Origin of the sequence: Sneathia vaginalis, from assembly GCF_000973085.1 — a bacterium.
Classification (GTDB): Bacteria; Fusobacteriota; Fusobacteriia; order Fusobacteriales; family Leptotrichiaceae; genus Sneathia; species Sneathia vaginalis.
In genome coordinates, this window is sequence record NZ_CP011280.1 from 173,015 (window position 1) to 230,685 (window position 57,671).

49 protein-coding genes, 1 tRNA gene and 4 rRNA genes (2 of these 54 running past the window's edge) are annotated in these 57,671 nt (G+C 29.8%); 48 read left to right on the forward strand and 6 right to left on the reverse strand.

What is annotated here, in order from left to right; translation table 11 throughout:
* The 15 genes in view from mnmA to VC03_RS00970 are tightly spaced (at most 17 nt apart) and all read left to right on the forward strand, a layout consistent with a single transcriptional unit that may run on beyond the window.
* On the forward strand, nt 1–239 hold the 3' end of the coding sequence (gene mnmA, locus VC03_RS00900) for a tRNA 2-thiouridine(34) synthase MnmA (protein WP_046328251.1). It extends 844 nt beyond the left edge of the window; only the last 239 of its 1,083 coding nucleotides appear in the window; the start codon falls outside the window, past its left edge; its stop codon occupies nt 237–239.
* Between the two features lie 11 nt (nt 240–250).
* Nucleotides 251–2,047, forward strand: a complete 1,797-nt coding sequence (locus VC03_RS00905; RefSeq protein WP_046328252.1) for a tetratricopeptide repeat protein — start codon at nt 251–253, stop codon at nt 2,045–2,047.
* Nucleotides 2,013–2,561, forward strand: a complete 549-nt coding sequence (locus tag VC03_RS00910; protein WP_046328253.1) for a hypothetical protein — start codon at nt 2,013–2,015, stop codon at nt 2,559–2,561. The genes VC03_RS00905 and VC03_RS00910 overlap by 35 nt, the downstream gene beginning before the upstream one ends.
* On the forward strand, nt 2,521–3,387 hold the full coding sequence (locus VC03_RS00915; protein WP_046328254.1) for an alanine racemase: 867 nt from the start codon (nt 2,521–2,523) through the stop codon (nt 3,385–3,387). The genes VC03_RS00910 and VC03_RS00915 overlap by 41 nt, the downstream gene beginning before the upstream one ends.
* Before the next feature lie 11 nt (nt 3,388–3,398).
* Nucleotides 3,399–4,685, forward strand: a complete 1,287-nt coding sequence (locus VC03_RS00920) for a transcription antitermination factor NusB (RefSeq protein WP_046328255.1) — start codon at nt 3,399–3,401, stop codon at nt 4,683–4,685.
* A complete protein-coding gene (locus tag VC03_RS00925) occupies nt 4,685–6,391 on the forward strand; it encodes an NUDIX domain-containing protein (protein WP_046328256.1) in 1,707 nt (568 codons plus the stop codon). The genes VC03_RS00920 and VC03_RS00925 overlap by 1 nt, the downstream gene beginning before the upstream one ends.
* Before the next feature lies 1 nt (nt 6,392).
* Nucleotides 6,393–6,956: an RNA methyltransferase gene (locus VC03_RS00930; RefSeq protein WP_046328257.1), complete on the forward strand. Its 564-nt coding sequence runs from the start codon at nt 6,393–6,395 to the stop codon at nt 6,954–6,956.
* On the forward strand, nt 6,956–7,342 hold the full coding sequence (locus VC03_RS00935; RefSeq protein WP_046328258.1) for a PTS-dependent dihydroxyacetone kinase phosphotransferase subunit DhaM: 387 nt from the start codon (nt 6,956–6,958) through the stop codon (nt 7,340–7,342). The genes VC03_RS00930 and VC03_RS00935 overlap by 1 nt, the downstream gene beginning before the upstream one ends.
* Nucleotides 7,342–7,968: a hypothetical protein gene (locus VC03_RS00940; protein ID WP_046328259.1), complete on the forward strand. Its 627-nt coding sequence runs from the start codon at nt 7,342–7,344 to the stop codon at nt 7,966–7,968. The genes VC03_RS00935 and VC03_RS00940 overlap by 1 nt, the downstream gene beginning before the upstream one ends.
* Complete coding sequence (gene rimM / locus VC03_RS00945) at nt 7,961–8,446, forward strand: ribosome maturation factor RimM (RefSeq protein ID WP_046328260.1); 486 nt, start codon at nt 7,961–7,963, stop codon at nt 8,444–8,446. Before VC03_RS00940 ends, rimM begins: the two co-directional genes overlap by 8 nt.
* Entirely contained in the window at nt 8,443–9,165 is a 723-nt protein-coding gene (trmD, locus tag VC03_RS00950) for a tRNA (guanosine(37)-N1)-methyltransferase TrmD (RefSeq protein ID WP_046328261.1), read from the forward strand. The genes rimM and trmD overlap by 4 nt, the downstream gene beginning before the upstream one ends.
* Nucleotides 9,162–9,812: an ankyrin repeat domain-containing protein gene (locus VC03_RS06510; protein ID WP_052727642.1), complete on the forward strand. Its 651-nt coding sequence runs from the start codon at nt 9,162–9,164 to the stop codon at nt 9,810–9,812. Before trmD ends, VC03_RS06510 begins: the two co-directional genes overlap by 4 nt.
* A gap of 15 nt (nt 9,813–9,827) precedes the next feature.
* Nucleotides 9,828–11,537, forward strand: coding sequence for a phosphoenolpyruvate--protein phosphotransferase (gene ptsP, locus VC03_RS00960; protein ID WP_046328262.1), 1,710 nt, complete (start codon nt 9,828–9,830; stop codon nt 11,535–11,537).
* A gap of 17 nt (nt 11,538–11,554) precedes the next feature.
* The gene (locus tag VC03_RS00965) at nt 11,555–12,103 is read left to right on the forward strand and encodes a DJ-1 family glyoxalase III (protein ID WP_046328263.1); all 549 of its coding nucleotides are present in this window, start codon (nt 11,555–11,557) and stop codon (nt 12,101–12,103) included.
* Nucleotides 12,104–12,111: 8 nt separating this feature from the next.
* Entirely contained in the window at nt 12,112–12,864 is a 753-nt protein-coding gene (locus VC03_RS00970) for a formate/nitrite transporter family protein (protein WP_046328264.1), read from the forward strand.
* Nucleotides 12,865–12,881: 17 nt separating this feature from the next.
* Here VC03_RS00970 and VC03_RS00975 read toward each other — a convergent pair whose 3' ends face one another.
* The 5 genes from VC03_RS00975 to rpsO all read right to left on the reverse strand — a co-directional run bounded on the left by VC03_RS00975 (nt 12,882) and on the right by rpsO (nt 16,112).
* A complete protein-coding gene (locus tag VC03_RS00975; protein WP_226869221.1) occupies nt 12,882–13,679 on the reverse strand; it encodes a TrmH family RNA methyltransferase in 798 nt (265 codons plus the stop codon).
* Nucleotides 13,660–14,001, reverse strand: a complete 342-nt coding sequence (locus VC03_RS00980; RefSeq protein ID WP_046328265.1) for a histidine triad nucleotide-binding protein — start codon at nt 13,999–14,001, stop codon at nt 13,660–13,662. The genes VC03_RS00975 and VC03_RS00980 overlap by 20 nt, the downstream gene beginning before the upstream one ends.
* Before the next feature lies 1 nt (nt 14,002).
* Complete coding sequence (rpiB, locus tag VC03_RS00985; protein ID WP_046328266.1) at nt 14,003–14,440, reverse strand: ribose 5-phosphate isomerase B; 438 nt, start codon at nt 14,438–14,440, stop codon at nt 14,003–14,005.
* The gene (locus tag VC03_RS00990) at nt 14,421–15,788 is read right to left on the reverse strand and encodes an MATE family efflux transporter (protein WP_046328267.1); all 1,368 of its coding nucleotides are present in this window, start codon (nt 15,786–15,788) and stop codon (nt 14,421–14,423) included. The genes rpiB and VC03_RS00990 overlap by 20 nt, the downstream gene beginning before the upstream one ends.
* Before the next feature lie 66 nt (nt 15,789–15,854).
* Nucleotides 15,855–16,112: a 30S ribosomal protein S15 gene (gene rpsO / locus VC03_RS00995; protein WP_046328268.1), complete on the reverse strand. Its 258-nt coding sequence runs from the start codon at nt 16,110–16,112 to the stop codon at nt 15,855–15,857.
* A 188-nt stretch (nt 16,113–16,300) separates the two neighbouring features.
* On the opposite strand from rpsO, the gene leuS reads away from it, so the two are divergent.
* Nucleotides 16,301–18,886 (forward strand): leucine--tRNA ligase, encoded by a 2,586-nt coding sequence (leuS, locus tag VC03_RS01000; protein WP_046328269.1) that lies wholly within the window; start codon nt 16,301–16,303, stop codon nt 18,884–18,886.
* A 28-nt stretch (nt 18,887–18,914) separates the two neighbouring features.
* Here leuS and VC03_RS01005 read toward each other — a convergent pair whose 3' ends face one another.
* Nucleotides 18,915–20,291 (reverse strand): hypothetical protein, encoded by a 1,377-nt coding sequence (locus VC03_RS01005; protein WP_046328270.1) that lies wholly within the window; start codon nt 20,289–20,291, stop codon nt 18,915–18,917.
* A 246-nt stretch (nt 20,292–20,537) separates the two neighbouring features.
* Here VC03_RS01005 and VC03_RS01010 point away from each other — a divergent pair, with 246 nt between their 5' ends.
* The 32 genes from VC03_RS01010 to groL all read left to right on the forward strand — a co-directional run.
* On the forward strand, nt 20,538–21,512 hold the full coding sequence (locus tag VC03_RS01010) for a YeiH family protein (protein ID WP_200893821.1): 975 nt from the start codon (nt 20,538–20,540) through the stop codon (nt 21,510–21,512).
* 53 nt (nt 21,513–21,565) lie between these two features.
* Complete coding sequence (gene manA, locus VC03_RS01015) at nt 21,566–22,486, forward strand: mannose-6-phosphate isomerase, class I (protein ID WP_046328272.1); 921 nt, start codon at nt 21,566–21,568, stop codon at nt 22,484–22,486.
* Between the two features lie 296 nt (nt 22,487–22,782).
* Nucleotides 22,783–23,151, forward strand: a complete 369-nt coding sequence (locus VC03_RS01020) for a DUF5633 domain-containing protein (RefSeq protein WP_046328273.1) — start codon at nt 22,783–22,785, stop codon at nt 23,149–23,151.
* A 216-nt stretch (nt 23,152–23,367) separates the two neighbouring features.
* Nucleotides 23,368–23,444: transfer RNA gene (locus tag VC03_RS01025), tRNA-Asn, on the forward strand.
* A gap of 31 nt (nt 23,445–23,475) precedes the next feature.
* Complete coding sequence (locus VC03_RS01030) at nt 23,476–24,810, forward strand: C1 family peptidase (RefSeq protein ID WP_046328274.1); 1,335 nt, start codon at nt 23,476–23,478, stop codon at nt 24,808–24,810.
* Nucleotides 24,811–24,914: 104 nt separating this feature from the next.
* Nucleotides 24,915–25,187, forward strand: a complete 273-nt coding sequence (spoVG, locus tag VC03_RS01035; protein WP_046328275.1) for a septation regulator SpoVG — start codon at nt 24,915–24,917, stop codon at nt 25,185–25,187.
* A 518-nt stretch (nt 25,188–25,705) separates the two neighbouring features.
* On the forward strand, nt 25,706–34,849 hold the full coding sequence (locus VC03_RS01040; protein WP_046328276.1) for a YadA-like family protein: 9,144 nt from the start codon (nt 25,706–25,708) through the stop codon (nt 34,847–34,849).
* A 191-nt stretch (nt 34,850–35,040) separates the two neighbouring features.
* Nucleotides 35,041–36,553: ribosomal RNA gene (locus VC03_RS01045) — 16S ribosomal RNA — on the forward strand.
* Nucleotides 36,554–36,666: 113 nt separating this feature from the next.
* Nucleotides 36,667–39,579: ribosomal RNA gene (locus VC03_RS01050) — 23S ribosomal RNA — on the forward strand.
* A 52-nt stretch (nt 39,580–39,631) separates the two neighbouring features.
* Nucleotides 39,632–39,738 (forward strand): 5S ribosomal RNA (gene rrf, locus VC03_RS01055).
* A gap of 8 nt (nt 39,739–39,746) precedes the next feature.
* Nucleotides 39,747–39,854: ribosomal RNA gene (gene rrf / locus VC03_RS01060) — 5S ribosomal RNA — on the forward strand.
* The 16S, 23S and 5S rRNA genes sit together here, the layout of an rRNA operon.
* A gap of 23 nt (nt 39,855–39,877) precedes the next feature.
* On the forward strand, nt 39,878–40,333 hold the full coding sequence (locus tag VC03_RS01065) for a PTS sugar transporter subunit IIA (RefSeq protein ID WP_046328277.1): 456 nt from the start codon (nt 39,878–39,880) through the stop codon (nt 40,331–40,333).
* A gap of 33 nt (nt 40,334–40,366) precedes the next feature.
* The gene (locus tag VC03_RS01070) at nt 40,367–41,392 is read left to right on the forward strand and encodes a Y-family DNA polymerase (RefSeq protein WP_046328278.1); all 1,026 of its coding nucleotides are present in this window, start codon (nt 40,367–40,369) and stop codon (nt 41,390–41,392) included.
* A gap of 1 nt (nt 41,393) precedes the next feature.
* On the forward strand, nt 41,394–41,540 hold the full coding sequence (locus VC03_RS06775) for a hypothetical protein (RefSeq protein ID WP_192942207.1): 147 nt from the start codon (nt 41,394–41,396) through the stop codon (nt 41,538–41,540).
* Nucleotides 41,541–41,553: 13 nt separating this feature from the next.
* Nucleotides 41,554–43,020, forward strand: coding sequence for an aminoacyl-histidine dipeptidase (locus VC03_RS01075; protein WP_046328279.1), 1,467 nt, complete (start codon nt 41,554–41,556; stop codon nt 43,018–43,020).
* The gene (locus VC03_RS06515; protein WP_052727643.1) at nt 43,013–44,080 is read left to right on the forward strand and encodes a DUF4093 domain-containing protein; all 1,068 of its coding nucleotides are present in this window, start codon (nt 43,013–43,015) and stop codon (nt 44,078–44,080) included. Before VC03_RS01075 ends, VC03_RS06515 begins: the two co-directional genes overlap by 8 nt.
* 1 nt (nt 44,081) lies before the next feature.
* On the forward strand, nt 44,082–45,872 hold the full coding sequence (locus tag VC03_RS01090; protein ID WP_046328280.1) for a DUF8508 domain-containing protein: 1,791 nt from the start codon (nt 44,082–44,084) through the stop codon (nt 45,870–45,872).
* A gap of 8 nt (nt 45,873–45,880) precedes the next feature.
* A complete protein-coding gene (locus tag VC03_RS01095; RefSeq protein WP_046328281.1) occupies nt 45,881–46,693 on the forward strand; it encodes a hypothetical protein in 813 nt (270 codons plus the stop codon).
* 185 nt (nt 46,694–46,878) lie between these two features.
* Nucleotides 46,879–47,019 (forward strand): helix-turn-helix domain-containing protein, encoded by a 141-nt coding sequence (locus VC03_RS06905; RefSeq protein ID WP_200893833.1) that lies wholly within the window; start codon nt 46,879–46,881, stop codon nt 47,017–47,019.
* A gap of 24 nt (nt 47,020–47,043) precedes the next feature.
* The gene (locus VC03_RS01100; protein ID WP_200893822.1) at nt 47,044–47,427 is read left to right on the forward strand and encodes a type I restriction-modification system subunit M N-terminal domain-containing protein; all 384 of its coding nucleotides are present in this window, start codon (nt 47,044–47,046) and stop codon (nt 47,425–47,427) included.
* 258 nt (nt 47,428–47,685) lie between these two features.
* A complete protein-coding gene (locus tag VC03_RS01105; protein ID WP_046328282.1) occupies nt 47,686–48,291 on the forward strand; it encodes a CadD family cadmium resistance transporter in 606 nt (201 codons plus the stop codon).
* Between the two features lie 365 nt (nt 48,292–48,656).
* Entirely contained in the window at nt 48,657–48,803 is a 147-nt protein-coding gene (locus VC03_RS06805) for a type I restriction endonuclease subunit R, EcoR124 family (protein WP_237223997.1), read from the forward strand.
* Nucleotides 48,746–48,976 carry a hypothetical protein gene (locus VC03_RS06810; RefSeq protein ID WP_046328284.1) on the forward strand — a complete coding sequence of 77 codons (231 nt, stop codon included), beginning with the start codon at nt 48,746–48,748 and terminating at the stop codon, nt 48,974–48,976. The genes VC03_RS06805 and VC03_RS06810 overlap by 58 nt, the downstream gene beginning before the upstream one ends.
* A 168-nt stretch (nt 48,977–49,144) precedes the next feature.
* Nucleotides 49,145–50,239 (forward strand): thiolase family protein, encoded by a 1,095-nt coding sequence (locus VC03_RS01120; RefSeq protein WP_046329227.1) that lies wholly within the window; start codon nt 49,145–49,147, stop codon nt 50,237–50,239.
* A gap of 1 nt (nt 50,240) precedes the next feature.
* Nucleotides 50,241–51,371, forward strand: coding sequence for a hydroxymethylglutaryl-CoA synthase (locus VC03_RS01125; protein WP_046329228.1), 1,131 nt, complete (start codon nt 50,241–50,243; stop codon nt 51,369–51,371).
* The gene (locus VC03_RS01130) at nt 51,343–52,578 is read left to right on the forward strand and encodes a hydroxymethylglutaryl-CoA reductase, degradative (RefSeq protein WP_046328285.1); all 1,236 of its coding nucleotides are present in this window, start codon (nt 51,343–51,345) and stop codon (nt 52,576–52,578) included. Before VC03_RS01125 ends, VC03_RS01130 begins: the two co-directional genes overlap by 29 nt.
* On the forward strand, nt 52,562–53,350 hold the full coding sequence (locus tag VC03_RS01135; protein WP_046328286.1) for a mevalonate kinase family protein: 789 nt from the start codon (nt 52,562–52,564) through the stop codon (nt 53,348–53,350). The genes VC03_RS01130 and VC03_RS01135 overlap by 17 nt, the downstream gene beginning before the upstream one ends.
* The gene (mvaD, locus tag VC03_RS01140) at nt 53,332–54,231 is read left to right on the forward strand and encodes a diphosphomevalonate decarboxylase (protein ID WP_046328287.1); all 900 of its coding nucleotides are present in this window, start codon (nt 53,332–53,334) and stop codon (nt 54,229–54,231) included. Before VC03_RS01135 ends, mvaD begins: the two co-directional genes overlap by 19 nt.
* Complete coding sequence (locus VC03_RS01145) at nt 54,225–55,100, forward strand: mevalonate kinase family protein (protein WP_046328288.1); 876 nt, start codon at nt 54,225–54,227, stop codon at nt 55,098–55,100. Before mvaD ends, VC03_RS01145 begins: the two co-directional genes overlap by 7 nt.
* Complete coding sequence (gene fni, locus VC03_RS01150) at nt 55,057–56,001, forward strand: type 2 isopentenyl-diphosphate Delta-isomerase (protein WP_046328289.1); 945 nt, start codon at nt 55,057–55,059, stop codon at nt 55,999–56,001. Before VC03_RS01145 ends, fni begins: the two co-directional genes overlap by 44 nt.
* On the forward strand, nt 55,995–56,255 hold the full coding sequence (locus tag VC03_RS01155; protein WP_046328290.1) for a co-chaperone GroES: 261 nt from the start codon (nt 55,995–55,997) through the stop codon (nt 56,253–56,255). The genes fni and VC03_RS01155 overlap by 7 nt, the downstream gene beginning before the upstream one ends.
* Nucleotides 56,256–57,671 carry the 5' portion of a chaperonin GroEL gene (groL, locus tag VC03_RS01160; protein ID WP_046328291.1) on the forward strand. Its footprint extends 180 nt past the window's final position, so the window shows 1,416 of its 1,596 coding nt (coding positions 1–1,416); the start codon lies at nt 56,256–56,258; its stop codon lies off the right edge, out of view.

Consider the following 57,671-nt stretch of genomic DNA (forward strand, 5'->3'; position numbering starts at 1 on the left):
TGATTACAAATGAGTTCAATATTATTAACACTGAACTAGTAAGTTTTCCACTAAGATGTACTGTTAAATTTAGATATAGACAAAAGGACGTATCAGCAACTATGTATAAACTAGATGATGGAAGAATAAAAGTTTTATTCGATGAAAAACAAAGAGCAGTAACACTAGGTCAAGTGGTTGTTGGATATTTAGGAAATATTTGCATCGGTGGAGGAGCAATAGATGAGATTATAAAATAGGAGATGAGCTTATGTTTTGGGATATTTTCTTTAAAAAGAGTAGTGATAAGGATGACGAACAAAAAGAATATATAGACATAATCGATGATAAAGGGAAAAAAGTAAGTGTAGATAAAAAAATATGGCTAAAAAGAATGAAAGAAAAATTAGATGAGAATAAGAATAATATTACAAAAGAATGTGATATTTTAGAAACAGCTATAGGATATGGATTATCACTTGATGTTGTTGAATATTGTATGAAATTATACAATGAGAATAAGAGCAATCAAAGATGTGTTGATTTAATTTTTCAATGCTATATGAATAACAATATGTATAAAGAAGCAGTAGAAGTATATGAAACATACTTAAATGCAGGATATCCATTTAATTATGCAATGTATTATGATTTAGCTATAGCACAAGAAAAAAATAGAGATTATAAGTCAATGGAAAAAAACTTATTTATGTCATTTACAAATAATAATAACTACATAAAGGCTATAGATAAATTAAAAGACTATATGAAAGGTCAAGGAGACGACTTCTACTATGAATGGTTGAGTAATTTAGCACAAAATTCTAAGTCATGGTATCTTTATATGGAATTAGCAAAAGTAGAATATGATAGAGGTAATTTAGACGAAGGTATAAAGAATTTATTGAAGAGTTTAGATTTACATACTAGCGATAAGCATATTTTGAAAGTAGCAAATATACTTTTATCAAATAAGAGATATACTGAATTTGAAAACTACATTATTCCAAAATATGATGTTAATTCAGATAATATTAATTTGCACCAAGCAGTGCTTAATTTCTACTTTAAAGACAACCAATGTGATAAGGGATTAGAATTATTACACAAGCTATATTTAAATAATATACAAAATGAATTTTTTGCAGATTACGAAAAGCAATTTTTAAAGAAAAAATTAAAAATAGAAAACCCATCTAAGTATGATAGCATGATAAATGAAAAAGGTTGGGGTAAACTAAAAAGTATAGGAATAAAAGGACCATTAAATACACTTTTATTTAAAACAACACAAGTAAATAGAACAGGTAAGAGTGTTTTATTACTACCATTTGAATTAAATTCGAGTATAAGAGTTCCAGAAAAGGTTAAAGATTTTTCTAAAAATATACATATATTCTTAAATGAAAGAATAAGTCTTTTAACTAATTTAAGAAATATGGCTTTATTTATGTATGATGATTTAGGTACATATGTGTGTAGAAAACCATATTCTGATGAATATTTTGCGAAAATAAAGGAAAGCAACCCTAAACTTGACATGGTATTAACAGGACAAGTAAAAGTCTTAGATGAAAATGGTACATTTGAGTTTAAAATTTTTACTTACGACTTAAATGAAAAACAAAAGGTTGATAGATTTATTATAAAGACAAGTAGTGAGGTTTACAACCAAGTTATAAGTAAATTCTTTAATACAACACTTAAGGTATTATCTGAAACAAATGGTGAAAGTGTTGAAATAACTGATAAGAGATTTATGGAATATTATACAGATTATATTGACATTGTATTAAATGTAAATAAATATAATGAATATAGAATATATGAAACAGATAGAGTGTTGAAGTATTGCTTGAATTATTGTACTGAAAATAAGATAAGCATGGCACTATCTCTTATATATAAACAATCAAAAGTCTTACCAGAAGTAAAAGAAAAATACAAACAAATAATTTATAATGAAATAGCCAAGGGAACTTATAAAGAAGAAATAGTTAAACAATTTAATCTTGTTTATGGAGAAAATAAAGATGAAAACAATATTGAAACAAATGAAGAAAATTAATAATATATTAATTTTAATATTCTTTTTGATACTCCTATTTTTAAAATATTATTACATAGAAAAACCTGTAGGTAATATATATATAACAGTAGGAGGTTTGCTTTTAACAGTAGTAAGTTACTTATATTTTAACAACATATTAAATGAACTTAATATTGAAAAAAAGTATAAATATATCTATTTAGTTATATTAGTATATGCAAATATAATATCAACTATTATAAATGCATCATCATATATAAGTGATATGGTTTACATTAGTGACACTTTTAGATATATTGTTATATTTTCAAAAATAACATATGTGCTTATTAGTCTATATCTTGTTAATGAAGCATTTACAAAAAAGAAATATAGAACGTTATCAGTTTTATTCTTCTTTGTTTCATATTTAAATGTTTGGGAAATATTTGTAAAGTATGAAGCAGTATTAGCGATTATAGCAATATTATTAAATTATGGACTAGAAAGATATGGCAGAATTATTAATAAGAAAAAAGAGAATAATAAGTAATTTAAATAAATTAAAAGAATATTCACCTAATAATATATACGTTTTAAAGGCAAATGCTTATGGCTTAGGTATAGAAAATATTGTAAGTATATTAAAAGAGCAAAATGAAGATTTTTTTGCAGTTAGCAATATAGAAGAAGCTATGAGAGTAAGAAAAATAGACAGTGAATGTAGGGTGTTGATACTAGGAGATGTTGATAAAAAAGATATAGATTTAGTGAAGACATATAATTTTGAGCCAACTCTATTTTCCCAAAAACAAATGGAAAAATACAGGGGACTTAGAGTACACGTTTCATTTAATACAGGACTTAATAGATTAGGATTTGATGAGTATGTTGATTATCCTAATATATTAAGTGTTTATTCACATATATCTGATGCGTTTAATAAGAAAAGAGTAATGGATCAAGTGAATAGATTTGATGAAATTTGTAAAAATTATACCAACGTAAAAAAACATCTTTTTTCAACAGAAGCAATGCTATTATACCCGAACAAATATGATTATTGTCGTATAGGAATGGGACTTTACGGATTTAATGAAGGCTTTTTAAAGGCAAGTGTTTTAAAAGTTAAAGTTTTGCAAAAAAGAAGTATAAAAAAAGGTGAATATATTTTTTATGGAAGTAAGAATATAGCTAAAAAAGATATGGATATAGCTATATTAGAATTGGGGTATAAGGACATAAATATACAAAATGCTTGTATGGATATGATGTATATGCCTATTACAGAAGACATAGGTGATTATGTATATATAGACATAGATTCAGAAAAACAACTTGCAAGTTTGTCACCATATATAAAAAGAACATTAATATAGAAAGAGGATAAATGATAAAAGAAGATATAGTGAATATTTTAGATTCTATAATATTTAAAAATAAATTTAGTAATATAGAATTAAATTACTATTTTACAATAAAGAATTATACATATGAGCAAAAATCTTTTGTAAAAAATATTATAACTGATGTTTTAAAAAATCTCATATACATAGACTATGTTATAAACCAATATGCTAGTAATGTAAGTAAAAGAAAAATAAAGCATCTTTTAAGACTATCTGTTGCACAGATTGCCTTTTCTTCTAAAGATTCAAAAGGTATCATATACGAAGCAAATGAGATAGCAAAAAAAGAGAGCATACATCAGGCTAAATTTGTAAATTCAGTTTTAAATAAGATAGTTTCTAATATTGATAAGATTAATAAGAAAATTGATGATGAGAAGTTATTTCATATAAAATATTCATATCCTAAGTGGTTAGAAGAAAAGATAAAAATAGATTTTCCAGATGACTACATCAATATTATGGAAAATTTAAAAAATAGATCTTATCTATCTATAAGAGTTAATAGAAAAGCCATTGATATAGATAAATTTTATAACCTTATTAAAAACGATGTGGTATACAGATTAGAAGATGTATTCTATTTAAAAAATGGTAAGGTATTAGAAAAGCTAGAAGAAAATACATATTTTATACAAGACGGGGCCTCATATATAGTATGCAAAAATATAGATGTAAAAGATGGAGATACAGTCTTAGATGCATGTAGTAGTCCTGGTGGTAAAACACTTGGTATATTAAGTTTATTCAATCCTAAAGTTGTATACGCACAAGATATATACAATCATAAGATAGAAATTTTGGAAGGTCTAAAAAAGAGATATAACTTTTCTAATATGATAGTAGAGAAAAAAGATGCAACTAATGAAGAGGACTATCCTTTAGAATACTTTGATAAGATATTACTAGATGTTCCTTGTTCAGGTTTAGGTGTAATAAAAAGAAAGCCAGAGAAGATATATAGTTTAAGCTTATCTGATATTAAAGCATTAAAGAAGTTGCAAAAGAAAATAATAGAAAATAATCTTAGATTTTTAAAAAAAGGTGGAGAATTAGTATATAGTACTTGTACTATAACTAAAAATGAAAATACAAATAACATTAAATATATATTAGAAAAATACCCTAACTTAGAGGTTATAGAACCTAAAGTTCCAGAAGGTATAGAGTATATAAAAGACGAAATAGGGGGTATATATTTAAGCTATAAAAATAAGTATTTAGATAATTTTTACATCATAAAATTAAGAAAGAAAAATGAAGATTAATGGAAGTTTTAATAGACGATGATACACGAGATATCTTATACAAACTAAATGAAAAAGGCAGTGCATATATAGTTGGTGGTTATGTAAGAGATACATTGCTTGGTATAAAAAGTAGTGATATAGATATAGTAACAAACTTAGATAAAATTGATATTATAGAAGCTTTAAGAGGATATAATCCAGTTTTATCAAATGATAAATATCAAATTATTACCATAAAATTAAAAGATAAAAAATATGAGATTGCAAGATTAAGAGAAGATATAGGTATATCTGATGGAAGAAATCCCCAATACATTAAATTTATTGATGATATAAATAAAGATTCAGTAAGACGTGATTTTACAATAAATGCTTTTTACTATAACAAAGAATTAATCGATACTCAAAATGGTAGTTATGATTTAGAGAATAGATTGATAAGAAGTATAGGTGATGCAAGTATAAGGTTTAGTGAAGATAGACTAAGAATATTGAGAGCATTTAGATTTATGTCACACTTAGGTTTTGAACTTGAAGAAAATACAATGCTAGTTATAAAAAACATGGCAAAGGATACAAGTCTTTTTTCTTCATTTTCAAAGGAGCGATTAATATCTGAATTTAATAAGATTTTACTAGGAAGATATGCATATAAAGCGATAGAAGCTATGTTTAACTTAAATGTATTAAGACATTTTATAGACATTTTCAATAAAAATACATTTGATAATATATTGTTTCTAGAGATTTGTAAGAAGTATAAAAAAATGCAAGAAAGCTATAGAGAAATTGATATAGACATGAGTTATGCTCTAATATTTTCTTTTTCAGGTAAGAAGAACATTCATACAGAAAGGCTCTATGAAAATGATAGTATAGAGCAGTATGAAAAATTTAGAACAAAATTTACATTAAATGTATCAAAGAAAAGTATAGTAAAAAACCTAATATATTATCATAATTTGGTCAATAAAAAGCCGAGTTTAATTATGTTAAAACGTATGTTATTAGACCTTGTAAATAATCAAAATGTATGTAAGTTATTTAATCTAATAATGATCTTATTTGATTTAAATATAAAAGACATACAAAAACTTTTATACAACATACAAATATTGTATATGGCACAAGAACCAGTATTTTTATCAAGCCTTGATTTAGATAATGTTGATTTATTTAATTTAGGCATAGAAGGAAAAAAGATTCTAGGAATAAAAATGGATGTATTTAGTAAAGTTTTAAATGGAGATTTACCTAATTCTAAATTTGAACTACTAAGCTATATTACAAAAAAATATTTAAATAATGCACAACTTAAGTATGAGAAAAGTGCTGGAGCTATTGTGTATAAGAAAATTAATGGAAAATATATGTTTTTAATAATCAGAGGAAGTAATGGCGGAAGTTTTGGATTTGCCAAAGGTCATATGGAATCAGATGAATGTGAAGAACAAACTGCTATAAGAGAAACAAAGGAGGAAACAAATATAGATATTGCTATAAGAAATTCTAAGGCTTTTAGAAGGACGTTAAAGTATGTAATATATCCTAATATATATAAGGAAGTTACATTGTTCATGGCAGAAGCATTAAGTGCAGATATTAAAATAGATGAACATGAGTTATCAAAAGCACAGTGGTTAACATATAAGCAAGCAAAAGAAGCATTAACGTTTTTAGGTCAAAGAAATATACTTAAAGAAGCAATGATATATTTATACTAGTATGAGAGAAAATATATTTGTTGGGTTAGTTCATTACCCAGTATACAACAAAAATAAAGAGATTGTTGCAACATCTGTAACAAATTTTGATATACATGATATTTCAAGAACAAGTAGAACCTATGACATTAACAAGTATTTTATCATAACACCTGTAAAATCTCAGATAGAATTAACTAAGAGAATAATGGGTTATTGGCAAGAAGGTGATGGAATAGGATTTAATAAGGACAGAAATGAAGCATTCGAAAATACAAGAGTAGTTTCTAGTATACAAGAAGCAATGGATAGTATAGAAAAACTAACAGGTAAGAAACCAAAGATAGTTACAACATCTGCAAAAATACATGATAATAGTATAACATTTGCTGATATGAGTAAGCTTTTATTCACAATGGAAGATCCTGTATTACTCTTATTTGGTACTGGATTTGGATTAACAGATGAGGTAATGTCTATGTCGTATAAGATAATAGAACCTATAAGGGGTAAAACAAAGTATAATCACTTATCAGTAAGAGCAGCAGTTAGTATAATATTAGATAGATTATTGGGGGAAGATTAATGGTAGGAATAGTAATAATAAGTCACTGTAGTAATATAGGTGACGATTTAATAGATTTTTTAAATGTATTTAAAACTAGTGATTTTGAAATAGTAAATGGGTCAGATAAGAATATACAATTTGGTACAACTACTGAATATGTAGTTGAAGCTATTAAAAAAGCAGATAAAGGAGAAGGTGTTTTAGTAATACTTGATCTAGGAAGTTCAATAGACTGTGCAATTCATGCAAAGAAATTACTAGAAGGTAAGATAAAAGTCGAAATAGCTGATGCACCTATGATAGAAGGGGCAATTTCAGCTGTTGCAGGTAATGATGAAACAATAGATTTAAAGACTTTAAAGAAAATTGCAGAAGATAGTAAAGAATTCAGAAAGGTTAAATAATGATAAAAGATAAAATTATTGGTAAAAAAATGGGAGTTATAACCAACATATACTTAACATATATTTTGGCGTTAATATTTTTAATTCCAAGTCTTGTGATACTTTATCCATATGCTATAGTAGTAAAAAAAATTCCTATTTTATCACTAATATTTTTACCGTTAATATATTTAGTAATATATTTAATATTGAATTTTGCATTGTTTAAAAAGAAAATAAAGGTAAAAAATATATTAATTTCATATGTACTACTTTTTGTTCTGATAAGAATACCAATATTGTCATATGTATTTTTGCCTGTAGCACTAATGATACTTTTATTGGGATTAAAAATTAGTGACAAGGTATTTCTGTCTGTGAAACTTATAAAAAACAATATATTTAGACTACTTTTTGACTATATAATAAATATTTTAGTCTTTTCAGTTGTGTTTTCAGTAATTTTAATACTAAAGGCACAATATTATTCAGTTAGTTTTGCGAATAGTGATGAAATATTGGCGTATGTTCATAAACATGCATTGATTTTGAACTATTTTAATTCAATAATTTTTTCAATTAGTTCATATTTACTATACAAAAATTTTGAACAAAATGATATAATTAAGGGTGGTATGAGTGAGTGATGTATATTATGTTGGACATATAACAACAACACATAAGCTAATGGGAGCTGTAAAAATAAGCACTAGTTTTCCAATTTTGGAAGATATAGTAGGCAAAAGAGTAATAGCTTCTAAAAATGATAATATTAAAATACTTTTTGTAAAAAAGGTAGAAGGTTTTAATGGAAAAAGGGCTATAATCTCTTTTAATGAAATAAATGGTATAGATGATGCTAAGGAAATAATCGATGCTGATATTAGCATTAGAAAAGATTTAGTACCAGAATATGAAGAAGAAAAATCTATTATAGGCTATAAGGTCTTAAACTTTAATAAAAGTATAGGACAAGTAGTAGATGTGATGGAAAACAAGGCACAAGATATACTGGTTGTAAAAGGTGAAAAAGAAATACTAATCCCTTTTATAGACGTATTTGTGAAAGAAATTGATGATGAAAGAGAAGAAATACAAGTAGAATTGATAGAAGGTATGCTATGAAAATAACTGTATTAACTTTGTTTAAAGAATTATTCGATATGTATTTAAGTCAAACCATTTTAGATAGAGCAGTTAATAATGATTTGGTTGAATATGATATTGTGAATATACGAGATTATTCAACAAATTCATATCATCAAGTAGACGATACACCCTTTGGTGGTGGAGCAGGTATGCTATTAAAACCAGAACCATTCTTTAAATACTTCTTTAGTTTAAAAGAAGAAAATAGAAAACCATATGTAGTCTTCGTTACACCACAAGGTAATAAATTGAATCAAGAAAGAATTGATAAATTAAAAGAAAAAGAGGATCTTGTAATAATTTCAGGTAGATATGAGGGCCTTGATCAAAGGGTCATAGATAGATATGTTGATGAAGAAATTAGTATAGGTGACTTTGTACTAACTAGTGGTGATTTACCAGCCTTATGTTTAATAGATGCAATTACTAGACAAAAAGATGGTGTAATAACAAAAGAATCATATGAAACAGATTCTTTCTATAACGGACTTTTGGGTTATCCACAATATACAAAACCTAGTAATTTAGGTAGACATAAAGTACCAGAGGTACTACTAAGTGGAGATCATAAAAGAATTAGAGAGTTTCGCTTTAAAGAAAGTGTTAAGAAGACTATAAAAAATAGACCAGACTTAATAGCAAAAAAGCTAGAAGAAGATGAAGATTTTAGAAAGATGATAGAGGATTTATTATGAAAAAAATATTTCTATTGTTTGCTATATTTTCTACATTTACTTTTTCAAGAGGATATATTGAAGAGTATAAAAGGGGATTAGAAAGAGAAAAAACAATTTCAAGGCTATTTTCTGCCATAAAAACAAAAAATAACGTATATGCTGAAGCTTTATTAAGTCCCAAAGCAAATGTTAATAAGGCGTCATATAACATACCAAGTGAAAAAGAGGAAAATAAGGTAGAACTAGATGTAAATGTAGTGGATAAAAAAGGATTCACACCTGTTTTAATATGTGCAATGTATAATAATGTAGATATGTTGAAGGAAATAATAAAAAAAGGTGCTAATCTTGAGGCATTACATCCAATATTAGGTAAAACTTTATTAGTAACTGCAATTTTTTACGGTTCAAATGATGTTGCTAAATTTTTGATAGAAAATAGAAAAGAATTAATCAACAAGGGAAGTAATACAGATGGTTGGTTGCCTATAGAAGAGGCTGTATTACAAGAAAATAAAGATATATTATTACTTCTACTAAGACATGGGGCTATTATTCGCAAAAAAGATAAAAATGGTTACGATGTGTATGATCTTGCAACAAGACATGGAAAAGGTACGATGGTAAAAATATTAAGAGATTATGAATTAGGCAAATTAAAATAGGAGGAGATACATAACATGATAAGATTAACAGGTATTGGTGCTTCTGAGGGTATATCATTAGGTAAAGCACTTATTTACATTGAAGATAAAATTGATTTAGAATCAATGAAAAAATCAAGTTTATCAGCTGAAGCAGAATTAGTGAAGTTAAATGATGGTGTAACTAAGACCAAATCACAATTATTGGCAATTAGGGAAAGAGTAAGAGAAAAACTTGGTGAAGACAAAGCAGCTATCTTTGATGCACACATAGAATTATTGGAAGATGAAGATCTACAAGATGGTATAAAAGAAAGAGTAACTAAAGAAGGTATGAGTGCAGCCTATGCGATAAATGAAGGTGTAGAAGAAACTTGTAATATTTTATCACAATTAGATGACGCATACTTAAGAGAAAGAGTATCAGACTTACGTGATATTGCTAAAAGATGGATAAAAAATACTTTAGGTATTAAGATAAAGGACTTATCTATCTTAGAACCAGATACTATTGTAGTAACTGATGATTTAACACCATCAGATACAGCACAATTAGACTTAGAACATTGTGTAGCCTTTATTACTGAATTTGGTGGTAAAACAGCTCACTCAGCTATTATGGCAAGATCACTTGAAATACCAGCAATTGTAGGTGTAAAAAATATCATACAAACTGTAAAAGATGGTGAATACTTAGTATTAGATGGTGAAAAAGGTATAATATATCTATCACCTACTGAAGAAGTAATAGAAGCATACAAGCAAAAGAAGGTTAATTTCTTAAAAGAAAAAGAAGAATTAAAGAAACTTAAAGATTTACCTGCAACAACTGCTTGTGGTGAAAGAACAGTTAATGTTTGGGGTAACATAGGTAAACCAGAAGATGTAGATGCTGTAATAGCAGCTGGTGGAGAAGGTGTAGGACTATATAGAACAGAGTTTTTATTCATGAATTCTGACCATATGCCAACAGAAGAAGAACAATATGAAGCATATAAGATTGTTGCACAAAAATTAAAAGGAAAACCTGTGACTATAAGAACTATGGATATAGGTGGAGATAAGGAATTACCATATCTTGATTTACCAAAAGAAATGAACCCATTCTTAGGATATAGAGCAATAAGAATATCATTAACACATAAAGATATGTTCAAGACACAATTAAGAGCAATATTACGTGCAAGTGCATATGGAAAGATAAAGATAATGTATCCTATGGTTTGCTCAATAAATGAAATTAGAAAATCAAATGAAATACTAAAAGAATATATGGAAGAATTAGATAAAGAAGGTAAGGTATATGATACTAATATACAAGTAGGTATAATGGTTGAAACACCTTCAACAGCTATGATAGCGTATAAGTTTGCAAAAGAAGTAGACTTCTTCTCAATAGGAACTAATGACTTAACACAATATTTCTTAGCAGTAGATAGAGGAAATGAAAAAGTTTCAGGACTATACAGTGCATTTAACCCAGCAGTATTAGAAGCAATACAAAGAGTAATAGATGCAGGACATGATAGAGGAATATCAGTAAGTATGTGTGGAGAATTTGCTGGTAATAAGAAGGCAACAGAAATACTTTTAGGTATGGGATTAGACTCATTCTCTATGAGTGCAAGTTCTATACTAGGAGTTAAAAAGAAAATTAGAGATACAAAATATGAAGATGCTAAGAAATATAGAGATGTAATATTAAGTATGAATACTCCTGAAGAAGTTATAGATTCTCTTAGATAATAGAAAGAAGGATATATATGAAAAAAGTAGCATTAACACTAGTTAGTGATTTTGAAATAGTTGAAGCAATGGCTCCTTTAGATATGTTAAGAAGAGCAGGAATTTATGTAGATGTAATATCAGTTGAAAACAAGGACTATGTAAAAAGTGCAATAAACATTGAAATAAAGGTAGATAAGAAGTTAAAAGATGTAGATTTATCTACATATGATTTAGTAATTTTACCAGGAGGACCAGGAACAAAGAATTATTATGATCATCAAGACTTGCTAGATAAGGTAAAAGCAAATTATAATAACAAGAAAATGGTTTCAGCTATATGTGCAGGACCTAGTGTATTAGCTAACTTAGGAATATTAGAAGGAAGAAATGCAATATCTTTCCCTAGTTTCCAACATGTATTGGTTGAAAATAACGCTAAATTAGTTAATGAACAAGTTGTTGTATCTGATAATGTAATAACAGGTAGGGCAGCTGCAGCATCAATTGATTTTGGTTTAAAACTTGTAGAAATGTTAGAAGGAAAAGAAACAAGAGAAAAAGTTGAAAAAGCAATAGTATATTAGGAGATGATATGAAAACAATATCGGAATTATTAGATTATGTAATAGAAGCAGGTCATCATAGAGAAGAAAAAACTTTATTACAGTTAGCAATACTTGCAATGCTATCAGGTGCGTTTATAGCCCTAGGAGCAGTAGGAAATATTTTTGTTAGTTCAGATATATTTTTTACTAATGTAAACTTAGCTAAATTTTTAGGAGCTTGCGTATTTCCAGTAGGACTTATAGCGATAATTCTATTAAAATTTGAGCTTTTTACAAGTAATTGTATGATGACAATAGCAGTGTTAGAAAAGAAAATGAAATTAAGCAAAATGTTTAAAATATTAGCTATAGTTTGGATATTTAATTTAGTAGGTGGAATAATTATAGCAGGTATTACATACAAGACTGGGACATTTAATGAGAACTCAGTTAAGGTATTACAAGTATATGCACATCATAAAGTGACAACAAGTGCACTAGATATGGTTTTAAAAGGTATAATGTGTAACATTTTAGTTTGTACAGCATCACTTTTAGGATACATAGCAAAGGATGGAATTTCTAAGATTTTTGGTATTTGGTTTCCTATTATGTTGTTTATTTTACTAGGATATAGTCACGTTGTAGCAAATATGTTGTATCTGCCTTTATCATACATGTATGGATTTGAGGGTGTCACAATACCAGCAATATTATACAATTTCTTATGTGTTACAATAGGTAATTTCATAGGTGGTGGGATATTAGTTACAATGGGCTTATGGTATGCAAATAAGTAAAAAAAAAAGTTTCGGAATTAAAAGCCCGAAACTTTTTCTATTTCACGCATCTTATACAAAAATACAGCAGTTGCAACACTAACATTTAGTGAATTAACTTTGTCAGATATTGGAATGATGACAGAGTAGTCTGAATTATCTATTAAGGTTTTAGATACACCACCGCCCTCATTACCGAATATGTATGCGTTTTTATTAGTTTTTAATTTACAATCAGTATATACAATAGAATTGCTTGCTAAATTGGTAGCAAAGCTTGTATAGTTGTTTTCTTTTAGAAAGTTAATTATTTCTTCATAACTTGCATAGATAATATTTAACTTAAAAATACTGCCCATAGATGCTCTTACAGCCTTTGGGGTATATACATCACAGCTACCATTAGTAAGTATCAAATTAGAGTAATTTAGAGCCACTAGAGTACGGATTATTGTACCAACATTACCTGGATCTTGAACGTCATCTAATATTACAATATCTCCTTTGATATTATTGAGGTTATATGTATTTTTAGAATGAATAAATATTATTCCTTGACTATTTTCCTGAGTTGACAATTCATTAAAAAGGTTATCAGCAAGAACTGTTATTTTTTTAAATCTTTTTAAATCATAGTTAGTGTCAAAATATTCAAAATTACTTTTTTTGATTACACAGTGAGAGAAGTTTTCTATTTCATCAATAAATTTTTCTCCTTCAGCTATGAATATGTTGTTTATATCTCTATACTTTTTTTTATTTAATTTTTTTAAGAGTTTATATCGCTTGTTTTCTTTACTTTCTAAAAATTCTATATTAGTCCATTTTTGTTCCAAGTTTTTTACCACCTAATAAATGATAGTGCATTTGTTGAACAGTTTGTCCACCAAAATCACCTATATTTGAAACTACTCTATAACCTTCTTTGTCTATACCTAAATCTCTTGCAACTTTAGCGATAGCAAGTTGAATTTTACCTAATAGGATAAGATCATCTTCAGTAGCGTAAGCTAAGTTTTGAATTTCTTTTTTAGGGACAAATAGTATATGTATAGGTGCAGCAGGATAAATGTCTTTAAATGCTATTATATCGTCATCTTCATATACTATGTCAGCTTTAATTTCTTTGTTTATTATTTTACTAAATATTGTTTTCATATTAACACCCACAACTTTCTAACATATCAATTCTTCTTTGGTGTCTTCCACCTTCATATTCACTTTCCATATATGCTTTTATACAAGACAAGATTAAATCTATCCCCATAACTCTTGCACCAAATGCTATAACATTAGCGTTGTTATGTTGTTTTGTTAATCTTGCAGAATATTCATTGTATAATAGTGCAGCTCTTATGCCTTCAACCTTATTTGCAGCAATGGATACACCTATACCAGTACCACAAAGTAAAATACCAAAATCAGCTTCTTTTTCTACAACAACATTACATACTTTTTTTGCAAAAACTGGATAATCAACTGATTCATGTGAGTCTGTACCTAGATTAATTACTTCATGACCTTCTTTTTCTAAAAATTTAACAATTTCATTTTTGTAATCAGTAGCAGCATGATCGTTACCTATTGCTATTTTCATATTTTTTCTTCTCCTTTGATAATAAAAATCTATTCCATAAAAATATAAATAAAACAAAACTTACAATTCCTTTAACTACCATAGTACCACAGATAACCCACCAAATAGCAGTTATTCCAAATATTGGAGCAAGGAAATATGCTAAAGGTATTCTAGAAGCTGTTCCTACTACCCCTATAATAGTAGGTTCATTTATACGACCTATACCATTAAATGCTCCGTTTGTAATAATTTCAACGCTTTGAAGTATTTGTGCAAGTCCTACAATAGTTAGGTAGTTTATACCATGGTGTATCAAACGTTCATCATGCAAAAATGCACGATATAGAGGTTCTGCAAAAACAATAAATACGAAGGTTATAAACACAGAAAATATAGAAATACCTTTAAGAGAGATATAGTATACTTTCTTTATCCTATCGTATTGTTTTGCACCATAATTTTGTGCTATGTATGTTGCAACCGCACTAGAAAAACCACCAGAAATATTCCATGAGAAAGATTCAAACTGTACTCCTAATCTTTGTACAGCAAGTACTTCTTCATCGTATCTTGCTATAATATTTGCTAGTACTATGGCGATAATAGTAAATAGAGCTTGGCTAATACCACCAGGCAGTCCTATTTTAAATAACTTTATATACATATTTAAAGAATCAAGCTTAAAAAGTTTCATTTTTCTAAATTTTGATTTTGGTGATAAAAAGTAGATTGTTAGTAGAACAAATGATATTATTTGTGACATAACTGTTGCAATAGCAGCTCCCTTTATACCAAGATTCAAAAAGGCTAAAAAGAAGTAATCTAAAAATATATTAATTACTACACCTAATGAATTAAATACAAAAGGTCCAAATGTATCACCATCTGCACTTATTATAGCAGAAATAGTATTAGAAAGAAATAGAAATGGTAAGCCTAAACAACAATATCTCAAAAAAGTTTTAGCTAAATTTAATATGTTTGGATTTGATATACCAACTAAATGTATTAAACCATCAGAGAAAACTAAACCTATTGTCATACAAAATGCTGAAAATATTATTGTGATAATAATAGATATTCTTGCATATGCTCTAGCATTTCTGTAAAGTTTAGCACCTATACTTTGTGCAACTAAGATTTGTGCACCATTTTTGGGGACTAATAAAAAGGCAAAACCTAAAACTAAGAAAAATGTTGCAGCAGCAGCAGCCGCTACAGCACTATCGCCTATATATGCACTTATAAACTTGATATCAGTCAAGTTGTATAAGATTGAAATTAATGATGTTAGAACTATTGGTAGTGCTAATTTAAATAAATTTGTAGATATATTACCAGTAAGTATATCGACTTTTTTACGCATATTTTCCCCTTTTCTAAATAATTATTGAAAAAAAAGAACAACACACTGTGTTGCTCTAATATATTTTTACTTTCTTAATCCTAATCTTTCGATAAGAGTTCTGTAATCATCAAGTCTTGTGTTCTTGATGTAAGTTAACATTCTTCTTCTCTTACCAACCATTTTTAATAGTCCAACTCTTGAGTGAACATCTTTAGGATGGTTCTTTAAATGAGCAGTCAAGTGATTTATCTTTTCAGTTAAAATTGCTATTTGAACTTCTGATGAACCTGTATCCTTTTCATTTTTACCGAATTCTTTAATTAATTCTTGTGTTGATTTCATTGCCGTTTCCTCCTTTATTATCTAATCTAAGAATATATCTGGCAAAATATATTCTGAGAAAAAATTCATATTTACTTTAACATAAAAAACGCTATTTGTCAAATTAAAATATTGATGGAAGAGACTAGAAAAAAAGATATAAAAGTTGTATAATGAAATAATAATTTTAACGAATAAGGAGTATATTTATGGAATATTCACCAAGCGAAATAGAAAAAAAATGGAGCAAAAAATGGGAAGAAGATTCAGTTTTCAAATCTTCAAACTATGTAGATGGTAAACCAAACTATTATCTACTTGAAATGTTTGCTTATCCATCAGGTAAATTACATGCAGGACATCTTCGTAATTATACATTAGGAGATGCAATAGCTAGATACAAAAAAATGAAAGGATTTAATGTATTACACCCATTTGGTTGGGATTCATTTGGGCTACCTGCTGAAAATGCTGCAATAGATCATGGAGCTATGCCTGAAGAATGGACAGCTAAAAATATTGAAAACATGAAAAGACAATTAAAGTTAATGGGTATATCTTATGATTGGGATAGAGAAATTGCAACCTACAAGAAAGAATACTATAAATTTAACCAAAAATTTTTCATAGAAATGTATAAAAAAGGTCTAGTTTACAAGAAAAAATCATATGTAAACTGGTGTCCAGACTGTAATACAGTTTTAGCAAATGAACAAGTAGAACAAGGAAAATGTTGGCGTCATGGTAAAACAGATGTTATACAAAAAGAATTATCACAATGGTATTTTAAAATAACTAAATATGCACAAGAGTTACTAGATGGTCATGAAGAATTAAGAGAAGGTTGGCCTGAACAAGTATTAGCTATGCAAAAGAATTGGATAGGTAGATCTGAAGGGACTAGTGTAGAATTTAATTTAAACTACAATGGTGAAAATATCCCTATAACTGTATTTACAACTAGAGTAGATACATTGTATGGAGTAACTTATGTAGTATTAGCTCCAGAACATGAAATAGTTGAAAAGGTAGTTTTAAAAGAAAAGCCAGAATTAAAAGAACAAATAGATAGTATGATAAATGAAGATAAAATCTCAAGAGAAGCTGCAGATAAGGAAAAAACAGGTGTTGATACAGGTCTATTTGTAGTTAATCCAGTAAATAATGAAAAAGTGCCTTTGTATATAGGAAACTATGTACTAATGGATTATGGTACAGGAGCTGTTATGGCAGTGCCAGCACACGATGAAAGAGACTATGCATTTTCTAAGAAGTATAACTTGCCTATAAGACAAGTAATAAAGGGAGAAGATGAAAAAGATGGTTGTGCATATACTGGAAAAGGTACAATGATAAATTCAGAAGAATTTAATGGTCTATCAAATGTTGAAGCTAAAGAGGGTATAATAAACAAGTTAGTTAGTTTAAATAAGGGTGAAAAGAAGGTAAATTACAGACTTCATGACTGGTTAATAAGTAGACAAAGATATTGGGGAACACCTATACCTGTAATATATGATGAAGAAGGTAATATTTATCTAGAGGAAGAAAAGAATTTACCAGTTGAGTTACCTACAGATATTAACTTTAAAATAAAGGGTAACCCTATAACAACATCAGAAAGCTTTAAACATGTGGTATTACCTAATGGTAAATTAGGAAGAAGAGAAACAGATACTATGGATACCTTTGTTGATTCATCATGGTATTACTTAAGATATCTTGATCCTAAAAATCCTAATATACCATTTGATAAAAATGATGCAAATTCATGGACACCAGTGTCACAATATATAGGAGGAGTTGAACATGCTGTAATGCACTTGCTTTATGCAAGATTCTTCCATAAGGTATTTTGTGATTTAGGATATTTATCAACAAATGAACCATTTAAGAGACTATTGACTCAAGGTATGGTTTTAGCTAATTCATATTATTCAAGTAAAGAAAGAAAGTACCTATTTGAAAAAGATGTAGAATTAAAAAATGGTAAGGCATACGCTAAAGACACAAATGAAGAATTAGTTGTTAAGATGGAAAAGATGTCAAAATCAAAGAATAATGGGCTAGATCCAGAAGAATTAACAAAAGAATATGGAGTAGATGCAGCAAGATTATTTACACTATTCGCAGCACCACCTGAAAAAGAATTAGAATGGAACATGAATGGTGTTATGGGAGCCTATAGATTCATATCAAGAATATACAATATTGTTGAAGAAACAGGTGAAATATTATCAAAAGACTATGATGATATAGATATAGAAAAAAGAAATAAAGAAGATGAAAATCTTCAAAGAAAAGTTCATAAGACTATAAAAAAAGTAACAGAAAGTATGGAAGATAATTTCCACTTTAATACTGCGATAGCAGCAACAATGGAATTGTTAAATGAAATTTCTAGTTATAAACAAAATGTTTTAGACAAATCAGAAAAAAGTAGTGAATCAAACAAGATATTTAAAGAAGCAGTAGTTTCTATGGTACTTATGATTTCACCATTTACACCATATATAGCAGAAGAATTATGGGAAAAACTAGGAAATAAAGGATATATTTATAACGCAAAGTGGCCAGAATATATTGAAAAATTAACTCATAGTTCAGAAATTACTATGGTAATACAAGTAAATGGAAAATTAAGATCAGAAATGCAAGTTAGTGCTAATATCTCAAAAGAAGAAGCAGAAAAATTAGCTCTAGAAAATGAAAAAATATCACAACTAATTGAAGGTAAAACTATTGTTAAAGTTATAGTTGTTCCTAAGAAGTTAGTTAATGTAGTAATAAGATAGATAAACGGTAGCAAGAGCTACCGTTTTTTTACCATGAATATTTTAAATTTAACTTAGTAGAAATTACACTATTATTTAATTCTACATAGTTTTTATTTGATCTATGTAGGCTAAAAGCAAAAGCATCTTCAAGACTTGCATTTAATGTAAGATTATTTGTTGCATTGTAAGTTAAATTTAATTTTGGAGTTATATAAAGTGCATGATTACCAGAGCTTCTAAAGTTTAGTGTTGACTGTAATTCGGGAGAAACTTCTAATTTGTCAGTTACCCTATACTTGTATTTGATGTTAGTTGTGTTTTTTATTTCTTTTGTTATAGTATTCACTCCAGTTTCAGCTCTATCTAATTCAACAAATCCAATTAAAGAAGAATTTATTTCCCAATTTTTAAATCCAGTGTATTTAAGATTTAATGCACCAAGTCCAATAATTTCAAATACAGGAGGTTTTCCTTTTTCAGTATTATCTCCATGATAGAATTTAACTTTTCCGTCTATTTGTAAATCCTTTATTCCTCTATACTTAGCACCTAATGTATATGAATGACCAAACTTATTATTTTGTATTATTTTCTTATCTTTTGATCTCTCAAACGGTTCTGTTGCACCTTGTCTATATCCATGAAAATGTGAATATATGTCTTGTTCTTCTGTATCTGTATAATTGTTGTTATGTGAATGATTATGACCACAGTCTACATGTATACTTTCATCATCGCTCCAAATAGGATAGGTATTATCAAATTGATATTTCATTTTAGCTTCACCATATATAGTTAAATTAGGGCTTATAATATATCTACTTGAAAGTGTTCCCATAATATATTGAAAACCAAGAGAAGTAGATTCTTTGTCAATTTGATGTTGTGTTTCTAAATCTAAACGTACATCTTTAAATTTACCAAAATCTTTTTGTACAAAGCCTTTTAGTGTTGTATGTACAGGGTTAAATCCATTTAATTTTTTTAATGGAAATGTAGACTTGGAGTTTACACCAAATTCAATATTAGGTAATGTGTAATTTTGATAATCAAACATTGTAGTTAATTTAAGGTTTTTATTCAATTTAATTCGGGTATTAAAATTTCCATTTTTGTAATTAACGTATATATGTGAGTCTTTAAAATCAAGGTGTTTTTCTAGAGTTTCTAGAACACCAGTAGGTTCTAATACATATGGAAATACTGATAATTGAGAACGATGTTCAAGGTTTGCCCCTATAGAAAGACCAGTGCCTTTAATTTGTATTTTTGTAGATAGATTTTCATTCATATCAGTATCTTGATATTTAAAATTATTGTTAAATGTACTCTTTGTACCAATAGAAGTTTTGATAAAGTTCTTATCAGTACTAGCTAAAGATAAAAATGGAATAAGTGTTAAAGATAATAAAGATTTTTTCATAATATATAGTCTCCTTTTTCTTGAAATATTTGAAATATTATCATATGCAAAAAAATATTAAAATATCTAAAAGTCAGATAAAAATCAGTTAAAAATAGGGTATAAAGAATTAGGTATGGTCTTAATGCGAATAAAAACTATTTAATAGTAAAAAGACATAATAAGATAAAATTTGGATATTTTTTAGTTTTTGCTATGAAAATATTTGGATATTGGATATAATAAGAAAAAGAAAGAGAGATGATAATGAAAAAGAATTTTTTAATTGCGTTATTTTTAACGTTTATATGCTCTATACTAGCTAAGTATATTTCAACAATAAGCCTATTTAAGTTGATAGGTCATTTAGTTTTGGCAATGTTACTGGGAATGAGTTTGCAACTTCTAAAAATGAATAAAGAAGAATACAAACAAGGTTTTTCGTATATATCAAATAAATTTTTAAGACTTGGTATTATACTTCTAGGATTTAAATTAGATATAGCTGTATTAAAAGCTAGTGGTATAAAAAGTATATTAATTGCTATGTTTGCAATAACATTCACAATAATTGTGGTGTATAATATTGCAAAAATATTTAAGGTTGATGAAAAATTAGCCTTATTATGTGCTTGTGGTTGTGGTATTTGTGGGGCAGCTGCAGTTATGGGTATTTCACCAAGCATGAATGCTGATAAAGATGATACTATACTATCAGTAGCTGTAGTTTGTATTTTAGGTACAGTGTTTACTCTAATTATTGTTCTACTAAAACCAATTTTAAATTTAAATGAAATACAATATGGTGTTTTAAGTGGTGCAAGTTTACATGAAATAGCTCATGCCGTTGCAGCAGGTGCAACAGGAGGTCAAATTTCACTAGATACTGCTTTAGTAACAAAATTATCACGTGTTCTACTATTAGCACCAGTTGCAATTATCGTAGGATTAATATCTAATAAGAAGAATAATACAAGTGAATTAAGAGTTCCTTTACCGTTATTTATGATAGGTTTTATCATAACTAGTCTAATAGGGACATATTATGCACCAATAAAGGCTTACACAAAAATCTTGGTAGATATTGCATATATTTTACTTGCTATGGCAATGGCAGCATTAGGATTAAATGTTAACTTTAATGTTATAAAAAGAAGAGGTAAAAATATCTTCATATCTGCGTTTATAGGTTCCTCTTTATTACTAATATCGGTGTACATGATTGTTAAGACATTTTTTTGATTAAGGATAATAAATATTGTATAATTTAATATAATAAAAATTAGGAGTTTGTTATGGAATTAATTTTTTTAGAACCATATATGAAAGAAGTAGTATGGGGTGGAACAAGAATACAAAAAGAATATGGTTACAAAACAGATAGCGATCATATTGGTGAAGCATGGATAGTAAGTGCAAATGAACATGGATTAAGTAAGGTAGCTAATGGAAAGTATAAGGGGCTTAGTTTAAAAGACTTATGGGATAATCATCGTGAAATATTTGGTAATGAATTGAAAGGTGTTTTTCCTTTGTTAATAAAATACATAGATGCAAAAGATAATTTAAGCATACAAGTACACCCAGATGATAAATATGCTAAAATGGTAGAAAATCAACCTAATGGTAAAGCAGAGTCATGGTATATATTAGACTGTGAAAAAGATAGTGATATTTTAATAGGTCATAATGCAAAGACAAAAGAAGAGTTTAAAAAATATATAGATGATAAGGAATGGTCAAAACTTTTAAGAATAAGAGGAATAAAAAAAGGTGACTTTTTCAATATACCAGCAGGTACAGTACATGCTATTAGAAAAGGTACATTAATATTAGAAACACAACAAAATAGTGATATAACATACAGATTATACGATTATGATAGATTGCAAAATGGTAAAAAAAGAGAATTGCACATACAAAAAAGTATAGATGTAGTTACTTGTCCATATGATAAAAAGAATGTTGAGGTTACACCAAAGATAGAAGGTAACAAAATAGACTATCTAAAAGACGATAAATTTTCTATTACAAAGTACAAAGTAAATGGTAGACAAGAAATAGAACTTGAAAGCTTCTATATTATTTGCGTGATTGAAGGAACAGGTAGTGTAAATGGCATAGAAATATCAAAAGGCACAAACTTTATAGTCCCAAAAGCATTTGGAAAGATATGTTTTGAAGGTAGTGTAGAGTTCATGTTGATTCATGATTAAAAAAATGAGAAGAAGATGAGCAAATGTTAGTGTAAGTGAAATATAATATTTACTAGATAAATCCTAAATATTTTAGAATAAGAGGATATACTAAATTGTTACAAAAAAGTGAAATTTTTAAAAATATAAGTGATACTATTGTTTTAAGATTATTTGAAAAGAAATTAATGGCTTTAGAAGATTTTAAGAATGTGACTTAAAAAATAATAAAAAATTAATATTGCATTTTGTACGGTTTTTTAATATAATAGATAAGACATTAATAAGTGTCATAAAAAATATTAAAAGGAGAACACATGAAGAAAAGAACAGCAGTTATTACTTTATCAAGTATTTTATTTTTAACTGGAACAGCTTTTGGGAAGGGCTATACAAATACTAATTTCCAAACACATATAAAAAATGCTCAAATACAAGAACAAAAAGATAAAAGAGCATTTGAAGAAAAAGTGAAGAAATTAAATGAAGATAAAAGTAAGGCAAAAACACCAAAGAGAGAAAAACCTGAATTAACTAAAGGTTACTCATCAAAAATTTCTGCAATATTTGTGGCTTTAAATCATATCAGTTCATTCAATAAGGGATATGAAATAACTAGAGGTGCTAATGGGTTATATTACATTAGACTATTAACAGATGAAACTTATAGAATTAAAAGTTATTAAATTTAGAATAAAATTATAGGAAAAATAAAGCTTATGCCTTATTTTATAAGGCTGTAGGCTTTTTTTTATTTAGATTTTGGACTATCAAATTGAGAAATATTTATTTAAAAAGCACTTGATTTATTTCTCATAATTCAAATAACAACATATTGTGTTTAAAAGTAAAAAAAACTCTAAATGAGACAAAATAAAAAAAATAAAAAAAAGTTAATGTGTGTCTTCGTAGCTCAGCAGGTTAGAGCATTTGGCTGTTAACCAAAGGGTCGTTGGTTCGAATCCATCCGAGGACGCCATTTTTTTAATATTTTTAGAAAGAAGGTAAATATGGAAAGAATAGATTTTAATGATATCGAAAGATATGCTCTTTCATATGAACAAAAAGGTTTAAAAGTTTTACAAAATTCTGTACACAAAAACGGAATTAATAATGCTACTTTTAATGCTGAAGCACAAATAAAGGATCAACATGTTTATTCAGTTGATATTAAAACAGGAGCTGTTGCAAATCAAAGACAATCAGGTAGATGTTGGATGTTTGCTGCACTTAATACATTTAGACATAAGTTGAATAAAGATTACAAGTTAAAGGATTTTGAATTATCACAAACTTATACATTCTTCTTTGATAAATTAGAAAAATCAAACTATTTCTTGGAAAATATTTTAAAAACTCTAGATGAAGACCTAGATTCAAGACTAGTACACTTCTTACTTGCAACACCTCAACAAGATGGTGGACAATGGGATATGTTAGCTTCAATTATTGAAAAATATGGTATAGTTCCTAAATATGCAATGCCTGAAGCATTTCATAGTACAAGTTCTATGAGATTAGATGACTTATTAAACAAGAAATTAAGAAAATCTGCTCAAATATTAAGAAGTCTACATGAAGAAGGTAAATCAGTTGATGAATTAAGAAAACTTAAAGATGAAATATTAGATGAAATATATTCATTCTTAGTTGTTTCATTAGGTAAACCACCTAAAGCATTTACATTTGAATATGAAGATAAAGATGGTAAATTCCATAGAGATGAAAATATTACACCAAAAGAATTCTTTAATAAATATGTTGGTATAGATTTAAATGATTACATCAGCTTAATCAATGCACCAACAAAGGATAAACCTTATCACAAGACTTTCACTGTTGACTATTTAGGAAATGTATTAGGTGGAAGACAAGTTAAGTACTTAAATGTTACTATGGAAGAATTAAAACAAGCTGCAATATCTCAATTACAAGATGGTGTTACTGTTTGGTTTGGTTGCGATGTAGGACAAAGTTCTGATAGACAATTAGGAATAATGGACTTAAATATATTTGAAGTAGATAAGAGTCTTGGAATTGATTTTTCAATGACTAAAGAAATATCATTAGACTATTGTGAAAGCTTAATGACACATGCTATGGTATTATCAGGAGTAAATATATTAAACGAAAAACCAACACGTTGGAAAGTTGAAAATAGCTGGGGAGATCAACCAGGTAACAAAGGTTATTTTGTAATGTCAGATGAATGGATGGATAAATATACATACCAAGTTGTAGTTAACAAGAAATATTTACCAGAAAATTTAAGAAAGTTAATTGAACAAGAACCTATAGTATTAAAACCATGGGACCCTATGGGATCACTTGCGTTAATGAAATAGAGTTAATATGTAACTTAATGATTTTTAAAATACATCTTGCTTTTTAGAAAAATAAAGGTATACTTTTAATAACAGAAACATTTATTAAAAGTGAGGTACACGAAATGACTATTACAGATGTTAGAATTAGAGTCGTTAAAAACACTGAAGGAGAGCTTAAATTAAAAGCTTATGCAGATGTAACATTTGATGATTGCTTTGTTGTTCATGGATTGAAGATTATAGAAGGGCAAAATGGGTTATTTATTGCTATGCCTTCTAAGAAGATTGGTAATGGTGAATTTAAAGATATTGTTCACCCAATACAACCAGAATTTAGAAATCATATTACAGAAGTTATACTTAAAAAATATGAAGAAGAAAAAAATAAAGATTAATATTCTTTAGAACAAAGTGAATACATCTAGTATTAATAATACTGGGTGTTATTTTTTTTTTTTTTTTTTTTTTTTTTCGCCCACGTAAAGTATCTTTATATTTAGATAAAAAAAGTTAATAGTGATAAGGTAAAAAAACATGATTTTATCTAATTAAAATGTTTAGTATGAAAAATATATATGACATTTAGAAAAATATATAAGTAGATATTTAAAAAAATACGGATAAAAAAAGTTAGAAATTAAATTTGAAAAATAAATTTCAACTTTATTTAACAAAAAAATTTGCAAAAATGCGGGGGGGGGGTATAATAATAAGAGAAGTATAGATGATAGGAGGTAAATATGAAAAAAATGATATCAATCATCTTTTTTTATTATTAATATATTATATTTTGGGGATATTTACAACTATAAAGAATTGTTTATAGTAAAATACAAATTTTTTAATCAGAGGAGTTAAAAATTAGTAAATATGAGTGTTGTAGAAATGTTTAATGAAATAGGAGAGGTATTTTATGAATAAAAATATTAAAGAAATAGAAAAATTTTTAAAAAGAAGTTTGAAGAAAAAAGTAAAGATAACAACAAGTTTAATTGTGCTATTTATGATGAGTAATAGTATTGTTAGTATGGCGGAATGGATAAGTTTAGATAACGGGAAAATAGGAAGTAAGGGTAAAGATAATAGCAGTAAAGGATCTATAGCTTTAAATCCTAAAACTGAAAATGATTCAGCAGTACAACATCAAAAAGTTGGAGAATTTTCAGTAGCAATTGGGATAGGATCACAAGCACCAGATTCTAATTCAATATCAATAGGATCTAGATATTTATCAAATAAAGGAGAAATTAGTCTAACGACAGCAGATGGTGAAGACTCAATAGCAATAGGTAGTGGAGCTTATGTACGTAAATCAGATAATGGTGGAAAAGGAATACATGATGGTGATAAAGGGAGAGTAACAGAAAGTTCAATAGCAATAGGGACTAAAGCAGGAACTGCGGTATATCGTAGTATAGCTATTGGTAATACAGCAGAAGCGATTCCATTAAAAATATTTTATCCAGATTACAGAAAAAATGATAATGACTACATACAAAATGGTGCAGGTGGAGAAGCTGTTGCAATAGGTTCTGGAACAAAAGCAGTTGACCAAGCAACTTCAATAGGTAATGGGACATATGCTATAGGTAGATCTTCAATCGCATTGGGGTCAGATGATAATGAAAATTTTAAAGAAAGTATATCAAAAGCAGATTATAATCATTATTTTAAAAAATTATATGGAATTATTGATAAAAATGGAGATTCATACGGGTTCAGAAATAGCGATGGATATATGTATACTAATAAGGTAATATATTCACCAACACTTGCAGCAGGGTCTGGTGGTGTTTCTATAGGTACAAGAGCATTATCTTATGGAATAGGAGCTACATCTATAGGAGCATTTTCATATGCATTAGGTGATTACAGTGCTGCTATGGGAGCTAAGACTCGTGCTGAAGGAAAAGGAGCAATTGCAATCGGTAATGGAACTAGGGTATTTTCTGACAAAGCGGTAGCTGTTGGTAATGAAAATGAAGTTTCCAAAAAAGGTGGTTTAGCATATGGTTATAAAGCTATATCAAGTGGGAATAATACTATAGCCATAGGTACAGATGTTTATGGAAATGTTAATATAGAAACAAATGGTGCAAATGGTGTGCATAAAAAATATGCTACAAATGATGTAGATATAATAAAGAATATTCATTCTGAATTTGAGGATAAAAATATAACTAATACACTTAATAATCTTGAAAAACTTTATACTAATAATGATTCATATACTGCTAAAGAAGAAGAAATGCAACTTGACTATAGTGGTAAAAAAGAAACAACTGGTCAAAAGGTAAAAAAACAAAATGGTAATAATGCATTAGTTATAGGTACAAAAGCAGTAGCAAAAGGTGATAATAGTATTACATTAGGACATGCAGCTTTTAGTATGAAAGATAATTCAGTAGCCATTGGTTCTTATGCGTATGTAAACGGTAAAAATTCAATAGGATTTGGAATAGGTACAAAGGTGTTATCAGATAATGCGTTGATATTTGGATTAGGTTCAGTAGCAACATCTAAAGCTAAAAACTCATTAATTTTAGGTAATGCAGCATTTACAAATGCAGAAAATACTCTAGCTCTAGGTAATAAGTCATCAGCATATTTGAAAAATTCAATGGCTTTAGGTAATGAATCAACTACAGATTATAAAGAAGTTTGGTTAAAACAACCAGGTTATGCACCAAAAGGTGCAATATCTATGCCATCATCATCAAATATAGGTATAGTTTCTTTTGGAAGTATAGGTCAAGAAAGAAGATTAACTAATGTTGCAGCAGGATACAGAGATACAGATGTTGTAAATGTATCACAATTAAAGAGTTTAGAAGAAAAATTAAGTACAGTTAATCCAGATGAAAAAGAATCTAGTATGATGAATTATGTAGCAGTTGATAAAGAAGCAAATGGTAGTGAAGGTAAAAAGATAAAAGAAATTGCAATGAAAGAATTGTATTATAAACAATACATTCAATTGAAATCAAAACAATTAGAGATCAAAGTTAGAAAGGAAAGAAATAAAGAGTCCTTTGATGATACTTTTGAAAAAGATTTAGATAAAAAAATAAAGAGTTTAGAAAGTAAAAATATAAAGGCAATTAATAACTCAAAATTAAAAACTTTTGATATAGAAAAAGAAATTAAAAATGATTCTAAATTTGCTAATAATATATTAAAAGAAATATCTGAAGCAAAAGATACAGATTTATCTGTTGAAAAAGTAAATAGTGTTTTAGAGGATAGTGAAAAAGAATTAGTTAAAAAGTCTAATTTCTACAACTCAGGTGCTAAAGGGAAAGATGCAGTATCAATAGGAGTTTATGCTAGTGCTACTGGAAATGAAGCGATAGGTATAGGTAAAGATACAGATGCAAATGGAGCAAATTCAGTAGTTATTGGTACAAAAAATGCTAAGAGTAATAAAACAGACAATGGAGATACTGATAAGAGTGTAGATAAAATAACAGCAAAGACAGATGGTGTTGCAATAGGTCATGGCGTAGAATCAGAAGCATATTCAGTAGGTATAGGTTCTAATGTTTATGCAGGTAATACAGCAGTAGCTATAGGAGATAGATCTAAAGCTAATGGTAAATTTGCAATAACAATAGGTGAAAGATCAAGTGCAAATAGCGAATCAGCAATTGCTGTAGGTACAAGATCAAAGGTTATAGCTAAATATGGTATAGCACTAGGTGAAGATTCAAAAGCAACTAAGGAAAATGCAATAGCTATTGGAAAAGGAGCAAGTGCAGAACATAATGATTCTATAGCAATGGGTAATGGATCCGTTGCAAATGAAAGTACGAAGGATGGGTATTTAACTAATCAAAAACATACTGGTGGAGAAGTGGTTTCTTTTGGATCAACTAGCAAGCTAAGAAGAATTGTAAATATAGCAGATGGTGTAAATGATACAGATGTTGTTACTATTGCTCAGTTAAAGATGGTAAAAGCAGATGTTGATAAAGTATCGCCAGATAAAATTTTAGGCAAAATAGAAGGTAAAGATGGCATTTATACAAGAAAAGAAAATGATAAACTTTTAATAGGTATTGATAATGATAAGTTAAATGAAAATATACAAAATAAGTTTAATACATTTAAGACTGATATCAATAATAATATTGATAAAAAAATAAACGGTAAATATATTGAATTTAGTGGTGATGATATAAATAAAAAAGTTAAAGTTAATTTAGATAAAGGATTACAAATTAAAGGTGATACTAATATAACTGTAGCTAAAAGTAATGATACATCACTACAAGTATCATTGAAAAAAGATTTAAATGTAGATAGTTTAACTCTACAAAATAAGAAAATTAATGTTGAAGGAGATAATTTAAAATTTGCAGGTAAAACAATTGCTACAAATGATAAAATAGATTCATTAGTACTTAAATATACTTCTAATGGTAAAGGAGATAATACAACTAAATTAAAAGATGGACTAAACTTCAAAAATGGTAAAAATACTATAGCAGAAGTAGAAAATAATGGTATTGTGAAATATAATTTAGATGAAAATTTAATTGATATTACAAGTATTAAGGGGAAAAAAGATAAGAATAATCAAGAAATTAAATTTGATACAGATAAAGGTGTACAAATTATAGATAATAACAAAACAATTACATTGCATGATGGTAAAATAACAGGTTTAGATACAACCGATAAGAAAATTGAAGATGGTAAGGCAGTTAGTGGTGCAATTTTAAATGAAGCTTTGAAAGGATACATTAAAGATGATGGTTCTATAATTGAAAAAGCAGGTATAGATGATTTAGGCTTCGTTATTTCAGATAATAATAATACAAATGGTCAAAAAATTTTTGTTAAATCAGGTAATAACAAGGTAAATAAAATTAATTTAGTTTCTGATATACTAGATATAGATACTAAGACTAGTGGAACTATTAACTTTAAGTTAAATAAAAAAGGTAAAACAGAATTAGCAAATGAATTATTATCTAAAGTGCCAAATATAAAAGCAGAAGATGGAAGTGCTATAACAGTTAAGAATGGTGAAAATGAAAAGATAATAGGGTTAAATGAAGATAAAATAAAAGAAATTGTAAATAAAACAGATATTTCAAATTATACAAAAAATGATTTTAGTAATCTAACAGATGGTGCTAAAACAGAAATAACTAATCTAGTAGATGTAGTAGGAGATAGTGAAAATGTAGCTGTAACATCTTCTGTTGATTCTTCTACTAAAAAGAAAACATTTACAGTTAAATTAAATGATACATTGAAGCAAAAAATGGATAAAATTGGAACAGGAGAAATTAAAGAAAATAATGATTTAACAGTAAATGGTGGTGTTGTATATAAAGCGATAAATGATGCTAAAAATGATATTTTAAGTAAAAAACTTACTTTCAAAGGTGATGATTCAAATCCTGTAACTATAGGATTAAGTGAAGAACTTAATATTAAAGGTGGAGCAAATTCAGGAGTAGATAATAATAATATATATGTTGTAAAAGGAAAAGATAATACATTAAATATTAAATTGGCTAAAGATATAAATGGAATATCAAGTATTAGTATGGCTGATGGTATTAAAGTTGATTCAACAGGAATTAATATGAACAGTAAAAGAATAACTGGTCTTGCAACACCTGTAAATACTACTGATGCAGTTAACAAAAATTATGTTGATGAACATGTAGCGAATGTTGTAAGAACATTAGCAGATGACATAAAAAAAGGTAAAGGTATTAATATAGAAGCAACTTCACCTACAATATATGTATATAAAGAAGAAGGTAAAGATCCAGTAAAAGTTAAAAAGGTTGGAGATAAAGTATATAAAGAAACAGACTTAGATGATAGTGATGGAACAATAAAACCTAAACAAGGTGCTGAAGAGTTAAGTGATGAGAAATTAAAGAAGGTATACATAGCTACAATTAATCCAAGTGATAAATTAGTAACAACTAAAACTAAATTATCAAATATTGACGATGGAGAAATAAGTGAAAATAGTACAGATGCAGTTAATGGAAGTCAATTAGCTAAAATATTAGGAATAGATGGAAAAGATAAAAAAATTGATGAAAATGGTAATATTGTAGTAAATAAAGATGGTAAAGAAGGTAAGTTAAACGTATTAGATAAGATAGTAGAATTAGATGGTATAACTAATAAAGAAATAGAATTTAAAGCTAATAATGAAAAAACTAAAAAAGTTAAGTTAGGATCTGAAATATCTATAAAAGCTAAAGATAATACAGAAGAATATGATTCTAATAAATATAGTGGTAAAAATCTTTATGCAACAGTTAGTGATGATGGAATAAATATTGAAATGAAGGAATCACCAGAATTTAAAGGAGTTACTGTTGGTGATGAAGGAATTACAATAAAGAAAGGAAATCAAAAGACAACTATTTTAAATATTGATAATACTACAGGGGATTTAGTAATTAATAAAGGCGGAGATAAAAATGAAAAGTTAATTACTGATAAAAATATAGGTTCACAAAGTATATCTTATTATAACAACAAAAAAGAAGGAGATACTGCTAAAAAAGTTCTATTAAATAAAGGATTTGACTTTGTAGACGGAACTAATATTAAAGCAAGTGTTACAGGTGGAGATGTAAATGAAGCAAAAGTTCAATTTAATTTAAGTGATGAATTAAAAGGAATTAGTTCTATTAAAGGTAATTCACCTAATGATGCTACTATATTAGAATTTAATGATGATGGCTTGAAATTGAATACTAAAAAAATAAGTGGAATAAATAGTGGAGATATATCAGAAAATTCTACTGATGCAGTTACAGGTAAACAAATTAATGATATTTTAAATAAGATTGGTATAAAACCTAATGAAAATGATACTGATATGCCAAAGATAAAAAATGAAAAAGGTGAAGATGTTACTGGAGATAATATATTATCTTCTAATATAAAAAATATAATAAATACTATTAATAAAGGGTATAAATTTGGTGCAGATGAAGGTAATGAAACAACTAATCAATTAGGAAGTAAAATTAGTATTATAAAAGCAAAAGATAAAATTACTGATAAAGATAGTGCTGAATATCTAGGAAATAATATTATAACTAAAATATCTAAAAATGAAAATGGTGATAGTGAAATAGAACTTGGATTTAAAGATAAACCAGAATTTAAAGAAATTACTTTAGGGGATACTAAAAAAGTTACTTTAGTTGTAGATAAAAATGGTGATCTTAATGTAAACTCTAATAACGGAGGCACAGTAATTAATAAGAAATTAATTACAGAAGATAATATAGGTAATCAAAAAATAACATATAATGTAAATGAGGATCCACAAAGTGAAAATGTTGATCTGAATACAGGCTTTACATTTAGAGGCGATAAAGAGGGAAATAATATTAAGGTAACGAAAGATACAGGTGGAGTAATAAACTTTAATTTAAGTGAAACTTTATCAGGTATAAAATCAATTTCTAATGGTGATAAGAAAATTGAAATAACAAATGAAGGTGTTAAAATAGGTAATATAACAATTGATGGTAGTAAGATTAATATATCTAATCCAAGCGATACACATAATGATGGAGATGTAATAACATATAAAGAACTTACTGATAAAATTAATGGATTAAAGGTAAACGATGCAACTAAAGAAGAATTGGATAAAAAAGCTAATAAGGATGCAAGTAATTTAGAAGATACTGATGTTGATAAATGGAAAGCAAAACTTGGAGTATCTAATCTTGATTTAAAAGTTGAAGGTACTAAAGGAAGCTATACAACAACATTAGGAGAAGGTATTCAATTTGATGGTAATGAAGATATTGAAGTTAATGCAGATGCTGAAAGTAAAAAGCTTAAATTAACAATTAATGATAAATTAAAAAATAAAATTAATGCTATTGACCTTGAAGAAGGTAAAAAACTAAGTGACGTTTATCTAAAACAAAATGCAGAAAATTTATCAGAAGAAGGTATTACAAATTTAAAAAATAAACTTAGAACAGATGATATAAAACAAAATCCTACTGGCTTTATTACTGGTCAAATGTTAACTACAGAATTATCTAATTCTTACTTAAACTTTGTTGGAGATAGTAACGAAAAAGAAGATGGAGCTAAAATTAATTTAAATAGTAAAATTGATATTAAAGGTAAAGCGGTCAGAAAAGAAGGAGAAAAAGATCTTAAAAATATTTTAGTTTCTACTAAAGAAAATGAAATTAATTTAGAACTTTCAAAAGACTTGTATGGTATGAATTCTATTGAATTCGAAAACCCAAGTGGTAATAAATCTACTATTACTATAAATGATAAAGGAGATATAGTAATAAATACTAAAAATGGAGATGTAATTAATACAAGTAAATTAATGACTTCTAAAAATTCTATGGAACAAGATTTGAATTACAGAGTAAATGGTGGAGCAAGAATTAGAAAACCAGATGAAAAATTAACTCTTAAACAAGGATTAAATTTTGTAAATGATGAAAATGAAAATATAAAAATTACAGATGAAGGTAATATAGGTGATATTAAGTTTAATCTAAACAAAAATTTAAAAGCTATTGAATCAGTGGGTAAGAGTGAAAAAAGTAAAATTTCATTTGATGATACAGCAGGTAGTGAAAAAGTAAATATTTCTACAAGTGATAAGACTTTGACTATTGAAAAAGATGGTAATGGTATTAAAGTTTCAGGTATAGAAGAAAAGACAGTTGATAATAACTATGGTAATGGTTCAGGTGAAGTAGCAACAAGAAAAGAAGTTAAACAAGTCTATGATAAAATAAATGAATTTACAGATGCTAAGCAAAAGTTAGAAGATGGTTTAGCAGGTAATATAGTTTATACAGATGCTAATGGTAAAACAATAGTAAAAGAAAAAGTTGATGGTGTATTTAAATATAAGATTAAAGATGGTGATCAAGAAGTACCAGATGGGGAAGTGAAAATTTCATTAAAGGATGCAAAAGGTAATACAATTGGGGATGGAATAACTTTAACTAATTTAAAGAATAATCTTGATGATAATGGATTAGATAAATTAAAAGATTTAACAGGGTTAAATGAACACAATGCTGCGACATTAGGTGATTTACAAAAAGTTGCTAATAATGTTAATAAGTTTACAGGTAATGATGGATCTAAACTAATAGATAGCAAAATTGGTGAAGTTATAGCTATAAGAGGTGAATTTAGTAAAAATGACAATATAGCTAATTTTGGTTCAGCTAGTGGTAATATTAAAGTTGATGTATCAGAAGATAAAAAAGCTTTAGATATTAAATTGTCTAAAGATCTAAAAAATCTTGATAGTATAAAAGTTGGAGATAAAATTTCTTTAGATAAGGAAAAAGGACTACAAGTTGGAGAAGTTAAAATTGGATTAGATGGAGAAATTAGTGGAATTAAAGGACTTGATAATCCATTTGGATATGTTGATGATAATGGTAAAGAAATTATTAAGACAAAAAATGGATTTGTGGATGGTGATGGTAATATCATAGAACCTAAAAACATTTCAGTAGTAGTTAAAGATAGTAATTTAAGATTAAAAGCGAAAGATGGAGAAATAGCTAAAGGATCAAAAGATGTTGTAAATGGAGGACAACTATATGATGTAAGAGAAATGGCATCTAAAGCAGATGAAAAATCTAATTTAGCCCTAGGTGGTGTTGCAAATGCAGTAGCTATGGCAAACTTGTTGCAAGTAAATTCATATTCAGATTATAGACACAATATATCAGCAGCTTATGGTTATTATGGACGTCAACACGCATTAGCTGTAGGATTTAGTGGAGTTAGTGAAAACAGAAGAATAAATTACAGAATAAGTGGTTCAGTAAATACACAAGGTAATCTAGCGTTTGGTGGAGGAATTGGAATTATGTTAGGTAACAAGGAAGAAAGATATACAGATAAATTAGAAAAACTAAACGTAGCTAAACTTCACGATAGAATAGATGAATTAGAAAAAGATAAGATATCTGATAGAAAAGAAATTGAAAACTTGAAGAGAGAAAATCAAGAAATCAAAGAAATGTTAAAGAAGATATTGAAAAAGTAATGTATGAGATCTCCCAGTAAAAATGGGGGATCTTTTAAAAAAAACAAAAAAAGAAAAAAAGTTGTTGACAAAGGGGTTTAAATTTGGTAATATAGTGATTGTCAATAAAGACAAGGACAATGGAAGAAAAAAATAGCAAACAAGATGTTAAGAAAAAGACAAAAGGTGAATACAAGAAGAAAAAAAGATAAAGAATGAAGAGTTTGATCCTGGCTCAGGATAAACGCTGACAGAATGCTTAACACATGCAAGTCTATGAGGAAGTTTAGCTTGCTAAATGGACTCATGGCGGACGGGTGAGTAACGCGTAAAGAACTTGCCCTTTAGACTGGGATAACAGAGGGAAACTTCTGATAATACTGGATAAGTTAGTATATCGCATGATATACAAATGAAAGCTACGGCACTAAAGGAGAGCTTTGCGTCCTATTAGCTAGTTGGTAAGGTAAGAGCTTACCAAGGCGATGATAGGTAGCCGGCCTGAGAGGGTGGACGGCCACAAGGGGACTGAGATACGGCCCTTACTCCTACGGGAGGCAGCAGTGGGGAATATTGGACAATGGAGGAAACTCTGATCCAGCAATTCTGTGTGTGTGAAGAAGGTTTTAGGACTGTAAAACACTTTTAGTAGGGAAGAAAAAAATGACGGTACCTACAGAAGAAGCAACGGCTAAATACGTGCCAGCAGCCGCGGTAATACGTATGTTGCGAGCGTTATCCGGAATTATTGGGCTTAAAGGGCATCTAGGCGGTAAGACAAGTTGAAGGTGAAAACCTGTGGCTCAACCATAGGCTTGCATACAAAACTGTTGAACTAGAGTACTGGAAAGGTGGGTGGAACTACACGAGTAGAGGTGAAATTCGTAGATATGTGTAGGAATGCCGATGATGAAGATAACTCACTGGACAGAAACTGACGCTGAAGTGCGAAAGCTAGGGGAGCAAACAGGATTAGATACCCTGGTAGTCCTAGCTGTAAACGATGATCACTGGGTGTGGGGATGCGAAGTCTCTGTGCCGAAGCAAAAGCGATAAGTGATCCGCCTGGGGAGTACGTTCGCAAGAATGAAACTCAAAGGAATTGACGGGGGCCCGCACAAGTGGTGGAGCATGTGGTTTAATTCGACGCAACGCGAGGAACCTTACCAGATCTTGACATCCTCGGGAGAGTATAGAAGTATACTTGTGCCTTCGGGAACCGAGAGACAGGTGGTGCATGGCTGTCGACAGCTCGTGTTGTGAGATGTTGGGTTAAGTCCCGCAACGAGCGAAACCCCTATCATTAGTTGCCATCATTAAGTTGGGGACTCTAATGAAACTGCCTACGAAGAGTAGGAGGAAGGTGGGGATGACGTCAAGTCATCATGCCCCTTATGATCTGGGCTACACACGTGCTACAATGGGTAGTACAAAGAGAAGCTTTGTAGCGATACATGGCGAAACTTAAAAAGCTATTCTTAGTTCGGATTGAAGTCTGCAACTCGACTTCATGAAGTTGGAATCACTAGTAATCGTGAATCAGCAATGTCACGGTGAATACGTTCTCGGGCCTTGTACACACCGCCCGTCACACCACGAGAGTTGTTTGCACCTGAAATTACCGGCCTAACCGCAAGGAGGGAGGTACTGAAGGTGTGGATAGTGATTGGGGTGAAGTCGTAACAAGGTATCCGTACCGGAAGGTGCGGATGGATCACCTCCTTTCTAAGGAGAAAAAGACAAGTAACACTTGTTTGCTAACTTTCATGTTAGAAATTAGGACAATGAGAAATGAATAGTAGGTAAAAAAGAATTACAACTTAAAAAAAGAGTTAGAATGAGAAGCTAAAAAAGGGCGTACGGAGGATGCCTAGGTAGTAAAAGCCGAAGAAGGACGTGATAAGCTGCGAAAAGCTTGGGGGAGATGCACATAATCAGAGATCCCGAGATATCCGAATGGGGAAACCTGTATATTAGGAGAATATACGTGAAAAAGGTAAGCCTGTGAACTGAAACATCTAAGTAACAGGAGGAAAAGAAAGTAAAAACGATTTTCCAAGTAGCGGCGAGCGAACGGGAAAGAGCCTAAACCATAGTAGAGTAAAAGTTGGAGGACGTTTCTATTATGGGGTAGAGGGGATATTCAGATAGAACTCTATATATCAGTAGCGAGTATAAAAGAAGAGGAATTAGTTGGAAAGCTAAACCAAAGAAGGTGATAGTCCTGTAGAACGAACAATATACGAGTTACGAATATTACCCGAGTAGCATCAAGCACGAGGAATTTGGTGTGAATCAGTGAGGACCATATCTCATAAGGCTAAATACTTTTACTAACCGATAGTGCAGAGTACCGTGAGGGAAAGGTGAAAAGAACCCTGAGTAAGGGAGTGAAATAGAATTTGAAACCGTATGCTTACAAGCGGTAGGAGCATAGAAATATGTGACTGCGTGGATTTTGGTTAATCATCCTGCGAGTTATGATATATGGCGAGGTTAAGGAAGCGGAGCCGAAGGGAAACCGAGTCTTAAGAGGGCGATAGTCGTATGTTATAGACGCGAAACCTAGTGATCTAGGCCTGTCCAAGTTGAAGCTGGGGTAAGACCCAGTGGAGGACTGAACTCACCGCCGTTGAAATGTTGGGAGATGAGATAGGTCTAGGGGTGAAAAGCCAATCGAACTAGGAGATAGCTCGTTCTCTCCGAAATGCATTTAGGTGCAGCCTTAATAGAAGATATGTGGGGGTAGAGCACTGTATGACCTAGGGGGCATATAGCTTACTGAAGTCAAGCAAACTACGAATACCATATATTAATAATTAGGAGTGAGTCTATGGATGACAAGGTCCGTGGACGAGAGGGAAAGAACCCAGAACAACAGCTAAGGTCCCCAATTATGTCTAAGTGGGAAAGGAGGTGGATATTCCTAAACAACCAGGAGGTTGGCTTAGAAGCAGCCAAACCTTTAAAGAGTGCGTAATAGCTCACTGGTCGAGAGTATCTGCGCCGAAGATTTAACGGGGCTAAGACATAAACCGAAGCTTTGTAATATACCGATAGGTATGTTGGTAGGAGAGCGTTCTGTAGGCCGTAGAAGGAGAGTTGAAAGACGATCTGGAGGTATCAGAAGTGAGAATGCAGGAATGAGTAGCGAGAAAGAAGGTGAGAATCCTTCTGGCCGGAAGTCCAAGGATTCCATGGCAATGTTTGTCAACCATGGGTGAGTCGGGACCTAAGCTATGGCAGAGATGCTAAGGCGAATGGAAAATAGGTTAATATTCCTATACCACTTATTTAACGTTTGAAGGAATGGAGTGACGCAGGAAGGTATGCGAGATGGCTAACGGATGCCATTTTAAGGAGGAAGTGTGGATATATAGGCAAAACCGTATATCTAAACATGATGACTGATGAGTAAGTACATGTAACGTGTATAAGTCGCAAATCCTACACTGCCGAGAAAAACTTCTACCAAGGAGAATAAGTGCCCGTACTGCAAACCGACACAGGTGGACAGGGTGAGAAACCCGAGGCCGACAGGCTAACTCTAGCTAAGGAACTCTGCAAAATAGCCCCGTAACTTCGGGAGAAGGGGTGCCTATTAGGTGAGAAGAGAAAAACTTTAAGCTAAAATAGGCCGCAGTGAAGAGTCCCAAGCAACTGTTTACCAAAAACACAGGTCTATGCTAAGCCGAAAGGCGACGTATATGGGCTGACACCTGCCCAGTGCTGGAAGGTTAAGAGGAGGGATGAGAGTCTCGAATTGAAGCCCCAGTGAACGGCGGCCGTAACTATAACGGTCCTAAGGTAGCGAAATTCCTTGTCAGGTAAGTTCTGACCTGCACGAATGGTGCAATGATTTGGGAGCTGTCTTGGCTGGAGGCCTGGTGAAGTTGTAATAGCGGTGAAGATACCGCTTACCTGCAGTAGGACGGAAAGACCCCGTGGAGCTTAACTGTAGTTTGACATTGGGTTTTGGCAATGTGTGTATAGGATAGTTGGGAGACGAAGATATATGTACGCAAGTATGTAAGGAGTCACTGGTGGAATACCAACCATAGATTGTTGAAATTCTAATTATGAAAGTAAGACAGTGTTAGATGGGCAGTTTGACTGGGGCGGTCACCTCCAAAAGAGTAACGGAGGTGTTCAAAGGTTCCCTCAGGTTGGATGGAAATCAACCGAAGAGTGTAAAGGCAGAAGGGAGCTTGACTGCGAGACTGACGGGTCGAGCAGGTACGAAAGTAGGACTTAGTGATCCGGTGGTACTGAATGGAAAGGCCATCGCTCAACGGATAAAAGCTACCCCGGGGATAACAGGCTGATACTTCCCAAGAGTCCATATCGACGGAAGTGTTTGGCACCTCGATGTCGGCTCGTCTCATCCTGGGGCTGTAGAAGGTCCCAAGGGTTGGGCTGTTCGCCCATTAAAGAGGCACGCGAGCTGGGTTCAGAACGTCGTGAGACAGTTCGGTCCCTATCCACTGCAGGCGTAAGAATATTGAAAAGATCTGTCCTTAGTACGAGAGGACCGGGATGGACAAACCTCTGATGTACCAGTTGTATCGCCAGATGCATGGCTGGGTAGTCACGTTTGGAAGGGATAATCGCTGAAAGCATCTAAGTGAGAAGCCCACTTTGAGATGAATATTCTATTAGGATCCATAGAGAACATATGGTAGATAGGCTGGGTGTGTAAGTATAGAGATATATTCAGCAGACCAGTACTAATAATCCGAAAGCTTTACAGGAAAAAAATTCTTTTTTACTACTACTATTTATTTCTAATTGTCCTAAARAAAGCTTGGTGGTAAGCTACAGAGGTACACCTAGAAACATACCGAACCTAGAAGTTAAGCCTGTAAACGCCTACAATACTCAGTAATGGGGAAGATTGGTAACTGCCAAGTTTTATTAATTTGGTGACTTAGCTACAGAGATACACCTAGTTACATACCGAACCTAGAAGTTAAGCCTGTAAACGTCGAAAATACTAGTAATTTGGGAAGATAGATAGTTGCCAAATTTTTTTTTTATTTGGAGGTTTTTATGGATAAATTAAGCTCATATTTAAGTTTAGATTTAATAAAACTTCATCTTAATGCGAATACAAAAGAAGAAATGTTAAAAGAAATGGCTTTACTTGTAAAGGATAAAGTTACTAATTTTGATAAATTTTATGAAGCTTTATTAGATCGTGAAAGTGCAGGTTCAACTGCAATGGAAAATGGGTTATGTATACCGCATACAAGAAATAGTTATGTAAAAGAATTCTGTATAGCTGTAGGTACAAAAGAAGAAGGAATAGATTGTAGTTCAATAGATGGTAAGAAATCAACAGTATTCTTTTTAATAATTAGTAATGATAAGACTAAGTTAGAACATTTAGATGCTCTAGTAAAGATTAGTAGAGTAGTAAATGATGAGATAGCAACCATGGTATTATCTTCAACTAAGTCAAAAGAGGGATTTATAGAGTTAATAAAGAAATTAGAATTAAGATGACAATTTTATTGTCATTTTTTTTAAAGGAGAGTTATGTATTTACATTATGATATGGATTGTTTTTTTGCTTCAATTGAAATGAGAGATAACCCCAAATTAAGAACAGTTCCTTTAGCAGTAGGAAATCATGTTGTAGCAACTTCAAACTATATTGCAAGAAAGTATGGAGTACATTCAGCAATGCCCATTAATATTGCTAAAAAAATGTGTCCAAATTTAGTTGTTGTTGATTCAAGAGTTGAGTACTATATCCAAGTAGCAAATTGCATGCAAAAGAAGATAAAGGAAAAATTTGGTAGTGCAGTATTTTTATCTTGTGATGAAGGATACATACAATTTTTTGATAAGGATATTGAAGGATTTTGCAAAAGATTTAAGGAATATATATACAATAATTTTAAACTATCTGTATCAGTTGGTGTAGGGTTTAATAGGATAGTTTCAAAAATTGCAAGTGAGTGTAATAAGCCGAATGGGATCTTTATACTAAACACTAAAGATAAATTTATAGACTACATTTATGATAAGAGTATAAGTATATTTCCAGGGATAGGTTCTAAGACATTTGAAATATTTTATCAATCTAGAATTGTATATACAAAAGATATATATGAGAAATCGAAAGAACAACTACAAAAATTAGTTGGTAAGACAAGAGGCTCACAAATATTTGATATGGTTAGAGGTAATGATGATAGCATATATGATATATGTAATATTGAAAGTTCTATTAGTAAAGAATCAACATATTATCCTTTTCTTTCTAGTGAGCATGAAAAACAAAAAGAATTAAAAATATTATGTGATGAAATTAAAGAAGAAATACGTAAGAAGAAAGAGTATCCATTGTGTATAACCTTGAAAGTAAGGAATCAGGATTATGAAACATTTACAAAAAGTAAGACATTTAATTCGCCAATTACGGAAAATAGTGATATACTATTAATAACTAGGGAAATGCTTAGAACACTTGATATATATAGGATAAGGTTGTTGGGAATTAGCATTTCTAACTTTAGTAGTGTAAAGTATGAATATCTTAAATTGTTTGGAGATTAGTATGGATTTTTACAGAAGATTAATAATTAAAATATTAGATAAGAGCCTTGTTGGATGTGATGATAAAGTTTTAAAGAAATTAAAACAAGGCTATGATTTAAATCAAGAAGAGATGAGATATCTAGAAGAATTGTTAGATATATTATAGGAGGAGAGAGAATATGAATATTGAAAAGCTATACCCTGAAAGAGTATTTCACTATTTCTTAGAAATTTCAAAAATACCAAGAGGATCAGGAAATGAAAAACAAGTTAGTGACTATTTAGTAGATTTTGCTAAAAAACACAATCTATTTGTTTATCAAGATGAAAACAACAATGTATTAATCAGAAAACCTGCTACAAAGGGTTATGAAAAGTACAAGTCTATTTGTATACAAGGTCATATGGACATGGTTTGTGAAAAGAATAAGGATGTAGACTTTGACTTTGAAAAACAAGGTATAAATGTCATGGTTAAAGACGGATTTTTAACTGCTGATGGTACAACACTAGGAGCAGATAATGGAATTTCTATGGGTATGACATTGGCAATACTTGAATCTAATGAAATTAAACACCCAAAATTAGAAATATTAATTACAACTGATGAAGAAGTAAGCATGAAGGGTGCAGAAAACTTTGATGTTACAAAATTAGAATCAGAAATTTTGGTGAATATAGACAGCGAAGAATATGGTTCAATTTATGTAAGCAGTGCTGGATGTTCAAGAGTTAGAACTTTCCTAGAATTAGAAAATGAAGAAATATCATTAAAAGATAATATATATGAAATAGAAGTAAAAGGTTTAAATGGTGGACATAGTGGTGCTGATATACATGAAAATAGGGCAAATGCTATTAAGATATTAAATGAGTTAATAAGAAGGGTATCTGTAATGGCAGATGTTAGATACATTAGCATAGACTGTGGAAGCAAAAACAATACTATACCAAGAGAAGGTGTGGCATATATAGTAGCAGATACAAGCATAGAAAAAGTTAGAGAATATGTTAGCCTTGCAATGGACTCATTAAATTATCAATATGTAAAGACAGATAATAATATGTGTGCCATAGTAGAAAAGAAGGAATATAGTGGGCAAAAGCAATTAACAGAAAAGGCTACTAGAAAGTTATTAAGATATATTGAAGGATATTTAACAGGAGTTATACGTTTCTCAAAAGAAATAGAAGGATTAGTTCAAACATCACTTAATTTAGGTATAGTTGACACTAAAGAAGATGGAAGCAAGAAGATTGTTACAATTAATTCATTAGTTAGAAGTGGTGTAACATATGAACAACAAGAACTATGTAAATATTTAGTAAACTATGGTGAAAAATATGACAGTAAGTCTGTAATCGACGATAGTTGTAATCCATGGGAATACAAGAAAGATTCAAAGATCAGAGACTATTTTGCAAGAATTTTTGAAGAACAAACAGGTAAGAAACCTAAAATTGCTGCAATACATGCGGGACTTGAATGTGGAATATTCTCAGAAAAGAACCCTAAATTAGATGTAATTTCTATAGGACCAGATATTAAAAATCCACATACACCAGATGAAAGAATGAGCATAGATGCAGTTAAACAAACATATGAATACTTATTAAAAGCTTTAGAGGAATATACAATTGATTAATATAGATGGAATAGTTGTAGTAGAAGGTAAAGATGATAAAACAGCTGTAAGTCGGGTTATACAACCAGATAATATATATATATTAAATGGTATGAGTGGTGCAAATCAAAAGAAAATAGATGATTTGAAAAGACTAGCGAAGAATAACAAGATATATATATTAACAGATCCAGACTTTGCAGGTAAAAAGATAAGAGAAAAGATTAAAGAAAATATACCTACTGCAATTGATATATATGCAAGTAAGTATCTTGCAACAAAAAAAGGTAATGTTGGAATAGAGAATATGTCAGAAGATGATATATTAGACCTATTTCAAAATATACATGAAAAGAAGAATAATAAGGAATATATTTTTAGCTTAAATGATATACTAGATAATGGTTTGAATAATAGGGTGAAAAGAGAGCTATTAGGGGACTTGTTGTCTATAGGGTATTGTAACAACAAGAAATTGGTTAAGTTACTTAATATATTGAATATTTCAAAAAAAGATTTTGATGATGCAGTAAAAAAGACTAATGAAATGTATATTTTCAAGACAAAAAATGCAGCAATATTCGGTAAATTTTTCCCAGTACACAAAGGCCATGTTTGGTTCATTAAACAAGTCGCAAGATATTGTAGGGAGCTATATGTCTTTGTGTGCGAAGAAACATTAAGGGATAAGGCATTAAATGAAAAGTCAAAATTACCTAATTTAAGCATAAATGATAGAAGAAGATTTTTAGAACAAGAATTAAAGGGTTACAAAAACATACATATATTGAAGTTAAATGAAGATGGAATAGAACCATATCCCAACGGATGGGAAAATTGGACTAAAAGGGTGTATGAAAAAATTAAAGAATGTAATATATCATTAGACTGTGTATTTACAAACGAAACACAAGATAAAGAAAATTATGACAAATATTTTGATATACCAGCATACTTAATTGATCCTAAAAGAGAGGGCTATTCAATATCATCTACGATGATAAGAAATGATCCAACAAAATATATTGAATATATGCCCAATAGTGTGAAAAAGTGGTATACAAAGAATAAAGGGAGATAAAATGAAAAAATTACTTTTAGCTACATTAGCACTAACTAGTGTAATCACATTTTCAGAAACTATTCACCAAATACAAGGTGTAACACATACATCACCATATAATCAAAAAATGGTTAAAAATGTAAGGGGTATAGTTACAGCTGTTGTAAAAGATGGATTCTATATGCAAAGCAGAAAATTTGATAGAAATATTAAGACATCAGAAGGAATTTATGTAGAAAGCAAGAATTTACCTAATGTTGGAGAATATGTAAGTGTAAATGGTATGGTTTATGAAAAACAATTTGGTAGACCTAGTGAATCAGAATTAACAGTTACGAGTATAAAGGCGGGGGATGATATTAAGGTAATATCAAAAGGTAATAAGGTTAAGGCTGTTAGTATAGATCCAAGAAAAGTTCCTATGAAAGTATATGTAGGTAAATTTCATGAAAAGTTAAATCCTAAAAAGAATGCAATGGATTTTTATGAATCATTGGAAGGAATGTTAGTAAAAGTACATAAGCCATTAATTACAGGAGCAGATGAAGATAGAGGAGAAGTTTGTGTAGTTCCTGAATATGGAAAGTATGTTAAAGATAAGACAAATCATGGTGGTGTTAGATACACTTACAAAAACGAACAAACACAAAGAATTCTAATTAAGAGTGAATTATTCAAATTATCACAAGGTAAAAGATATGAAGGTAAATACATTGATCCTTCATTTACACCAAATCCTGGAGACAGATTTTCTAGAGATATACAAGGTGTACTTACATACGATAAGTCAAATTACAAATTAATAAATACTAGTCCTTTACCTAAGATAAAAGATGGAAAGATAAAAAGGGATAAATTAAATATTAAGTATGATAAGAATAAATTAAGTATTGTTTCATACAATATTGAAAACTTCACAATAGCAGACGGTGGACAAAAAAGAGTAGATGTACTTGCAAAACAAGTTCGTGACGATTTACATACGCCAGATATATTAGGACTTGCAGAAGTAGGTGACAATGATGGTGGTAATGTAACATCAAAAGTTGTAAGTGCTGATAAGGTATTAGACGCAATAGTAGAAGGAATAAAGAAAGCTACAGGCGTAGAATACAAATGGTTAAGTGCTGATCCAGAAGATGGAAAAGATGGAGGTTGGCCTGCTATGCATATTAGAAATGCCATCCTATACCGTACTGATAAATTAGAATTACCATACTTTAAACAAGGTGACTCTAAAGTTGATACGGAAATAAAGGAAGGGAAGCTAACATTTAATCCTGGAAGATTAGGTAACAACAAAGAATTCTATAAAGATGTTAGAAAATCATTAGTAGCACATCTAGTTTTAAAAGATAGTAAGAAGGATGTATTTATTGTAGTAAATCATTTGAAATCAAAGAGATTTGATGACAAGATTTATTCTAAAAATCAACCAGTTAAGAGAAAATCTGAAGACTTAAGAATACCTGAAGGTAAATATGTTGGACAATTCTTGAAAGAAATTAATAAGCAAAAACCTAATGCAATAATATTATCAATGGGAGATATGAATGACTTTGAATTTTCACCAACACTAAAGGCTATGAAAACAAACTTAATGGTAAGTGCTGTTGAAAGTTTACCTAAAAACCAAAGACACACATATGTTTATCAAGGAAATTCACAAGTATTAGATAATCTATTAGTTAACAAAAAATATGCAAAAGGGATGAAAGTTGATATTTTAAATATTAATTCAGAGTTCACAATATCACAAGGATACTTTAGTGATCATGATCCTGTATATATGCAAATTAATGTAAAATAGGTAGAAATATGAAAAAGATAATTTTAATTTTAATTACATTTTGTTTTTTACTTTGTTCCTGTGATAGAATGAGTTTTGAACCAAATTCTTCATATATACAAACAGTAAAAAAAATACAAATTAATTCTAGAAGTATTGAAGATATATTACAATGTATGTTTACTGAACTTACAACAGGTTCGGATGTTTTAATTGACAAAGATGCTATGAAGTGGGAAGTAGAAGGAAAAACTAAAACTGGAAGAGTTGTTGTTTGTAGTTATATGGGAATAAAGGTTGTAATACCAACAGAAATTGATGGAGACTATATTGAAGTTAATTCAAATAATGCTTATTACACAATTGATGGAGTAGAGAAGAAAGATATAAATATTCTTTTGTATAGATGGGATATAAGCAACAGAAAATATATTGATACTTTGAGAAAAATTAAAATTGACGGTAAGCCAATAGGAAAAATTGTGGTATTTCTATTTACCGAATTAACAACAAAATATCCTGATTGTAATCTAATTAATGAAAGAGATATAAAGTGGGAGGTAAAAGAAGTATCCAATGAAGGAAGAACTGTTACTTGTACTTACAAGAATATACAAGTTGTAATACCATCATTACTTTCTAAAGATAATATTAATGTATCACCATGGGATGCGTATTATACAATAAATGGTGAAAGACAAGACAATACAGAAACTTTGTCGTTTGAATGGGAGAAAGACCATTTAATAAGAGAAGGAACAAAAGAAATTTTAAATGGATTAGGTCCAGATGATGAGATTAGTACTAGACCAAGTACAGTATATAACGGGGATTCTGAATAGAAAGGGTGCACTATTTAGATATCCAAACTAAGGAATTTTCTAAGGATTGAAAAATTCGGCATAGTCGTTAAATATCGGCTATGCCGTTTTTGCAAAATAAAATAAAAAAATTCATAAATTTATACTATAATTTTGCTATATTTTTGAAAGTGATAAAGGAGATGCAAATGATACTTCCAGAATAAATAAAAAGACTCAGAATACGCTGTTTTCTAACACAGGAAGATTTTGCTAAGAAATTAGGTGTGGCATTTTCTACTGTGAATCGTTGGGAACAAGGCAAATCAAAATCGAACCTTGTTGCGATAAAAAGAACGCATGGCTAGACTATAAAGTTGGAGGGAAAAATAATGGTTGATACAAAGAAAGAACAGGAACGTGATGAAATCCATCGAGCAATATGGGCAATTGCAGATGAACTGCGTGGTGCTGTTGATGGATGGGATTTTAAGAATTATGTTCTTGGCACAATGTTCTATCGCTATATATCAGAAAATCTGACAAGCTATATTAATAATGGAGAAATTGAAGCAGGAAACACAGATTTTGATTTTGCACAGATGTCAGATGAAGATGCTGAAGAAGCAAGAGAAGGACTTGTAGAAGAAAAAGGATTTTTCATTCTTCCAAGCGAACTCTTTGCTAATATAAATAGGTTTATGAATTTTGAACTAAATATTCATATTATTAATTTTTTTATTAAAAGGCTAAGCAGCATTAAAAATAGTGAATGAGATGATTCAATATTAGATAAATAATCTTTGTTCGATCTAATCTTATGTATATACAATCTTCGTAGTTTGAGTGTATATCAATCAGCATACTTGATAAAATCCGAATATTATAGTATACTACAGCTAATATTAAAAGGAAAGGTGGGAAAATTGTGAAGTTATTTCTTCAAATGTCTCCATCGGTAACTGCCAAGGCACAATGTGTTTGCAGTCAATTTTTGATTGTCTAAAAAATTAAACATTTTGAAAGGAGAAATAATGGGAACAATAGTATCCGCTTTATTAGTTTTTGTCTCTACATCAATTGACTATTTAGTTGTTTTAACTATTTTATTCGCCAGTCAAGGCAAGAAAGGTTTGAAATCAATTTATGCAGGACAGTATTTAGGTACAGGACTACTTGTACTTGCTAGTCTTATTGCCGCTTACTTTTTAAATTTTATTCCACAAGATTGGATAATCGGTCTCCTTGGTCTAATTCCAATAGGTCTTGGTATAAGATCAATTTTTGTGGATGAAGATATTGATGAAGAAGACATCGAGGGAAAAATTACCAGAGATGGATCAAAAATCTTAGTATTTACAAGTTTAACAGTGGCAATGGGTGGAGATAATTTAGGAATTTATATACCCTATTTTACAGGAAAGAGTTTGATTGAGATTAGTATAAGTTTAATAATATTTGCGTTAGGAATTTTGATTCTATGCAAATTATCTCAAAATCTCGCCTCAATTTCTGCTATCGGAGAGATTGTAGAAAAGTATGAAAAAATAATTGTACCAGTCGTGTTTATTGGGCTCGGTCTCTATATATTGATTGAAAATGGAACGATTAATTATTTCATATCCCTAATCACAAGTTAATAGTTATTTTTATATTTCAGACCTATTAAAGGAAATATTAAGCAAATTTAGATTTAGAGATAATTTAAAACATAAGAAATATACTTATGGATATATTCTCACATACAACGCTTACTTAAAATATTAAAATTTATGCATACTGACCACTCAAGCCACGTTGAGACGGTGGCGTTATTGTCCAAACTAAACACTGAACATCATTTAGATATAGAAATAGCTGAAGATGAATTATCTGAAATTGACTTTTCAAAAGATGCAACTTATAGAGAAATTAAAAAGTATGTGTTAGATAAATATGGGTTAAAAGTTTCAAGCCTATATATTGCACAAGTAAAAAGGAAATCCTTATTACAATCAACAAGGCTATTGATGCCAGTCCTGAACTTCGCAGCAAGAAAGCACTCATTGAAACTTTTATCTCAAGAATTAACGAAGTGGAAGATATCATGACTGAATGGCACGATTACGTGATGGCGACATCAAGATTACAGGAACTGACATTGATAAGTTGATGCCTCCTGTTTCACGATTCGGTGGTAGCAAATTAAAGACATTCTTTGAGAAGTATTTTGGTATTGGTGGATCTGCATCATTAACAGAGGAACCACAGCCATTTACTTATAACACAACATCTGGACCTACCTTAATGGTTGCTGAGGATAAAGAGCCGTATAATACAAAATAATAAATAGTTCTAAGGTCGCAAATCACGACTTTTTGAAAAATAAAATGATCACACCAGAGTAAATCAATACTCTAGTGTGGTCGTTCTTTTTTTTGTACATATATTTAACTAAATATTAAAATATGATATAATTAAAATGATTGTACAAAGGAAGGTGATATTTTAGTGATGAAAAGAGTGGCAATAGTTTTAGCTAAAAGAACAGCAATAGGAGGTTACAAAAAAAGCTTTTTAGATAAAAATATTGTTGATGTTGCAACGAAATTAGTAACAAAAAGTATAGATAAAAAAATATTAAATAAAGTGGATGAAGTAATAATGGGTATGGTAATGCAATCAGGATATGGTCAAAATGTTGCAAGGCAGATATCAATTAATTCAGGTATACCAATACAAGCTAGTTCATATACTGTAAATATGGTGTGTGGATCTGGTATGAAAGCTGTAGAATTAGGTGCTAATTCAATACTTTTAGGTAAGAGTAAAATAGTTTTAGTTGGTGGACTAGAGAATATGAGTAATGTTGATTATTCTTTGTTACTTCGTGATGGACTAACTGATGTATTCAATGATTATCATATGGGGAAAACAGCAGAAAATGTAGCTAAAAAATACAATATCACAAGAAAAGACTGTGATGAATTTTCATTAAATAGTACAAAAAAAGCTATAGAAAATATAGATAAACTAAAAGAAGAAATAGTAGAATTAGAATATATTAATAGTGACGAACATATACGTCTAGATCAAAGCATAGAAAAATTATCTAGACTAAAGCCAGCATTTTTGGAGAATGGAGTAGTTACAGCAGGTAATGCAACAGGTCTAAATGATGGTGTTGCAATACTTCTTTTAATGGAAGAAAAAACTGCAAAAGAGTTTAACTTAGAAATTTTAGGATATATTAAAAATATTAAAAGTGTAGGACTAGACCCAGCATATATGGGACTTGGTCCAGTAGAAGCTATAAAGAAGACACTAGAAGAAGAAAAATTATCTAGTTCTAGTATAGACTTATTCGAAATAAATGAGGCGTTTGCTAGTCAGGTAATAGCATGTATAAGAGAATTAAAGATAGATGAGAAAAAGGTGAACGTAAATGGAGGTGCACTTGCTCTTGGACATCCTATAGGTGCAAGTGGTGCTAGAATAATAGTAACATTAATAAATGAAATGAAGAGAAGAAATTCTAAAAGAGGAATAGCCAGTCTTTGTGTTGGTGGAGGACAAGGGTTATGTACATTAATTGAAAGGGATAATTAGAATGAAAATTGGTATTGATAAGATGGGTATATATATACCTAGATATTATTTGGATATAAGGGACTTGGCTAAAGAACGTAATATAGATCCAGATAAGTTTGTAATAGGTCTTGGTCAAAGCAAGATGTCTGTTAATCCCATTAGTCAGGATATAGTGACATTTGGAGTTTTAGCAGCAGATAAGATATTAACAGATGAAGATAAGAAAAAAATAGATATGTTAATAGTTGGAACGGAAACAGGAGTAGACCAATCAAAATCTGCTAGTGCATTTATGCATTCTATACTTGGTATAAACGAATATTGTAGAAGTATAGAAATAAAGCAAGCATGTTATGGTGCAACAGCTGCCCTACAAGTAGCAAAAAATCATATACTAGTAAATCCAGATAGTAAAGTTTTGGTAATAGCAAGTGATATTGCAAAATATGGAATAAATACTAGTGGTGAATCAACACAAGGATGTGGAGCTGTAGCTATGCTTGTATCGAGAGATCCAAAGATGCTAGAAATATCTAATGAGTCTGTATGCTATACAAAAGATGTTATGGACTTTTTTAGACCAAATAATTCTACTTATGCCATAGCTAATGGTAAATTATCTACTAATACTTACCTTGAATCTTTAGAAAAAGTATATTATGAATTTTCTAATAGATTTGGTGAAAAGGATTTTAGTGCAATTTGTTTCCATATACCATATCCTAAATTAGGATTAAAGGGATTAAAAGAGATAAAAAGAGAAGACTTGTTGGAAGAATTTAATAATTCAATAATGTATAACAAAGAAATAGGGAATATTTATACAGGTTCACTATTCTTAAGTCTAATTTCATTATTAGAAAACAGTAAAAAAATTAAAGCTAACGACTTAATAGGTCTATATAGCTACGGTTCAGGAGCAGTCAGTGAATTTTTCACTATGAAGGTAGTTGAAGGATACGAAAAACACTTAAGTATAAAAGAAAATCAAAAGATGTTGGAAAATAGGGTTAAACTTAGTGTTAGTGAATATGAAGAAATGTTTTTTTCTAAAATAGAGCATGAAAAAGAAATAGAAAATAAAGAAGGAGAAGATGTATACCTAAAGGGTATATTTAACAATGAAAGAACATATGCTAGAAAAATTTAAAAAATACTATAACAAATCAAGAGAAGAAAGAATAGATATTTTAAAAGACTTAGGTTTATGTGAAGAGTCATATAAAGATCTTTTGAATACTAAAGTTATGGATAATAGTCTTGCAACAAGGCTAGTAGAAAATCAAATAAGTATACTAGGGCTACCATTGGGACTTGCAACAAACTTTGTAATTAACGGTAAAGAGTATGTAATACCTATGGCTATAGAAGAGCCATCAGTAATAGCAGCAGCTAGTAATGCAGCAAAAATACTTGGTAATATTACTTGTACATCATATGGCAGACAAACAATAGGACAAATTGCTCTATATGACGTAAAAAAAGATGAAAGTATAATATATGAGAATAAAGATAAAATACTTGCGATTGCAAATAGTACTAATTTAAAATTAGTAGAACTTGGTGCAGGAGCAAAAGATTTAAAGGTAGAAAAAAAAGGTGAGTTTACTATACTCTACCTTTATGTAGATACATTAGATGCAATGGGAGCAAATACTGTAGATACCATGCTAGAAGCAATAGCACCAATAGTAGAAGCAATGTTAGAAGCTAAAAAATTAATGAGTATATTATCAAACTATGCAACAAGTGCGTTAATTAGTGCAAGAGTGAAGTTAGAAGTAGAAAAAGAATTTGGTGATAGAATTAGTCTTGCTTGTAAGCTAGCAAATGTTGATGTGTACAGGGCTGTAACGAATAATAAGGGGATATTTAATGGAATAGATGCACTAGCTCTTGCAACTGGTAATGATACAAGAGCTATAGAAGCAGCAGGACATGCATATGCAACAAGAACAGGTAAGTATAGATCATTAACAAATTGGCATATGGAAGATAATATTTTAGTAGGTGAATTGACTATGCCAATGTCTATTGCAACATTTGGTGGGTCTATAGGGCTAAATCCAGCATCTAAGATTTCACTTGAAATACTTAATAATCCTAATGCGATAGAGTTAGCAAAAATAGCAGTAGCATTGGGACTAGCACAAAACTTTGCAGCATTAAGAGCTTTAGTTACAGAAGGTATACAAAAAGGACATATGAAGTTACAGGCAAATTCAGTTGCCATATTTGCTGGTGCAAATGATAGTGAAGTAGATATGGTAGTTGATCGTATGTTGAAAGCAAAAGAAATAAATATACAAAAAGCAAAAGAAATATTAGGAGATATTAGAAATGCAAGCAATAGCTAAGGTTATACTATTTGGTGAACATAGTGTAGTATATGGTAAAAAAGCATTAGCCATACCAATAAAGGAGCTAAAGTTAAGAGTAAAAAAACAAGAAGGAAAGTGTTATCAAGATGAGCATGTGGAATATATAAAGGGATTGGTAAATTTAAAGGGATACTTAAATGTACAGTCTAATATTCCAATATCACGAGGTCTTGGTTCATCAGCAGCACTGTCTATTGCAATAGCAAGATTAGCTGGTGCAGATGAGAAAATCATATCAACTTTAGCCGAAAAAAAAGCACATGGTAATCCAAGTGGTATAGATAGTGCCGTTATATCAACAGAAAAAGCATTGGTTTTTCAAAAAGGTAGAGAAAATATCTATATAGATAAAAAAATAGGTGCATATCTTCTAATTATGGATAGTGGTATACAGTCTAGTACAAAAGAGGCTGTTGAAAATGTAAAGAAATTAAATAGAATGGATTTAATAGATGAATTGGGAGATATTACAGAAAAAGCAATAGGTCACTTTATGCATGATAATGTATATAGTCTTGGGACTCTAATGAAAAAGGCACAAAATATCTTAGTTAAATTAAAATTAAGTAATGAAAAAATAGATAGGATAGTAAAAAAAGCCAATTACTATAGCCTAGGCTCTAAAATTACAGGTTCTGGTTTAGGTGGTTGTGTAATTTCCTTATTCACATCTAAAAAAAAGGCGAATAAGTTGAGAAAGAAAATAAAAAAAGAAGGAGTAGTGAATTCTTGGATAGTTTCAGTATAGCATTTATGAATATTGCAATGATAAAATATTGGTGCAAGGACAAGTATACACCATACCTTAGGCCATTAGTACCAAGTTTATCAATATTAGCAAAAAATATGTATACAAAGACAAAAATAGAAAAAAGTGACAAGGATATTTTTGTATTAAACGATGTAGTACAGGATGAGTTTGAGACAAAAAAAGTTTTTTCATTTGTAGATAAGGTTGTAAATAGGAAAGAAAAATTAAAGATAAGTAGTATAAATACCATGCCAACAGCAGCAGGACTTGCATCAAGTTCATCAGCTTATGCGGCATTAACTATGGAACTTAATAGATACTTTGATTTAAAGTTAACTAGAAATATGATGGCAAAAATATCAAGTCAAGGTTCAGGATCTTCTGCACGTTCTTTTTACAACATCTGTGCTTATACAAAAGATTGTAACATATATGAAGTTCCTACAAATTTAGACCTATTAATGCTTGCGATAATAGTGTCTAGTGAAAAGAAAAAGATAAGTAGTAGAGATGCTATGAATATATGCAAAAATACAAGTAGGGATATACGTAAATGGGAGAGAAAGAATAAGGTATATTTCTTAAATGCCAAAAAAGCGTTAAAAGAAAATGACTTTGATAGTTTAGGTATAAATATGGAAAAGAGTACGGAATTTATGCATAAGACCATGTTATCTTCAAAGCCAAGCTTTACATATTTAACTCCTAGATCAAAAGAGATAATATGGAAGATAAAAGAATTAAGAAAAAAAGGGCTTAATATATACTATACAACAGATGCAGGGCCTAATGTTAAGGTACTATTACAATCAAAAGATAAAGATAAAGTTATTAATATACTAAAAAGTATATTTAAAGAAAAGGTAGTAGAATGTTAGTTAAAGCTATGTCTAAGGTGTATATTGCAGGGGAATATGCAATATTAAAAAAAGATGCTTATGCAATTTTAGCACCAGTAAAAAAATATACGTATGTAGAAGTAGAAAAATCAGATAGGTTAATAGTTAATAGTAGCGTGGAAGATAAGGACGATTTACTTAAATACGCAAGAGAACAAGCCTTTGGATATGTAGGTAAGACTTGTACATTAAAGTATACTTACAAAACAGACCTATACTCAGGTGGTATGAAATTGGGACTTGGTTCTTCAGCTAGTGTTGTAGTTGTGACAATAAAGGCAATATTAGAATACTTTAAAGTACCTTATACAAAAGATAATCTATTTTTACTAAGTGTTAGAGCCTTAAAAAAAGCAGGGAGCAATGGATCTATGGGTGATGTTGCTTGTATATGTTTTGAAGATTTGATAAGGTATAAGAGGATAGATGAAGATGAAAATTATGAAATAAAGGCTATAAAACCAAGGGGTAATTTAAAAATTAATTTACTTCATGCAGGGATTAGTGCAAGCACTACAAAACAAGTACAAAAGGTAGAAAAATATTTTAACACAAAGGAATATATAGACTTTACAAATTTATCAAATAAGTATACTTTAGACTTAGAAAAAGCTATTACAACAGGTGATAGCCTAAGGGTTAAAGAGGACATATACAAATTAAGAAACAATTTAAAATATTTAGAACAATTTACTAATTTAACTATACATAGCAAAGTGTTAGAAGAATTAATAGGGGATAAAAAAGAGCGTAAAACTAGTGGAGCAGGTTTAGGAGATTTTGTAATAGAAGTGAGGTTAGATTATGATGAAAAAAGATCAACATATGAAGTATGCTTTGGAATGTGAGTATTTAGACTCTCTTAATTCGGTAAAATTACGTTATGTAAGTTTACCTAGTATTAATATACAAGATGTGGACATATCTACAAAATTCTGTGGTATGGATTTCAAGTATCCATTCTTTGTTAACGCTATGACAGGTGGTAGTAAAAAGGCAGATGAGATAAACAAAAGGTTAGAAAATATTTGCACTACACTACATATTTTTCTTTTCACAGGTTCATTTAGTCCAGCCTTAAAAGAAGATACTTTCTATTACCCTAAGAATATGGGAGTAAACATTGGTGCAGATAAGAAGTTAGATGATATGCAAATTGCAATAGAAAAAACAAATGCAAAAATACTACAAATACACTTAAATCCTATACAAGAATTTATGATGGAAAATGGAACAACTAATTTTAGTGATTGGTCAAATAATATTAAAGCAGCAATAGATAATATTTCTATCCCTTTGATTATAAAAGAAACAGGATTTGGGATGTCTAGCTATACTATAGAAAAATTACTTAAGTTAGGTGTTAAAACAATAGATATTAGCTCTAAGGGTGGAACAGATTTCTCATATATAGAAGACAGAAGAAGAAATACTAAAAGAGAATACCTATATGAGTTTGGATATACATTAAAGGAAAGTTTGTTAACATCTATACCATATATGGATAGATTAGAAGTAATAGCATCTGGTGGTATAAATAACCCTATGCAAATAGTAAAGTGTCTTGCTATGGGTGCAAAAGCTGTAGGTGTTACAGGCTTTATACTAAAACAATTAGAAGAAAAAAGTGATCATGAAATAATACGTATGTTACGTTCATGGATATCTGAAATACAGGCAATTATCTGTATGACAGACTCAAAAAAATTAGAAGAATTAAAAGGTAAATGGGAGGATAAAAAATGTTAAAACCTATGGGAGATAGAGTTTTAGTTATACAATTAGATTATGAAACAAAGACAAAAAGTGGAATAATATTAAACGATACTACTAAAACAGAAATTACAAAGGCAAAGGTTGTAGAAACAAGTAATGACAAAGAAAATATCAAAAAAGATGATATAGTATATTTTTCAAAGTACAAAGGTGAGGTCATAAAGTACGATGAAAAAGAATATATGTTGGTTGAAATAAAGGACATATTAGCAAAGGAGCAAAAGTAAATGAGCAAAATTATTAAATTTAATGAAACAGCAAGAGAAGCACTTAAAAAAGGAGTTAATACTTTAGTTGATTCAGTTAAGGTGACATTAGGGCCTAAAGGTAGAAATGTTGTACTAGATAGAGGTTTTGGAGCACCAATAATAACTAATGATGGGGTTACTATTGCAAGAGAAATTGAATTAGATGATCCTATTGAAAATATGGGGGCTCAAATTGTAAAAGAAGTTGCAACTAAAGCTAATGATATTGCAGGTGATGGAACAACAACAGCTACAGTATTAGCAGGGAGTATAATAAACCAAGGGTTAGAATTAGTATCAAATGGTAAAAACCCAGTTCTAATTAGAAAAGGTATAGAAAAAGCAGGACAAGAAGTAGTCAAAGAATTAAAAAAGATTGCAAGACCTGTTAAATCTGATAATGAAATAAAAAATGTTGCAACTGTATCTGCAAATAGTGAACACATAGGAGAATTAATACTAAAAGCTATAGAAAAAGTAGGAAAGACTGGTATATTAACAGTTGAAGAATCAAGATCACTTGAAACTACTTTAGAAATAGTAGAAGGTATGCAATTTGATAATGGTTATCTATCACCATATATGGTTACTGACACACAAAGAATGAGTGCAAATTTGGAAAATCCATACATACTACTAACTGATAAAAAGATTAATAGTATGAAAGAAATACTACCTGTACTAGAAAAAGTTGTAGAAACTTCAAAGCCATTGGTAATAGTAGCAGATGATATAGAAGCAGAAGTTGTTGCAACATTAGTGGTTAATAAGATAAGAGGTTCTATTAACGTAATAGCAGTAAAAGCACCAGCATTTGGTCAAAGAAGAAAAGATATGCTAGAAGATATAGCTATACTAACAGGTGCACAAGTAATATCTGAAGATAAGTCTATGAAATTAGAAGATGCAACTTTAGATGATTTAGGTCAAGCCAAAAATGTTACCATAACTAAAGAAAAAACAACTATAGTCGATGGTAAGGGATACAAGGAAGAAATAAAGGCAAGACAAGAACAATTGAAGAATTTAATAAAAGAAACAAAGTCAGACTATGAAAAAGAAAAATTACAAGAAAGATTAGGTAAGATATCTGATGGAATAGGAGTAATAAGGGTAGGTGCTGCAACTGAAACTGAAATGAAAGAAATGAAAATGCGTATAGAAGATGCACTATCTGCTACAAAAGCTGCAATAGAAGAAGGAGTAGTAATAGGTGGTGGAGTAGTACTAGCAAAGATTTCTAATTTAATTTCAAACTTAGACCTAGGTGGAGAAGAAAATTTAGGAGTAAGTATAGTAAGAAATGCATTAAATGAACCTTTAAAACAAATAGTAATAAATGCAGGATTAGATGCAGAAGAAGTATTAGAAAAAGTAATTAATGGTGGAGAAAAT

What these genes read in the sequence shown, in the direction of transcription:
- rpiB (WP_046328266.1), bottom strand. Translation starts at nt 14,440, where the DNA reads ATGAAAATAGCAATAGGTAACGATCATGCTGCTACTGATTACAAAAAT.
- VC03_RS01135 (WP_046328286.1), top strand. Translation starts at nt 52,562, where the DNA reads ATGCAAGCAATAGCTAAGGTTATACTATTTGGTGAACATAGTGTAGTA.
- VC03_RS01155 (WP_046328290.1), top strand. Translation starts at nt 55,995, where the DNA reads ATGTTAAAACCTATGGGAGATAGAGTTTTAGTTATACAATTAGATTAT.
- VC03_RS00940 (WP_046328259.1), top strand. Translation starts at nt 7,342, where the DNA reads ATGATAAAAGATAAAATTATTGGTAAAAAAATGGGAGTTATAACCAAC.
- VC03_RS01075 (WP_046328279.1), top strand. Translation starts at nt 41,554, where the DNA reads ATGAATATTGAAAAGCTATACCCTGAAAGAGTATTTCACTATTTCTTA.
- VC03_RS01145 (WP_046328288.1), top strand. Translation starts at nt 54,225, where the DNA reads ATGTTAGTTAAAGCTATGTCTAAGGTGTATATTGCAGGGGAATATGCA.
- VC03_RS01030 (WP_046328274.1), top strand. Translation starts at nt 23,476, where the DNA reads ATGGAAAGAATAGATTTTAATGATATCGAAAGATATGCTCTTTCATAT.
- VC03_RS00910 (WP_046328253.1), top strand. Translation starts at nt 2,013, where the DNA reads ATGAAAACAATATTGAAACAAATGAAGAAAATTAATAATATATTAATT.
- VC03_RS00990 (WP_046328267.1), bottom strand. Translation starts at nt 15,788, where the DNA reads ATGCGTAAAAAAGTCGATATACTTACTGGTAATATATCTACAAATTTA.
- VC03_RS01090 (WP_046328280.1), top strand. Translation starts at nt 44,082, where the DNA reads ATGAAAAAATTACTTTTAGCTACATTAGCACTAACTAGTGTAATCACA.
- VC03_RS00970 (WP_046328264.1), top strand. Translation starts at nt 12,112, where the DNA reads ATGAAAACAATATCGGAATTATTAGATTATGTAATAGAAGCAGGTCAT.
- VC03_RS00905 (WP_046328252.1), top strand. Translation starts at nt 251, where the DNA reads ATGTTTTGGGATATTTTCTTTAAAAAGAGTAGTGATAAGGATGACGAA.
- fni (WP_046328289.1), top strand. Translation starts at nt 55,057, where the DNA reads ATGATGAAAAAAGATCAACATATGAAGTATGCTTTGGAATGTGAGTAT.
- VC03_RS01010 (WP_200893821.1), top strand. Translation starts at nt 20,538, where the DNA reads ATGAAAAAGAATTTTTTAATTGCGTTATTTTTAACGTTTATATGCTCT.
- VC03_RS01100 (WP_200893822.1), top strand. Translation starts at nt 47,044, where the DNA reads ATGGTTGATACAAAGAAAGAACAGGAACGTGATGAAATCCATCGAGCA.
- leuS (WP_046328269.1), top strand. Translation starts at nt 16,301, where the DNA reads ATGGAATATTCACCAAGCGAAATAGAAAAAAAATGGAGCAAAAAATGG.
- VC03_RS01020 (WP_046328273.1), top strand. Translation starts at nt 22,783, where the DNA reads ATGAAGAAAAGAACAGCAGTTATTACTTTATCAAGTATTTTATTTTTA.
- VC03_RS01070 (WP_046328278.1), top strand. Translation starts at nt 40,367, where the DNA reads ATGTATTTACATTATGATATGGATTGTTTTTTTGCTTCAATTGAAATG.
- ptsP (WP_046328262.1), top strand. Translation starts at nt 9,828, where the DNA reads ATGATAAGATTAACAGGTATTGGTGCTTCTGAGGGTATATCATTAGGT.
- VC03_RS01005 (WP_046328270.1), bottom strand. Translation starts at nt 20,291, where the DNA reads ATGAAAAAATCTTTATTATCTTTAACACTTATTCCATTTTTATCTTTA.
- VC03_RS06775 (WP_192942207.1), top strand. Translation starts at nt 41,394, where the DNA reads ATGGATTTTTACAGAAGATTAATAATTAAAATATTAGATAAGAGCCTT.
- VC03_RS01130 (WP_046328285.1), top strand. Translation starts at nt 51,343, where the DNA reads ATGAAAGAACATATGCTAGAAAAATTTAAAAAATACTATAACAAATCA.
- VC03_RS06510 (WP_052727642.1), top strand. Translation starts at nt 9,162, where the DNA reads ATGAAAAAAATATTTCTATTGTTTGCTATATTTTCTACATTTACTTTT.
- VC03_RS00930 (WP_046328257.1), top strand. Translation starts at nt 6,393, where the DNA reads ATGAGAGAAAATATATTTGTTGGGTTAGTTCATTACCCAGTATACAAC.
- VC03_RS01125 (WP_046329228.1), top strand. Translation starts at nt 50,241, where the DNA reads ATGAAAATTGGTATTGATAAGATGGGTATATATATACCTAGATATTAT.
- VC03_RS01095 (WP_046328281.1), top strand. Translation starts at nt 45,881, where the DNA reads ATGAAAAAGATAATTTTAATTTTAATTACATTTTGTTTTTTACTTTGT.
- VC03_RS00935 (WP_046328258.1), top strand. Translation starts at nt 6,956, where the DNA reads ATGGTAGGAATAGTAATAATAAGTCACTGTAGTAATATAGGTGACGAT.
- VC03_RS00925 (WP_046328256.1), top strand. Translation starts at nt 4,685, where the DNA reads ATGGAAGTTTTAATAGACGATGATACACGAGATATCTTATACAAACTA.
- VC03_RS01065 (WP_046328277.1), top strand. Translation starts at nt 39,878, where the DNA reads ATGGATAAATTAAGCTCATATTTAAGTTTAGATTTAATAAAACTTCAT.
- rpsO (WP_046328268.1), bottom strand. Translation starts at nt 16,112, where the DNA reads ATGAAATCAACACAAGAATTAATTAAAGAATTCGGTAAAAATGAAAAG.
- spoVG (WP_046328275.1), top strand. Translation starts at nt 24,915, where the DNA reads ATGACTATTACAGATGTTAGAATTAGAGTCGTTAAAAACACTGAAGGA.
- VC03_RS00915 (WP_046328254.1), top strand. Translation starts at nt 2,521, where the DNA reads ATGGCAGAATTATTAATAAGAAAAAAGAGAATAATAAGTAATTTAAAT.
- VC03_RS01120 (WP_046329227.1), top strand. Translation starts at nt 49,145, where the DNA reads ATGAAAAGAGTGGCAATAGTTTTAGCTAAAAGAACAGCAATAGGAGGT.
- VC03_RS00920 (WP_046328255.1), top strand. Translation starts at nt 3,399, where the DNA reads ATGATAAAAGAAGATATAGTGAATATTTTAGATTCTATAATATTTAAA.
- manA (WP_046328272.1), top strand. Translation starts at nt 21,566, where the DNA reads ATGGAATTAATTTTTTTAGAACCATATATGAAAGAAGTAGTATGGGGT.
- VC03_RS06810 (WP_046328284.1), top strand. Translation starts at nt 48,746, where the DNA reads ATGGCACGATTACGTGATGGCGACATCAAGATTACAGGAACTGACATT.
- trmD (WP_046328261.1), top strand. Translation starts at nt 8,443, where the DNA reads ATGAAAATAACTGTATTAACTTTGTTTAAAGAATTATTCGATATGTAT.
- VC03_RS01105 (WP_046328282.1), top strand. Translation starts at nt 47,686, where the DNA reads ATGGGAACAATAGTATCCGCTTTATTAGTTTTTGTCTCTACATCAATT.
- VC03_RS00980 (WP_046328265.1), bottom strand. Translation starts at nt 14,001, where the DNA reads ATGAAAACAATATTTAGTAAAATAATAAACAAAGAAATTAAAGCTGAC.
- VC03_RS01040 (WP_046328276.1), top strand. Translation starts at nt 25,706, where the DNA reads ATGAATAAAAATATTAAAGAAATAGAAAAATTTTTAAAAAGAAGTTTG.
- VC03_RS00965 (WP_046328263.1), top strand. Translation starts at nt 11,555, where the DNA reads ATGAAAAAAGTAGCATTAACACTAGTTAGTGATTTTGAAATAGTTGAA.